The sequence below is a fragment of the Oryzibacter oryziterrae genome (genome assembly GCF_021864535.1).
GTDB classification, from domain to species: Bacteria; Pseudomonadota; Alphaproteobacteria; order Rhizobiales; family Pleomorphomonadaceae; genus Pleomorphomonas; species Pleomorphomonas oryziterrae.
This window is the reverse complement of the sequence record NZ_JAKJIC010000021.1, coordinates 1-57,671: the sequence shown is the minus strand read 5'-3', so window position 1 is coordinate 57,671 and position 57,671 is coordinate 1. Positions and strand designations below refer to the sequence as shown.

Below are 57,671 nucleotides of genomic sequence, written 5' to 3'. Positions count from 1 at the left end.
CCTGCCCTGTCATCGGGCATGAAGCCGATGTCGTCGTCGCCGCACAGCGAATAGACATGCACCACCGGCATCGACAGACGCGGCAACTCGATCGGCAGACCGCGATCGATACGCTTGCCGGCGATGATCAGACCGTCGACGCATTTATCCTGCATGGCACGCAGATTGACGCGCGCGGCCTCAGGATCATCCTGGAAGGCGCAGAGAAATACAGAGACGCCACGATCGATCAGAGCAGCGGACAGGCCGGCAGCAACGGGCAAGGTGAATCGACCGTAGGTGTCGTTGGTGAGCAAGCCGATAGTGAAGGACCGCTGGCTGACCAACGCCCGCGCCACGGCATTCGGCGTGAACCCCAGGTCGCGCGCTGCGGTTTGAATGCGCGCCCTGGTCTCAGGCGTCATGCGACCGCGATCATTGAGCGCCTTGGAGGCTGTCGCGATGGAAACACCAGCCGCCTTGGCCACGTCGCGGATTGTAATCCGGCCTGGCACGGAGACGTCTTCCTCTGGTGTTTCGACACTGGAACTCATCACTTGCCTCAAATTGACCCTTTGGGAAAAGGTTTTCTCAGTTGAGAATACGTTTTCTCACACGTTCCAAATATTGTCAATCGGCGGGTTTCGGAACACCAACGCAAAAGAGGTGGTTCAGCAATCATACCGAGGGAGTCCGCGCGTGCGGTGTGTCGCGCCGTATATCTGGGAGGGCGAAGACAGGAGCCGATCGCAGCAGCGCTCGTTGTTTGGCGGCTCCAGGGACGAGGGACTGCTGAGGAGAGAAATCTGGGAGACTCAAGAACGGCAGGTCCGCGACGGAACACCGATTCTATGCGCTCAAAAAGATACTGCCGCCCCTTCGTCTCGGGGCATTGCCACCCCGACGAACGAGGCGCGAAACGTCAGCCGTCACAGCGTGCGCAAGGTCTGCAGGAAAGATGTTGAGAAGTGAGATGGTGGGGGAAGTAGGACTCGAACCTACGAAGGCCTAGCCAGCGGATTTACAGTCCGCCCCCTTTGCCACTCGGGACATTCCCCCAACTCACGTTCGCCGCTCGGACAGCGCCGCTGCCGTCGACCGAACGGGCGCTCTTATGGCGACCATGCACCCGACTGTCAACCCCATCGTCATCGATTTGTTGCAGCAAGTGGATTTCGTCCGTGGACGCCGCCTCGGCGGGGCTGGCGCCGGCCTGCCCCCAACGCTATAAGGCGGCATGGCAACGGACAAACCCTTTTCGCGCGGCAAGAAACCGCCCTATTCTTCGCATGGTGGCCAAGGCCGCCCGAACTTTCGCCCTCGCCCCAAGCGGGAGCGGGAGGCCGGGGAAGTTTTGTGGCTCTATGGCCTGCACACGGTGGAAGCGGCGCTGAAGAATCCGCGCCGAAAAGCCATTCGCTTGCTTGCCACCCGCAATGCGCTGCAGCGGTTGGCTGAGAGATTCGACGATGGGCAGGTGCCGCTGGCGGCCGAAGATGCCTCGCCGATGCAACTGGACAAGCTCCTGGGTTCGGAAGCAGTGCATCAGGGCTGCGCGCTGGAAGTGGCGCCACTTGAGCCGCTGACGACGGTCGACCTGGCTGGCGCCAAGCTGGTCCTCGCCCTCGACCAGGTGACGGACCCGCATAATGTCGGCGCGATCTTGCGATCGGCCTGCGCTTTTGCCGTCGACGCGGTTCTGACGACAACGCGCCATAGTGCCGCCGAATCCGGCGTGCTGGCAAAGTCGGCCTCGGGGGCGCTGGACATCGTGCCGATGTCGGCTGTGCGCAATCTCGGTGATACGCTTGAGGAAATGCAGGCGGCCGGCTTTCAGATTGTCGGCCTTGATTCGGAAGCTCCTGCCCCACTCGACGAGTCGCCGCTACGCGGTCCGGTCTGTCTCGTGCTTGGGGCTGAAGGCAAGGGACTGCGCCAGCGTACGCGTGACATCTGCGACGTTCTTGCGCGGCTCGACATGCCCGGCGAGATCAAGAGCCTGAATGTTTCCAACGCGGCCGTGCTGTCGCTTTACGTCGTCCGCAAGGCCATCGACTGACCAGCACCATGCAGGTGGGGTTGCACCTCGCGAAGCTCTGAGGTATTTGCATCCGCAGTCGATCCAATGACATTCCGTGTGGAATGCAGCGGGTGCGACAGGTTTGCCTCGAATGATGACGCCCCCGCGTCAGAGCTGTTCGAGACATTGATTTGGCTCTCGATTTCAGAGCCCGGGCCGGCATAGCACAGCGGTAGTGCAGCGGTTTTGTAAACCGAAGGTCGGGAGTTCAATCCTCTCTGCCGGCACCATTCACACCAATCACCAGAATGCAAGCAGGCTGTCTTGGACAAGGCAGCAAGCATGGGCTTTTCCTCGGACGAGAAAGCGCCCCAAGCTGGCAATTCCGGCTCGTTGCGATCTTTTGTCCGGCCTCCTCGTATCCGGAAAACTCCGGAGAACATTGCGCCAAAACAAGGTATTTCGGGCAATCCGGCAGTAGGCATGAGAAATTGGCATTGTGACGCAGGATATTTGACTTGAGATGGTCGCAGTCCTGATGTTCGATCACACTGGGCCGAAAGGGTTCCGAATAAGAGGCAAGGGAAGAGAAACGATGAAGAAAGTTATGTCGGTGGCTGTGGCCGCTTTCGCCATGATGTCGACTGCGGCGCTGGCGGATGGCGATCCGACCAAGGGCGAGGTCGTGTTCAAGAAGTGCGCCATCTGCCATGCGGTCGGCGCGGGCGCCAAGAATAAGGTGGGTCCGGAGCTGAATGGTGTTGCCGGGGCAGGCATCACCCAGCGTCCGACGGGCTTTGCCTATTCCAAGGCTCTCGTCGACGCCGGCGCGGGCAAGGTTTGGGACGATGCCAACCTGACCGCCTGGCTGACCAAGCCGGCAGCGTTCGCAAAGGGCACCAAGATGGCCTTTGCCGGACTGACCAAGCCGGAAGAAATCGCCGACGTCATCGCCTATCTGAAGACACAGACGGCGCAGTGACCTCAACCCTGCCAGGGTAGGTCAACGCCTCCAACATCGAAGCGCCCAGACTGCAGGCTCCATGGCCGCGCTCTGGGCGCTTTTCTTTTGGCGGTTGCCTGGACCTCTGCATCGGGCGATCCCGGCTCGATCCCGGAAGGTTGCCGTCACGGCAGATACGGACGCCTCTTGGTGACCGTCCCGTCGCCGGGCTCGCAGACGGATATCGCCAACCAAGTCGATCGCCGCACGCAGCCTTCGCCCCACCTCAGCTATATCGCTGCAAGCTGAATGGAAGCCCTTGCTTGAGCACCAGAGCCGCAAGTTGGAAAGCCTCTTCGATAAGAAGCGAGCATATGAGGCTATATCCATCATACATACACAAGTAGCTAACCACTCAACCATAGATAAAGAAATGACGACCTCAAGGGCTGCAGGCTACCTGCAACCCCTGGAGATGCGGCAAACTCTAAGTATTTTCAGCTAGCCTGATGAAAATTTTTCTGCATTTCGATGTCAACGCGTCTGCCTCACCACTTTCTAGCCCTGTGAGGCGGACTATCCCTTTTCGATCACTTTCCACGCAAAATCCTCGCTTTTAACGTTACGAACTCCGATTCCAGGTGGTGATTCGCTCTACTCAGAACCAAATTTCGAGTCGCAGATCGTCCCCTGCCTGTGGATAACTTTTGAACGCATGTTCGAGCCCTCCGGGATGAGAAGTGACAGCGGCAGCGGAAAAGGTCATCCCACACGATTAAATTCACCAAAGAAAACAATCATTTCCGAGGAAAGGCAGTACAGGCAGCCACTGGTTCAGCGCCCATAGATGCCATCCAGCCCCGACAAAAATGCAACAATTGCGTATGTGCCGAGACTGTTTCCGGACAAAGCCATTGGCTTTTTTAACCGGCGTGCGCGAATATATTAAAATCTACTTCTCCGAAGCGGTTGTCAGTACCGACGACACGTCCACGAAGACTATAGAGCCTGTCAGCATGCAAGCAAATGAGATCATAGAATTGTCGCAGAGTGCCAGTGATATACTGAGAACTCTCGGGCATGAGCACCGTTTTGCCATCCTCGGACTCCTCTGCAAACAGGAACTTTGTGTCGGGGAACTGGAAAAATTACTATCTCTGACACAACCTGCAGTGTCGCAGCAGTTGGCTAGACTTCGGAACGACGGACTTGTCTCCGCACGTCGTCAGGGCCGGACAATTTACTACCACGTGAATCGCGGCAAGATTGATTTGTTCATTGATGTTATTGACAGGATAGTAGGCAAAAATGACATGAGCTACGGTGATCAAAACATAAGCGAGCCGATCGCTCAAATCGCCTGAACAGCCTAGCTCAAATGATGACATCGGTGTCGGCCGCGACACTCGAATTGTGCCGGATGGGAGAATGCCCCCTCCAGAGGATAGATCCGGGTGCGGTCGAGCCAGCCAGACGACTGACGTCTCCGGCCAGGGCAAGCGCCTACAGGTTCATTTGTCGGTGAGCTACCGTCCCGACGGCTCGCCGCCCGCCTAGGCTGGGCACCGACCGGGTGCACGTGGCGATGACGGTTGCTTGCGCCGTCTCTGACGGATTTGCAGGTTGAGCGACCATCCCGGCTCCAGGGCCCGAGCCGGCGCACAGTGCACCAACCCATCAATCAGTCCCCTCCCCCAAATCACCACGCAGGCCAGCCGGCCAAGGCTAGTCCCGGCCCGTGCACTACCGCGATGAAAAAGGGGAGCCGGACGATATCCAGCTCCCCTTCAACTTCAGCAGTTTCCCGGCATGGGTCTTTGGATGCGCCCCACCAATTCCGTGAGGCGCCTCTCCTTGAAGCTACCTTCAGAGGCCCTTGGCGGCGTCGGTCACCGCATGGGTCCAGGCACCCTCAGGAGCCTTGGTGATGACAGGAGCATCGCCGCCAGCAGCGAGCAAGGTCTTCACCGTACGATCATAATCGGCCGGATCGAGCGTACCGTCGGAACCTTCGGTCAGCTTGTTGATCTCGCCCATCATGCGCTTCTGGTGCTTCTCGGTCTGGGCACCAGTCTCGTCATTGTCGAGAACGATCTGGGCTGCTTCGTCGGGATTGGCGCGCGCGTATTCCCAACCCTTCATGGACGCCTTGACGAACTTGGCCATCTTGGTGACGAAGGTCGGATCCTTCAGCTTGTCTTCCATGGCATAGAGGCCGTCCTCAAGGGTGGCGACGCCCTGGTCCTCATACTTGAAGACCACCAGCTGGTCGGCGGGAATGCCGGCGTCGATGACCTGCCAATATTCATTGTAGGTCATGGTCGAGATGCAGGCGGCCTGCTTCTGGATCAGCGGGTCGACGTTGAAGCCCTGCTTCAGCACCGTCACGCCATCGGCGCCGCCGGTGGTGGGAATGCCGAGCGTCGACATCCAGGACATGAAGGGATACTCGTTGCCGAAGAACCAGACGCCGAGGGTCTTGCCCTTGAAGTCGGCCGGCTTGGCAATGCCGGTTTCCTTGAGGCAGGTGAGTTCCATGCCGGACTTCTTGAACGGCTGGGCGATGTTCACGAGGCCCACGCCCTTTTCGCGCGAAGCGAGAGCGGCCGGCATCCAGTCGACGATGACGTCGGCGCCACCGCCGGCGATCACCTGCTCGGGGGCAATGTCCGGACCGCCCGGCTTGATGGTGACGTCGAGCCCGGCTTCGTCATAGAAGCCCTTGGCCTTGGCGACATAGTAGCCGGCGAACTGGGCCTGGGTGACCCACTTGAGCTGGATGGTGACGGCGTCGGCGGCAAAGGCTTGAGCGGATCCAAGGGCAGTGAAAAGCCCCAGAGCCGCGGCAATCGTCTTTTTCATGTTTGTTCCCCTCTGTTTGCACCGCGCCGCAGTGTGAGCTGCCTTGCGGGTCTCATCCGGCAGGACGCGACGACGCCTGCCGATCCCTGATGGCGGTTTTCCGCCTTTTGTCATCAAGTCCGTCGTTGCGACGGATGCCAGAATGTCACGGCGCGTTCGGCCGCGCCAACCAAACCATAGAACAGTGAACCGGCCAGCGCGGCAACCGCGATCTCGGCCCAGACCATGTCGATGGACATGCGCCCCACCTCGGTGGAGATGCGGAAGCCCATGCCGACAATCGGCGTCCCGAAGAACTCGGCAACGATGGCGCCGATCAGTGCCAGCGTGGAGTTGATCTTGAGCGCATTGAAGATGAAGGGCATGGCAGCGGGCAGGCGCAGCTTCAGCAAGGATTGGGAATGCGTCGCGGCATAGGTGCGCATGAGATCGCGCTCCATGCGACCCGCAGCTTCCAGGCCGGCGACGGTGTTCACCAGCATGGGGAAGAAGGTCATGATGACCACCACTGCCGCCTTGGAAGGCCAGTCGAAGCCGAACCACATGACCATGATCGGGGCGACACCGACGATCGGCAGCGCCGACACAAAGTTGCCCACCGGCAGCAGGCCGCGCTTCAGGAAGGGAACGCGATCGGCAAGGAGTGCGACGGCAAAGCCTATGCTGCAGCCGAGAAAATAGCCGGCGAGCACCGACTTCATGAAGGTCTGCTGGAAATCGGCCCAGAGGGTCGGGATGTTGCCGATGATCTTGACGCCGATGGCCGAGGGAGCCGGCAACAGCACGGGCGGGATCTTGAGGCCGGTGACAAGCGCTTCCCACAACATCAGCAGCCAGATGCCGAACAGCACCGGGATCAGCAGGGAGACCGCCTGAGATGGCTCATGCTTCTCGCAGGACGTGATCGAGGTGACGGACCACCAGGCGAGCAGCCAGGAAAAGAGGAGAACCGGCCAGGCCCAGGCAGGACCACCTTCCGGCGCGCCGGCGAAGGCCTTGATGACGCCAAATACGCCAACCAGAGCAACGCCCTGCATGGCCAGGGCGAGGCCCATGGACGGGCGGCCAAACTCGAGCTCATGGGCGGAGGCTGGGGCGGGTGCCGTCGCCGAGGTGTCTTCGAGGCTCATGGGCGCACCCCCATCTTCACACGAACAACCCTATCAATCACATCAACCAGCATCACCAGCATGGCCGCCATGAGGGCTGCCGTCAGCAGCGCCGACCAGATCTGCACGGTCTGGCCGTAATAGGAACCGGACAGCAGGCGCGCACCGATGCCGGCGACGGCGCCGGTGGGCATCTCGCCAACGATGGCGCCGACGAGCGAGGCGGCAATCGCCACCTTCATGGAGGCGAAGAGGTAGGGCACCGAGGCCGGCCAGCGCAGCTTCCAGAAGGTCTGCCCAGCGGTGGCCGTGTAGGTGCGCATGAGGTCAAGATGCAGGCGCTCGGGCGAACGCAGGCCCTTCACCACGCCGACGGTGACGGGGAAGAAGGACAGATAAGTAGAAATGAAAGCCTTGGGCACGATGCCGGTGATGTTGATGGCGTTGAACACCACGATGATCATCGGTGCAATGGCAAGGATCGGAATGGTCTGGGAGGTGATGATCCAGGGCATCAGGCTCTTGTCGAGCGTGCGGCTGTGGACGATCATCACCGCAAGGCCAACGCCGAGCACGGTCCCGATCAGAAAGCCCAGCAGGGTCGAGGAAAGCGTGACCCAGCCGTGGTAGATCAGGCTGCGCTTGGAGGTGATCGGCGTGCCGACCGTGGTCTTCCAGAACTCACGTGCCACCTGCTGCGGTGACGGCAGGACGGGGCGCTCCTGCTCCATCGTATCGGCAATCAACTGGCTGGTGGTGTAGCTGGTCTGGCCGGCGTTCTTGTACATCATCTCCTGAAACGGGGCGTTCAGGAAGACCACGCCGACATACCAGAGCGCCATGATGGCGGCGACAACGGTCGCCACCGGCAGGACCTTGCCGCCGGCGATACGGGCGACAAGGCCGGATGATTTGGCCGCAACGGCACTCATGCGGTCACCTCGCACAGCATTGACACCTCTGAACTGATACCCGAGATTTCCAATCCGGATTTCTGGGAGGAACCGAGATGACTGCAACCAAGGGCGAGTGCCGATTGATCCGCCCCGGCGCCAACACCTATGCCGGCAAGCAAGGCTTCGACTATGTGGAAGGCATCACCGCCGAGGTGGTCGGCTCGGAAGGCATCTGCATGATGCTGCTGACCATTCCGCCGGGCGGACGCGCCAAGGCCCACCGTCACGACGGGCATGAGACGGCGATCTACATTCTCGCCGGCGAGGCCGACACCTGGTATGGCGAGCGGCTCGAGCATCATGTCGTCTGCAAGGCCGGTGATATGTTCTACATCCCCGCCGGCGTGCCGCATGTGCCTGCCAACCGGTCCGACAAGCCCTGCGTCGCCGTCATCGCCCGCACCGATCCCAACGAGCAGGAAAGCGTCGTGCTGATGCCCGAGCTGGACGCGCTGGTACCGGTGTAACGCCAAGAAGGGTTCGCGGGGTTCACTCATCATAGCTGTGCCCCGCGCGCAGGCCGTCGCGGACGCGCGCGGCGATCTTGAGGAACTCGGGGCTCTCGCGGATATCCAGCGGCCGGGGACCGCGCGGCAGGTCGCTCTCGACGATGTCGTAGATGCGGCCGGGGCGCGGGCTCATCACCACGATCTTGGTAGAGAGATAGACGGCCTCGGGGATCGAATGGGTGACGAAGACGCAAGTCTTGGCGGTCTTGGCCCAGAGCTGCAGAAGCTGTTCGTTGAGGTGGTCGCGGACGATCTCGTCGAGCGCACCGAAGGGCTCGTCCATCAGCAGCAGGTCCGGCTCGACGGCCAGAGCGCGAGCGATGGAAGCGCGTTGCTGCATGCCGCCCGACAGCTGCCAGGGGAACTTCTTCTCGAAGCCGGTGAGGTTGACGAGGGCGAGATTGCGGGCGATGCGCTGGTCCTGCTCCGACTTGGACAGCCCCATGATCTCGAGGGGCAAAGCCACATTCTTGGCGATGCTGCGCCAGGGATAGAGCGCGGGCGCCTGGAACACATAGCCATAGGCGCGATCGAGGCGCGCCTTTTCCGGCGTGGTGTTGTTGACCAGGATCTTGCCGGAGGTGGCCTGTTCCAGATCGGCGATGACGCGCAACAGCGTGGTCTTGCCGCAGCCGGACGGGCCGATGAAGGAGACGAAATCGCCCTTGCCGACTTCGAGATTGATGCCCGAAAGTGCGTGCACCGGACCATCATTGGTCTGGAAGGTGAGCGACAGATCCTTGACGGAAATCACTGAAGGCACGTCGTCCCCCTGAATGTACCGGCCGCCAACAAGGCCGGCAGGATATGGTATTCGGTCAACTGGGCCAGCTGAATGGCCGGCGGAGTTGCCGGATCGATCCAGATCATCTCGGCGATTTCCGCCCGGTTTGTGACCGGCTCGGTGATCCTCGCCACATAGACCTCGGCACAGACCTGATGCCCTGGTTCATTGGCGGCCGGCGCCGAGAAGGCGCCGAGGTAAGTGAAGGCATCCGCACCAAGCTCAAGGTCGATTTCCTCCTTGAGTTCCCGGCGCAACGCCTCCATGGGGTACTCCCCCGGCTCGATCTTTCCGCCTGGCTGCATGAAGGCGACGGTCCCCGCCTTGCGAACCAGCAAGACCTTGCCCGCGCCATCCAGCAGCACCGCAGCGGCAATCTGGATCGCCGCCGTCACCGGAGCCTCAAACGCCACTTGCCGGAATGCCCGAGCGTTCCACCTTGCGCGGCGCGGTGAGCTCCTTCCAGGTGGACAGCGCCTTGGAGACCGGACCATTGGGCTCGCGTGCCACGAACTTGCCATGGCCCTCGCGCGTCTTGATCTCGTTTTCGACGATGGCCACTTCGCCGCGGGTCAGTGTGTAGCGCGGCAGGCCGGTGACCTCCTTGCCCTCGAAGACGTTGTAGTCGATGGCAGACTGCTGGGTCTTGGCGGAAATGGTCTTGGAGCGCTTGGGATCCCACACCACCAGATCCGCGTCGGCACCCACGAGCACCGCGCCTTTCCTCGGATACATGCCGAGGATCTTGGCGATGTTGGTCGAGGTGACGGCCACGAACTCATTCATGGTGAGGCGGCCTGTGCCGACGCCATAGGTCCACAGCATGGGCAGGCGATCTTCAAGGCCGCCGGTGCCGTTGGGGATCTTGGTGAAATCGCCGACGCCGAAGCGCTTCTGCGTCGTGGTGAAGGCGCAATGGTCGGTGGCGACGGTCGACAGCGAGCCGGACTGCAGACCGGCCCAGAGGCTGTCCTGATGGGTCTTGTCGCGGAAGGGCGGGCTCATGACGCGGCGGGCGGCGTGATCCCAGTCGGGATTCTTGTACTCGCTGTCGTCGAGGGTCAGATGCTGGATGAGCGGTTCGCCATAGACGCGCATGCCCTTCTGCCGGGCGCGGCGGATGGCTTCGTGCGCCTGTTCGCAGGACGTGTGCACCACATAGAGCGGCACGCGGGCCATGTCGGCGATCATGATGGCGCGGTTGGTGGCCTCGCCCTCCACTTCCGGCGGGCGGGAGTAGGCGTGCGCTTCCGGACCGTTGTTGCCTTCGGCGAGAAGCTTCTGCTGCAGGGAGGCGACCACGTCGCCGTTCTCCGCATGGACAAGCGGCAGGGCGCCGATCTCGGCGCAGCGCTGGAACGAGGCGAACATCTCGTCGTCATTCACCATCAGCGAGCCCTTGTAGGCCATGAAGTGCTTGAACGAGGTGATGCCGCGCTTGACGATCAGCGGCATCTCGTTGAACACCTCTTCGCCCCACCAGGTGATCGACATGTGGAAGGAATAGTCGCAATTGGCGCGGCTGGTCTTGTTGTCCCAGCGCGACAACGCCTCGATGAGCGACTGGCCGGGGTTCGGCAAGGCAAAGTCCACGACCATGGTGGTGCCGCCGGCGAGCGCGGCGCGCGTGCCGCTTTCGAAGTCATCCGAGGAATAGGTGCCCATGAAGGGCATTTCCAGATGGGTGTGCGGATCGATGCCGCCGGGCATGATGTAGCATCCGGTGGCGTCCAGAGTTTCGTCGCCCGAAAGGTTCGGTCCGATCTCGACGATCACGCCACCTTCGATCTTCACATCGGCCTTGTAGGTAAGATCGGCGGTGACGACCGTACCGCCCTTGATGACCTTCGACATGATGCACACCCTCTGATCGATTTATGTTGTTCTTACAAAACCTTGGTCATGAACAGGCTGTAAGGATTGTCGGGATAGTCCGCGAAAGGACCGCACTCGACGAACCCGAACCGCCTGTACATGGCGACCGCCTCCCTATTGAGTGGTCCGGTCTCAAGAAAGAGCCGATGAAGTCCCTGCTCCATCGCCATCGAGACCAGCCGCTCCATGAGCGATCGCCCTATTCCCTTTCCGCGTCCAGCTTCCGGAACAAAAATCCGCTTCAGTTCGCCCGTGCCGTCTTCAAACCACTTGATGGCGCCGCACCCCGCGACAACGCCCGTCCAACGTGCCACCAGAAAGGTGATATCCGGCTGGCAGAGTCCGGCGACATCGGTTCCGAAGTTCCCTTCGGGGGGATAAAGCGCAGCAGCATACACGTCCGAGGCCTCGATCAGCGCAATCACATCCGGCTGATCGGGGCTCTCGCACGCGATCTCAAGCGTCACTCCACAATCTCCGCCGTCTCCAGCACGGCATGCAGCAGCACGTCGGCACCGGCGGCGGCCCAGTCGATGGTGATCTTTTCGTCCTCGTTATGGCTGAGGCCGTCGACGCAGGGGCACATGATCATGGTGGTCGGCGCCACCTTGGCGGCCCAGCAGGCGTCGTGGCCGGCGCCGGAGATGACATTCATGTGGCTGTAGCCGAGCTTTTCGGCGGCGTTGCGCACGGTCGTCACCAGTTCCGGCGTGAAGGTGACCGGGTCGAAATGGCCGACCGCCTCCACAGCGCACTTGACGCCGAGGCCGTCGCAGATCTTCGGGGCTTCCGCCTCGATACGGGCGCGCATGGCGTTGAGCTTGGTGAGATCGGGCGAACGGATGTCGACGGTGAAGACCACAGTCCCCGGCAGCACATTGCGCGAGTTGGGCGAGAACTTGACCTGCCCCACGCCACCGACGCAGCCGGGCTGGTTGTCCATGGCCACCGTCTGCACCAGTTCGAAAATGCGGCTCATGGCGAGGCCCGCGTTGACGCGCATGTTCATCGGCGTCGAACCGGTGTGGGCTTCCTTGCCGGTCAGCGTGAACTCGAGCCACCACAGCCCCTGGCAATGGGTGACGACGCCAATGGTCTTGTCCTCAGCTTCGAGGATCGGGCCCTGCTCGATGTGAAGCTCATAATAGGCGTGCATCTTGCGCGCCCCCACCTCTTCATCGCCGACCCAGCCGATGCGCTTGAGCTCATCGCCATAGGTCTTGCCTTCGAGATCCTTGCGCGAATAGGCATAGTCCAGCGTGTGAATGCCGGCGAAGACGCCGGAGGCCAGCATGGCCGGGGCGAAGCGGGCGCCCTCTTCGTTGGCCCAGTTGGTCACGACGATCGGATGCTTGGTCTTGATGCCCATGTCATTCATGGACCGTACCACTTCCAGCGCGCCGAGCACGCCGAGCACGCCATCATACTTGCCGCCGGTCGGCTGCGTGTCGAGGTGGCTGCCCACATAGACCGGAAGCGCGTCGGGATCGGTGCCCGGACGGGTGGCGAACATGGTGCCCATCTTGTCGACACCAACCGTCATGCCGGCCGCCTCGCACCAGCGCTTGAACAGGTGCCGGCCGTCACCGTCGGCATCCGTCAGGGTCTGCCGGTTGCAGCCGCCACGCACGCCAGGGCCGATCAGCGCCATCTCCTCAAGCGAGTCCCAGAGACGCTGACTGTTGATACGGGAATTGCTGGCAAGCACCATGACCATATCCACCAGGTTAAGACAGTAGATACCCACGGACATCGAAAGCAACAAAACGCCATCGGAAGAGATAACTATCTACATCCAACGGAAGATCGCAAGGAAAAATTGCGATCATATGTGATTTTATTGTTCCGCCCCTGACAGTATCTGCTATTATTGTTTTCGCGAGATGCTGTTTTCAAAAACTTGACCATTTGGTCAGAGGGATAGTGTGTGACATTGACCATCTGGTCAAGTGTAATTTTTGTGCGAAAGAGACCAGACTTTGCATCAAAATGCCGCAGCTGAAAACAATAGTCGCAAGAGTGACGCTCGCCTGGAAAGCGAGCGAGCCATCCTGACAGCGGCGGAAAGCGTATTCGCCGAGTTTGGCTTCAAAGGGGCGACCACGGCGCTGATTGCAGAGCGGGCGGGGCTGCCCAAGGCGAACCTGCACTATTACTTCCCGACCAAGGAAAGCCTCTATCGGCGAGTGGTGGACCGCATCTTCCGGATCTGGCTGGAAGCGGCACGCAGCTTTGACGACTGCGATGACCCCGCCCAAGCCATTTCGCGCTATGTCGCCAAGAAGATGGAGATTTCGCGGGACTATCCCAATGGCTCCAAGATCTGGGCCAGCGAAATCATGATGGGTGGTCCCGTGATGCAGGACTATCTTGAGACAACGCTCCGGGAATGGACGCAGAGCCGCATCGACATCATCGACAGGTGGATCGCCGAAGGGCGTGTCCGGGCGATCAACGGGCGTTATCTGTTGTATCTCATCTGGGCAGCCACGCAGCATTATGCGGACTTCGGACACCAGATTGCCACACTGAATGGCGGCGAGCCGCTGGATGACGCACAGTTTTGCGACGCCCAGGACACGCTGATCGGGATCATCTTGCGCGGCATCGGCATCAATCAGAGCGGATAAGCCGTACTGATCGTTGCCATGCGCATCACAAGGCCATGCCTATCGATGCGCACGGCCCCTATGGAAATCAAATGGGAGTGTGCCGCGAAGGATGAATGAGGGCCTGCCAGAAGGCCGGGCGGCTCGGGTTGATCCCCATGGCGTGCAGCAAGGCTGCGATCGCGAAGGTCACGTTGAACACCAGCAGCCCCCGCATCAGGAAGAACAGCGAGCCGAAAAGCTCCGGCGAGCTATCCTGCAACATGGCCGCAAGTGCAAGCGCGAGGCAAATAAGAGCCGCTGCCGCCCTCAGTGCGGCTTGGGTGGACATTCCGGAGCAAAGCCCCAGGGCTGCCGCAATGCTCATGAACCATAACATGCCACATCTCCCACCAGGCATGACCGCCCTTGGCCTCACAAGGGCTTTGCAGAACCAATCCACACCAGCAATGCAAACCTTCCCGAAAAAGGAAACAAGTCGGCATTAACCCTGAGCGGCAGTTTCTTGTTTTCCGGTGATTAGGTACTATTCCTAGAGTGGGGGTCAATAGACCGGCGCATAAACGTTAGGCCTAGCCAAACACGGCGAAATTTCGGGCAGGAGTGAAATGCAATAATTTGCACTTCGTAAAGAGAAATTCTATTTCCCCTTATTTATCAAATCACTGCACCTTCTCGCGCCGCCGGCTCAAGGCCTCCTTGCGCGCAATGCCTGGAAGCGCACGGCCTGGAATTTTGAATCCGCCGAGGCCAAGCTGACTAAATTAGGTGCATAAGAATGAACACTTACAAGCCGCCCCCCCCTGTACCAGAGGGGCAGTGAGCCCAAAAAGCGGTATCAACTTCACCAACAGGAAAGAAAATTGTCACTTTCCAAGCAAACGACAGCCATTCGTCCGGCTGATTCGCAGCCGAGAGCTCAAGCATCGCGGATCGGTCAACATGAAATGCTGCCGGCCAGGACAAGGCGAGACGCATTTTTCGGTAGCGTGTCACAAATGGGCATAAAAATGCTTCGACCACGGCAAGTTCATATGGCGTGACCGGTGGCCTTCAAGGCCAAAAAAGTCAGGCCCGGACGCCTGTGGCGTCCGGGCCTGCCCTGATCGATCAAAGCGTCGGGAAGGTGAACTGCGCGCCGGACTTGATGCCATCCGGCCAACGCTGGGTCACCGTCTTGAGGCGCGTATAGAAGCGGATGCCTTCAGGTCCGTAGATGGAGTGATCGCCGAACAGCGAGCGCTTCCAGCCGCCGAAGCTGTGATAGGCCACCGGCACCGGCAGCGGCACGTTGATGCCGACCATGCCGACCTCGATGCGATCGGCAAAGTCGCGCGCCGCGTCACCGTCGCGGGTGAAGATGGCGGTGCCGTTGCCGAACTCGTGGGCATTGATGATGTCGACGGCATACTGGTAGGTCGGGGCGCGGACGACGCCGAGCACTGGCCCGAAGATCTCTTCCTTGTAGATGACCATGTCGGTGGTGACGTTGTCGAACAGCGTGCCGCCGAGGAAATAGCCGTTCTCATAGCCCTGGAGCTTGAAATCGCGCCCATCGACCACCAGCGTCGCGCCCTCCTTGACGCCCTGATCGATGTAGCCCTTGACCTTCTCATAGTGCTGCTTGGTGACCACCGGCCCCATCTCGGCGTCCTTGTCGGTGGCCGGGCCGATCTTGAGAGCTTCCACCTTGGGCTTGAGCGCGGCCACAAGACGATTGGCGGTATCCTCGCCAACCGGAACGGCGAGCGAGATGGCCATGCAGCGTTCCCCGGCCGAGCCGTAGCCCGCGCCCATCAGGGCGTCGACGGCCTTGTCCATGTCGGCGTCGGGCATGATGATCATGTGGTTCTTGGCACCGCCCAGCGCCTGCACGCGCTTGCCGGCCGCCGTGCCGGTGGCATAGACATACTGTGCGATCGGCGTCGAACCGACGAAGCTCACGGCCTTGACATCGGGATGATTGAGCAGCGTGTCGACGGCAAGCTTGTCGCCATGGATGACGTTCAGCACGCCCTTGGGGAAGCCAGCCTTCTCGAACAGGTCGTAGGCCAGCATCACCGCGCCGGGGTCGCGCTCGGACGGCTTCAGCACGAAGGTGTTGCCGCAGGCAATCGCCACCGGATACATCCACATCGGCACCATGGCCGGGAAGTTGAACGGCGTGATGCCGACGCAAACGCCGAGAGGGGCGCGCTCCGACCAGCTGTCGATCGACGGGCCCACGTCCTTGGAGAACTCGCCCTTCAGAAGATGCGGAATGCCGCAGGCGAACTCGACAACTTCGATGCCGCGCTGCACTTCACCAAGCGCGTCCGCGTGGGTCTTGCCGTGCTCGAGCGAAATGGCCGACGCCAGGGCATCGGCATTCTGCTCGAGAAGGTCCTTGAAGCGGAACATGTAGCGGGCGCGCTTCAGCGGCGTGATCTTGGCCCAGCCGACTTGCGCCGCCTTGGCAGCGGCCACCGCCGCATTGATCTCGTCGACCGACGACAGCGGCACGTTGGCAACAGCTTCGCCAGTGGCGGGGTTGAAGACCGGTTGCGACCGGCCCGAGGTGGAGGCGACCAACTGGCCGCCGATGGCGTTGAGGATCTGGCGCATGAAAAGGGGTCCGTCCGTTTGATGTCTTGATGCCCACTGCAAGACAATGGGCCAGCATGTGTCTGCGAGGTGCCTGCGCCCTGCAGACAATGACACTGGAAACAAGCGTCCCATTTCCCAGCCCTCTGCCAGAAAATGGGACGCTATGATCGATGAAAGTTACTTGGACTTGGCAAGCACCAGAGCGATCGTGGAGACGATCTCGTCGATCTGCTCCTTGGTGACGATCAGCGGCGGCGACAGCGCGATGATGTCGCCGGTGGTGCGGATCAGCACGCCCTTCTCGTAGCAATCGAGGAAGGCCTGGAAGGCACGCTTGGTGGGCTCGCCCGGGATCGGCGCCAGTTCGATGGCACCGACGAGGCCGATGTTGCGCACGTCGATGACATTGGGCATGCCCTTGAGCGTGTGCAGTGCCGTCTCCCAATAGGACGCCAGTTCAGCGCCGCGGGTGAGCAGACCTTCTTCGGCATAGGTGTCCAGAGTGCCGAGCGCAGCGGCGCAAGCCACCGGATGGGCCGAGTAGGTGTAGCCGTGGAACAGCTCGATGGCATGCTCGGGGCCGGTCATGAAGGCTTCGTAGATGTCGGAGGAGCAGAACACGCCGCCCATGGGGATCACACCGTTGGAGATGCCCTTGGCGGTGGTGACGATGTCCGGGATCACGTCGAAATAATCGACGGCGAAGTTGGTGCCGAGGCGGCCGAAACCGGTGATGACTTCGTCGAAGATCAGCAGGATGTCGTGCTTGGTGCAGATCTCGCGGATGCGCTTCAGATAGCCCTTCGGCGGGATCAGAACGCCGGTGGAGCCTGCCACCGGCTCGATGATCAGGGCGGCAATGTTGGAAGCGTCGTGCAGGGCGATGACCTTCTCGAGGTCTTCGGCAAACTCCACGCCGAACTCGGGCTCGCCGCGGGTGAAGGCGTTGCGCTCGATGTCATGGGTGTGGCGGATGTGATCGACGCCGGTCAGCAGGGAACCGAAGAACTTGCGATTGTTGCCGATGCCGCCGACCGAGATGCCGCCGAAGTTCACGCCGTGATAGCCGCGCTCGCGGCCGATCAGGCGTGTCTTGGTGCCCTTGCCGCGAGCGCGCTGATAAGCGATGGCGATCTTGAGGGCGGTTTCCACCGACTCCGAACCGGAGTTGGTGAAGAACACATGGTCGAGCGGCTTGGGCATCAGCTCGACGAGGCGATTGGCCAGCTCGAAAGCCTTGGGGTGGCCCATCTGGAAGGCAGGCGCGTAATCGAGTTCGGCGATCTGCTTCTGCACGGCCTCGACGATGCGCGGGCGCGCGTGGCCGGCATTGCAGCACCACAAGCCAGCGGTGCCGTCGAGCACCTTGCGACCGTCCGTCGTGGTGTAATACATGCCGGAGGCCGAAGCGAACAGGCGCGGCTCCTTCTTGAACTGACGGTTGGACGTGAACGGCATCCAGAAGGCTTCAAGATTGTTGGGAACGGGCACGCGCGTCGGGCTGTTCATCGGCTCTCTCCAGGGATTCCGCGGCGTCACGAAGCGGTGGCGCAGATACGGTGATTTGCGGATCGTAGGCTAGGATTAGGGCATGAGACTTTGTTGAACAAGAAGTTATCTTTGACCCGCGACATTCCTTGCAATTCAGGGATTTTGGTGACTTTCTGTTTGAGATCCTGAACAATTAAACAGGTCACGGCCCAGCGCTGCGCCGGGTCGCGCCATCCGTATCAACAGCCGGCCCGCATAGAGTCTTCTACGGAGTTCCCATGTCCCTCGATCTTGGCGGCAAACTCCGCCGCTTTCGCGAAGCCAAAGGCTTTTCCCAACGCGAACTGGCCCGCCGCGCCGGCATCTCCAATGCCACGATCAGCCAGATCGAAAGCAATACCATCAGCCCATCCGTCGGCGCGCTCAAACGCATTCTCGACGCCCTGCCCTTGCCGCTGTCGGATTTCTTCGCGTCGGATTCTCCCGAGCCGGAGCAGGTCTTCTTCAAGGTATCCGACATGGTGGAGATCGGGCGTGGCGGCGTCTCCTATCGGCAGGTCGGCAAGGATCTGACCGGCAAGGCCCTGCAGATCCTGGCCGAACGATATGACGAAGGCTCCGACTCCGGCCGCATCCGCATCCGCCATGAAGGCGAGGAAGGCGGCATCATTCTGCGCGGCCTGCTTGAAGTGACCGTCGGCGACCGCAAGTCCGTGCTCGGCCCCGGTGAAGCCTATTACTTCAAGAGCATGGAGCCGCACCGCTTCCGCAATGTTGGCAATGGGGTCTGCGAGGTCATCTCGGTCTGTACGCCACCAAGTTTCTGACAGCCCTGCCCAATGGTGTGGAGCCGGCAAAACTCAGGCCTGACGAGAGATTCCAGTTGCTGCCCCCTCAAAATCGTTCTATCTTTGTTCCAGAATGAGGTTGAGTGGAGGACAGGTCATGACCAGCCACGGGACTTTTGTTTGGAACGAGTTGATGACGCCCGAGATCGAGAAGGCGAAGGCCTTCTACGCGGCAACGCTAGGGTGGAGCTACAAGAGCGTGCCGATGCCGGATGGCGCCTATACGCTGGCCTTTGCACCCGGCAAGGAAGCCCCCGTGGCCGGCCTGTTCCCTTGGCCAGCGGATGCGCCAGGCACGCGTGACTGGTTCGCCTACATCGCCGTCGATGATATTGCACAGGCCCTTGAGAGAACAACGGCTGCAGGCGGCTTGGTGCTGCGCGCGCCCTTCAAGGTGCCGGGAACCGGAGACGTTGCCATCGTCAAGGATGCGGCGGACTCGGTGATAGGCTTCCTGCAACCCGAGCCGATGTGACCGGTTTCATATCGGAACGCGGTATCTGTCTCGGATAGCAGAGCCATTCAAGTGGCTTCTGCGAGGTTGACGGCCTTCCGGCTGTCGATCAGTGTCGGTGTGACGTCTAGCCAGCAGGACACCGGGAGCCATTTCAATGAGTGGAGAGCAACAGTCCCACAGTGCCGCTTGCCATTGCGGCACCGTGCGGTTCAGGGTACGGCTCAGCGACGGACTTAACACCGCCCGTCGCTGCACCTGCTCCTTCTGCAGAATGCGAGGCGCTGTCGCGGTAACCGCAGAAATGGGCGGCGTCGAGTTTGTTACCGGGGAAGACAATCTCGCGCTTTATCAGTTCAACACCGGCACGGCGAAGCACTATTTCTGCAAGACCTGCGGCATCTACACCCATCATCAACGCCGCTCCAGACCGAATGAGTTCGGCATCAATGCCGCATGCCTCGAGGGTGTCAGCCCGTTCGATTTCTCGGAGGTCATCGTCATGGACGGGGTGGGCCATCCGTCCGACGGCTTTGCGCCTCGTGTCGCCGGCATTCTGAAGTTTGAGCCGGCCCAGACGATCGAGTGACGGAGCGCTGCCGAGCGCAGATGCAAGTGGCGTGGCGCTCCAACCTCACCTGCTTGAGGAGGCAAGACCCAATCGCCCTTGAGTGTGGTGAAGCGCTCGCGTCGCGAGTTTGGGTTCCGAAGCGATGGTGCTCTTCAGAGGCGCCGCGTCAGTCAACGGGCGACCGAAGATGCTATTTGCCTTGGGGCCAGGAGCGTCATTGGTCGGCGATCTTGCGCAGCATGGCCTCCAAGCGGCGCCTCTCGCCGGACTTTACCCAGTCTAGATTGCATCCGCCGCCGGCGCGGGGGAAGGCTCCATAGCCTCTGATGTCAATCGACCGGTCCGGATAGATGACCGTGAATTTCCACGCCACATCGTCTTCATTGGCACTTGTGCAGTTGGCGTTCCACGTCCAGGCCTTCATGTCATCAAGAAGCTTGCGGAAGCTGTGCCAGCTGGTTTGGCTCACGGTGAAATGTCGGGCGTTGGGCGGCTTGCCCGACGCCCCGTCAGTCGCCTCAAAATCGACCTCAAGCAAAAGCCCCGGAGCGCGCGAGGCTTTGCCATAGTAGAAGGCATGTTCGCGCATCGTGAAGCCACCGACGCTATATTCCAGCGAGAGCGGCTCTTCGGCGGCATGGGATGCCCCGATCTGAAAGCTGGCCAGGACAGCGACGACAGCAGTAGCGATGCGGCAGTATCTCAAGGTCCGCCTCCCAGTCGGATGTCTCGAAGAGACCGTCACCAGTTTACGGTCCGTCCTCGAAGCGAGGATGGTGCTGCTGGTGGTCAGCGCTTGCAAGGGCTCTCGTCGTGACGGGCTGACTAAAACGCCCCCAACTTAGGCCCTTGCGAGAATTGCATCTTTTTTTCGGATCCTGTGTGCAAATCAGCCCTCGCGGAATGATTTTTCTTGCCCTTTTGGTCAAGGACGCCGAAATTCAAGGACGAACAGAGCTATCAGTCCGGAGCGGTCATGGACGCGATCGAGGTTGCGCGGGCGCGGGGGTCACGGAAGCGGACGCGCATTCAGGCCGAGAACGAGGAAAAGATTCTCGACGCGGCGCTGGAGGTGTTTTCGCGCTTCGGCTTCCGCGGCGCAACCGTGGACCAGATCGCCGAGAAGGTGGGGATGTCAAAGCCCAACCTGCTCTATTACTTCCGCCGCAAGCAGGACATTTATACGGCAGTGCTGACGCGAACGCTCGACATGTGGCTCGCCCCGCTCGGTGACATGTCCGAGGATGGCGATCCGGAAACCGAGCTGGTCGGCTACATCCGCCAGAAGCTCGAACAGTCGCGCGACAAGCCGCAGGAAAGCCGGCTGTTCATCGGCGAGATCCTGCAAGGGGCGCCGCATCTCGACAAGGTGCTGAAGACCGAGCTCAAGGACATCGTGACCGAGAAGGCAGCAGTCATCCGGCGCTGGATTGCGGATGGCAAATTGATCCCCGTCGATCCCGTGCACCTCATTTTCATGATCTGGGCCACCACCCAGCATTACGCCGATTTTGATACCCAGGTGCGTGCCGTGCTCGGCAAGGGCATGAACAATCCCGCCACCTTCCGGGCTGCCAGCGATACGGTGGTCAATGTGCTGATGCGCGGCATTCTGCCAGGCCGATGAGGTCGGCGCGCCTTCGACCATCCCTGACAGGACAGGAGCGCCAAATGCTGTTGATGCACGGATCAATCTTTGACGGAGAGGGACTGCTGCCGCCGGGCCACGCCCTGCTACTGGATGGCCGGAAGATCGCAAAAATCGCGCCCCTTGCCGCTTTCGAGGGCTATTCCGGTCCGCGTGCGGACCTGACGGGGCACACCATTCTGCCTGGCCTCATCGATTGCCATGCGCATCTGACGCTTGGAGGTGAGCTCAATCCGTCGGAACAGTTGCAGCGGCTGAGCCACGCGGAACTCACCTTGCGCTGCATCGAAAATGCGGTGACCAGTCTCAGCGCCGGCATAACCTCGCTGCGCGACCTCGGTGGCGTCGATCACGTGGAGTTCACGGTGCGCGATGCCTGCAACTCCGGCCGCATCTTCGGACCAACCATTCGCGCCGCCGGCAAGTTCATCTGCATGACCGGCGGCACCAACTTCTTCATCGGTCGCCAGGCGGATGGGCCTCAGGACGTGGTCAAGGCCGTACGCGAGCAGATCCACGCCGGCTGCGATTGCATCAAGCTGATGGCTACGGGCGGGGTGCTGACCCCCGGCGTCCGGCTCGAACATGCCCAGTTCACCTGCGAGGAGATGACGGCAGGTGTGGCGGAGGCCCAACGCTTCGACAAGCCGACCGCGTCGCATGCGATGACGCCGCAGGGTGTCCTCAACGCGGTCCGCGCGGGAATCAACTCGATCGAACACGGCGTGGTGCTGGACGACGAATGCATCGGCGAGATGCTGGCGCGCAATGTGGTGCTGGTACCGACACTGATGCCGCTGCACTGTCTGATCGGCGCCAATGAGGGTGGCGTGCCGCAATGGGCAATGGACAAGGCCCATTGGGCGAACGAGCGGCACCGCAAGTCGTTCAAGGCCTATTATGACGCCGGAGGGCGGATCGCGATGGGAGCCGACACCGGCACGCCGTTCAATCCGCACGGCAACTCCGCCATGGAGCTGCAGCATATGGTGGACGCCGGCATGCGACCGATCGATGCGCTGAAAGCCGGAACGGCGACAGCGGCCGATCTCTTGCGGCTGGAAGGGCGTGGCCGGCTGCGCGACAGCCATGCGGCCGATCTTCTGGTGGTGGCCGGCGATCCAGTGACCGACATCGGCCGGGTGGCGTCACGGCAGCATCACCGGCTGATCCTCAAGGATGGACGCCCGGCCCTTGATCGCCTCGGTCTGTCGGCAAATCTGGAACCCAGCACAGGCACCGCCCTTGGAAGGGTTTCGTTCTAGTCCTCAACGAATCCGCTGGCGCCCGAAACGCGCGGCATTGAAGCGCATCCCTTCAAAGGAAAGCGGCCGGGGCGAGAGCACCCCGGCCGACCAAATTTCAGAGCCCCCAGCATCGCCTCATTCGGCCGCGACGCCAACGGCGGTGGGGTTGTTGGGGTGCGTTGTCCAGTTGGCATACTTGTCGGACACCGCGCGGCCGGTGCGCGGATCTATCGTGCCGGGCTTCATCGGCTCCATGGTGATGCAGCCGTCCACCGGGCAGACGTTGACGCAGAGATTGCAGCCGACGCACTCCTCGTCCTTCACCTCGAAGTGGCGCACGCCATTGACCAGGTGGGTGATCGCCTGATGCGAGGTGTCCTCGCAGGCGATGTGGCAGCGACCGCACTTGATGCACAGGTCCTGGTCGATCTTGGCCTTGGCCACATAGTTGAGGTTCAGGTAGCGCCAATCGGTGACATTCGGCACGGCCATGCCACGGAAGTCGTCGATGGTGCGGAAGCCCTTGGTGTCCATGTAGTGGCTGAGGCCGTCGATCATCTCTTCGACGATCTTGAAGCCGTAGGTCATCACGGCGGTGCAGACCTGAACGGTACCGCAACCGAGCGCGATGAACTCGGCCGCGTCGCGCCAGGTGCCGATGCCGCCGATGCCGGAGATGGGCAGGCCAGCGGTCTCCAGATCACGGGCGATCTCGGCCACCATGTTGAGCGCGATGGGCTTCACCGCCGGGCCGCAATAGCCGCCATGACTGCCCTTGCCATCGATGGTCGGCACGGGGGCGAAATTGTCAAGATCGACCGAGACGATGGAGCTGACGGTGTTGATCAGCGACACGGCATCTGCCCCACCCTTGTGGGCGGCACGGGCGGGATAGCGGATGTCGGTGATGTTGGGCGTCAGCTTGACGATGACCGGCATGCGGCTCGCCGCCTTGCACCAGCGCGTCACCATCTCGATGTATTCCGGCACCTGACCGACCGCCGAGCCCATGCCGCGCTCGCTCATGCCATGCGGGCAGCCAAAGTTGAGCTCGATGCCGTCGGCGCCGGTTGCTTCGACGCGCTTGACGATGGAGGTCCAGTTTTTCTCCTCGCACGGTACCATCAGGGAGACGACCAGAGCGCGATCGGGGAAGTTCTTCTTCACCTCGGCGATCTCGCGCAGGTTCACTTCCAGCGGGCGATCGGTAATCAGTTCGATGTTGTTGAGGCCGGCCAGACGGCGGTCGCCGCCATGGGTGGCGCCATAGCGCGGACCGGAGACGTTGACCACTTCCGGGTCTTCGCCAAGGGTCTTCCAGACCACGCCGCCCCAGCCCGCCTTGAAGGCGCGCTCGACGTTATACTGCTTGTCAGTGGGCGGCGCGGAGGCCAGCCAGAAGGGGTTCGGCGACTTGATGCCGAGGAAATTGCTGCGAAGGTCAGCCATGATGAAACTCCTCGTCGATCAGGCCATCAGGGAGGCGTGAATGGATTGGGCGGCGCGCTTGCCGTGGTCGACGGCTTGAACGGTGAGATCCTCGCCGCCGAGCACGCAGTCGCCACCGGCCCAGACGCCAGCAGCCGAGGTGCGCTGCTCGCCGTCAACCTTGATGCGTCCCTTTTCGAGCGCGACGGTGTCGGCGAGCGGTTCGGCGACGAAGACCTGGCCGATGGCCTTCATCACCTGGTCGCAGGCGAGCGTCGCCTTGCGGCCGGTGCCGACCAGCTTGCCGCTGTCGTCGAGGCGGGTCGTCTCATATTCGATACCGGCAATGCCGTTGCCCTCGGCGATCAGGCGGGTGGGAGCCGCCCAGTAGACGAGCTTCACACCGTTGATCTGCGCCAGTTCGCGTTCGAACTCGGAGGCATTCATCTGCTCCGGGCCGCGGCGATAGAGCATCGTCACCTCTTCGGCGCCAAGCTTGCGAGCCTGAACCGCGGCGTCGACAGCGGTCATGCCGCCGCCGATGACGACCACGCGGCGGCCGACCGGCACGGATGCCTTGTCTGCAGCCTGGCGCAGATCCTCGATCCAGCGGACCGCGTCGGTCACCCCCGCAAGGTCCTCGCCTTCGAGGCCCAGGGCATTGACCGCCTGCAGGCCGAGGCCGAGGAAGACGGCGCCATGCCTGGCCTTGAGATCGGCCAGCGAGACGTCCTTGCCGAGTGCCTTGCCATGCTCGATGCGGATGCCGCCAACGCCAAGGACGAAGTCGACTTCCTTCTGGGCGAAGTTGTCGGTCGCCTTGTAGGTGGCAATACCGTGCTCGTTGAGGCCGCCAGACTTGGCGCGCGCCTCGTAGACCACGACATCATGGCCCTTGAGCGACAGTTCGTGAGCACAGGCGAGACCGGCCGGACCAGCCCCGACTACGGCGACCGTCTTGCCGGTCGAAGCGGCGCGCGTGCCGAAATGGTCATGACCACCGAGATAGTGGTCCGTGGCAAAGCGCTGCAACAGCCCGATGCGAACCGGCTTTTCCTCGGCCGTGTTGCGCACGCAGGCCTCTTCGCACAGCTCTTCGGTGGGGCAGACGCGGGCGCACATGCCGCCGAGGATGTTGGACGAGAAGATGGTCTCCGCTGCACCGTCCACATTGCCGGTACCGATCTTGCGGATGAACATCGGAATGTCGATCGAGGTCGGGCAGGCGATGGTGCACGGCGCATCGTAGCAGAAATAGCAACGATCGCTTTCGACCACGGCTTCGTGCCGATCAAGCGGCGGATGGATGTCCGCGAAATTCTTGGTAAGTTCCGCCGTCTCCAGGCGGCCCGCAGAAATGTCCGGCATGGCTTTGGTTCCCGTCTCTGCTTGCTGAGAAGATGCGGAACACCCTCGCCCGGATCGGACAAGCCGCACCAGGTCGAGACTGGATCCGACATGGCCGAAGCCAGGTATCGGATCGGGATTGTTACCGCAGTCCTCTCAAGTCCCCTCGGCGGTGCTTCGACCGCTCGCTTTGTTTCCTTGATCTTTCGGTAAAAAATTCAAACGGTCAAGGAGCAAAAAGTGGGCAAATGCGGGAATGAGGCGCAACATTTTTTATCAATAGGACAAAAATACTAAGCGGCCGATGGTTACTGCCCCGCCCCAAGGGCAAGCGGCGTGGTTCCGAGCGGCGGGGGCGCGCCTTGGCCCATGACGGGCGGCGACCAGCCTGAACCGGAATCGGCAGAGAAAAACCCGCACACGGCCGGGCCATTTGCGGGTCATTTCCTCTCACCAAGTCCTGAAGCGCTGACGTCAGGCCACTCGACCTTCCGTCTTGCGCGAGGCCACAAGGCCGCGAATCGCATTCTCGACGATCTTGTGTCCGGCATCGTCGCTGAGCGACATGATGGATTCGGGGTGGAACTGCACCGCGGCCAGCGGCTCGGTCTTGTGCTCCACGGCCATGATCACACCATCGTCGGTCTCGGCGGTGATGGCAAAATCGTCAGGCAACTTGCCCTTCAGTGCGTGCAGGGAGTGATAACGCCCGACGATCACCCTGTCCGGCAGCCCGTTGAACAGGATGGAATTGCGGGCCACCGCCACTTCCGAAGGCTTGCCATGCACGGGGATCGTGAGCTGACCAAGCTCGCCGCCATAAGTCTCCACCATGGCCTGCAGGCCGAGGCAGACGCCGAAGACCGGCAAGCCCATGTCGCGCACAGCGCGGATGGTACGCGAGCAATGGAAGTCCGACGGGTTGCCCGGGCCGGGGGACATCACCACGAGGTCGGGCTTTGCCGCCGCGATCAGGGCGGGATCGATACCCTTGCCCTTGGAGGAGCGAAGCGTCAGCACATCCGCGCCGGTCTGGCGGAAGTAGTTGGCGAGTGTGTGAACAAAGCTGTCCTCGTGGTCGATGAGCACCACGCGGACGCCCTCGCCCACCGTTTCCTTCACAGCTGCTTCCTGGATGGCCGGGCCGTTGCCGGCCTCGCGGATGGCGGCCAGCATGGCGGAGGCCTTCAGCTCGGTCTCGCGCTCTTCCTCCATGGGGATGGAATCATAGAGCAGCGTGGCTCCGGCGCGCACCTGCGCGATGCCATCCTTGAGGCGGACGGTGCGCAGGGTGAGGCCGGTGTTGACGTCGCCATTGGCGAACAGGGCACCGACAGCGCCGCCATACCAGGCGCGACAGCTCTTTTCGTGATCCTCGATGAACTGCATGGCCCAGAGCTTCGGAGCGCCTGTCACGGTCACCGCCCAGGCATGGCTGAGGAAGGCATCGAGCCCGTCCATGCCGTCGCGCAGACGGCCTTCGATATGGTCGACCGTGTGGATGAGGCGCGAATACATCTCGATCTGGCGGCGGCCGATGACCTTCACCGAGCCAGGCTCGCAAATGCGGCTCTTGTCGTTGCGGTCAACGTCCGAGCACATGGTCAGCTCGGCCTCGTCCTTCTTGGAGTTGAGCAGGATGCGGATCTGCGCCTCGTCCTCGATGGCATTCTTGCCGCGGCGGATGGTGCCGGAGATCGGGCAGGTCTCGACGCGCTTGCCGTTGGTAACGCGCACATACATCTCGGGGCTGGCGCCCACCAGATACTCGTTGTCGCCGAGGTTAAAGAAGAAGCCATAGGGCGAGGGGTTGATCTGCTGCAAGCGGCGGGAGATGGCCGACGGCGGCGAGGTCGGACGCTCGTAGAACGTCTGGCCCGGCACGACTTCAAACAGATCGCCGCGCTTGAAATACTCGACCGCCTTGGCAACCGAGGCCGCATACTCACCGGGCTCGTGATCGCCGCGACCGGGAATCTTGTCGGAATAGCGGAAGGGCGTGCGCGATCCGTCACGCGGCAATCCGGCCGTGCTGCGCCCCTCGACCTCGAAGTCATAGGCATAGACGGTGGCGGCACCACGATGGTGATCGACGATCAGGATTTCGTCGGGGAAGTAGAGCACCAGATCGCGCTGGTCGTCCGGGCGCGGCAGCTTGAAGTCGATGCTGTCGAACTGGAAGGCGAGATCATAGCCGAAGGCGCCCCAGAGGCCGATCTTGTCGTCGTCCAGCGTCGAGAACTTGGCAAGGATGCGGCGGATGACCGAGAAGACCGACGGCTGGCGTGAGCGCTCTTCCTCGGCGAAGCGCTCTTCGGGGCGCTTGACGGTCAGCACGATCCTGTCACCCGCCTGGTCGAAGGACAGGAGATCCGGCCCCTGCACCGCGATCGAGAAGGCCGGCAGCAGTACCCTGCCCCGCTCGTTGAGCGCCTCGATCGTCACTTGGTTGCGACGTGCCGTCAGCGCCACCGGCGGATCGATGAACGCCATGTCCCAGCGCGAATAGCGGCCCGGATACTCGTAGTTCGATGAAAGAACGGCCCCGCGGCGTTCGTCCAGCTTGTCGATATAGCCCGACAGGGCCGCGCGGTAGGAATCGGCGCGGGCCGATCGGGTCACGGCAACACCGCCGGCAGTCACGAAGGAAAAATCCTCAAGGGCCATCAGTCCGACCTTCTTAACTCTCGTCATCTTGTGCTCTCCACCTGCCGCTCGGCCACCCGGAAAGCACTGATGCAGATGCACGAAGGGCCGTTCCGGTTTCCCGGAGCGGCCCTCGTTCAAATTGTCCTCGTCTGGACACACTTCGCCGGCCGCTCACTCAGAGAGAGCGCCACCACCACGATGCGGACAGAACGACAAACTGTTTCATGTCGCGCACGTTAGGCGATGTAACGGGTGTTGTCCAGAACCGATCACGCGGTTTATCAGCAGTTGCTGGGGAACGCGCTGCAAGCCGCATTCACAAGCGCCTTGATGTTCGGCGTGCTCTGGAAGGCGGCGTTGGTGCTGAAGCGCGAGGCGCCCTGCTCAAGATCGGATGTGACGTTGCCATTGTTGTCGACATACTCCCAACTGGTAACGCCGACCACCACGTTTGCGGTCCCGGCCGAAGGCGTGGGCGCAGACGTGCTGGGATCCACGCCGAAGTTGAGAATCCACGGACCGCCCGAAGAGCCCCCCGTCTGACGCGAACCTATGATCACGCTGGTTGGCGACACTTGGTAACCGGTGGAATCGGTACGGATCATCCGCTTTCCACTGCTGAAGGTCACCGGATACCCGAGCTGGGTAAGCTGAGCCACCTGCTTGCCGAAGAAGGACGAGTAGCCGTAGCTGCCGTAGCCGTAACCGAACCAACCGGTCTTGTCGCCGGCGTGCTTGCCGTCAGATCCGGCCTTCAAGGCGATGACGGCTACGTCGTTGGCGCAGGAGACACCTTGGTCGTCGGCACAAGTGTCGGTCCCGCTTGTGTAAACTTTTGGCACAAATATACCCGAACGACCACCAGAGTAGGCGAGTGTGTATTGACCATACGGCTTTGAGGACTCAAACATGGCCGGAACGAAAGTGACTGCGGTTGCCTGGACATTGGTGCCGAAGTTCCAGACACAGTGAGCGGCCGTCACCAGCAGGCCGCGCTTGATCATGGCAGCCGAGCAAACATAGGAGTTTCCGTCGGAGAACTTCATGTAGAGCTTGCCAGCGGCACGCCAGGGATAGAGATTGGTCGGAGACGAAGTACTGGCGGTCTTCGTCCCGGAATAGGCGCCCATCGTGGTGAAAGGGTGCTTGGTCGTGCCGTAGGCCTGGATGGTACCACCGTCGGTACCGGCCGCAGCCTTCTCGGTGGCCGCAGAGCCGGTGACTGCCGGAGCGACAACGGGCGAACCGGCATTGCCAGCGACCACGCCGCTCTGCTGAGGCACGCTCTGAATGCTGGCGGCCGAACCGGCAGCCTTCACCATCGCCGCCTTCTTGTCCGCAGGAATGGCGCGGAACATCGGCTTGGCGTTCTGAATATCCTTGTCGGTCAGCGTCGTACCACTGGCCCCAGAAAGTCTTGAAACGGCGGCATCAGGTGCCGCCGCGCCAGCCGGCGTTACAATCGCACAGAGGCCGGCCATCACGGAAATGCCAGCAAAGAATGTTTTGCTTTTCATGGATTTCTCCCTAAAACCACTTTCGTGGATGCGAAGAACTGTCTCATCGGTTTGGGGCGAATTCGTGTTTCCAGTTACTGTTCAGGTGAAAAAGTGCTCAACGATACCGTCGCGCCCATCCGTCTCTCCGACTATCGCCCGTCCGACTACGCGATCGACAGGATCGCGCTCGACTTCGATTTACGGGCTGATGAAACGCTGGTGCGCGCGGAACTCGCTGTATCTCCGCGTGACGGTATCGGCGGCAAGCCCCTGGTCCTCGATGGCGACGAACTGACGCTGGTCTCGGTGGCGCTTGACGGTGAAGTCCTTGGGGCCAACAGCTATCAGGTTCAGGATACCAGCCTCACGATCTCGTCGCCGCCGCAGGGCGCCTTCACGCTGACGATCGTCACCCGCCTGGATCCGGCCGCGAACACCAAACTCATGGGCCTCTACCGGTCGAGCGGCGCCTGGTGCACGCAATGCGAAGCTGAAGGCTTCCGCCGCATCACCTATTTCCTCGATCGCCCGGATGTGCTGTCGGTTTATCGTGTTCGCATGGAAGCCGACGCCAAGGAGGCGCCGGTGCTGCTGTCCAACGGCAATCTGGTCGAGAGCGGCGACTGTGGCAACGGTCGCCATTTCGCCGTCTGGGATGATCCGTGGCCGAAGCCGAGCTATCTCTTCGCGCTGGTTGCCGGGGACCTCGAGGCGGTCAAGGACAGCTTCACCACCAAGTCCGGGCGCCATGTGGACCTCGCCGTCTATGTGGAGCACGGCAATGGCTCCAAGGCGCTCTATGCCATGGACTCGCTGAAGCGCTCGATGAAGTGGGACGAGGATGTCTTCGGCCGCGAATATGATCTCGACGTGTTCAATGTGGTCGCCGTGTCCGATTTCAACATGGGCGCCATGGAGAACAAGGGCCTCAACATCTTCAACGACAAGTATGTGCTCGCCGACGCGGATATCGCCACCGACGGCGATTATGCCGGTGTCGAATCGGTCATTGCGCACGAGTATTTCCATAACTGGACGGGCAACCGCATCACCTGCCGCGACTGGTTCCAGCTCTGCCTCAAGGAAGGGCTGACCGTTTTCCGCGATCAGGAGTTCTCTGCCGACGAGCGTTCGCGCCCGGTCAAGCGCATCGCCGACGTCAAGGTGCTGCGCAGCCATCAGTTTCCCGAGGACGGCGGCCCGCTCGCCCATCCGGTGCGGCCAAACCAATACAAGGAAATCAACAACTTCTACACGGCGACGGTCTACGAAAAAGGCGCGGAAGTCATCCGCATGCTGAAGACGCTGATCGGCGATGACGCCTTTGCGCGCGGCATGACGCTCTATTTCGACCGCCATGACGGCCAGGCTGCAACGATCGAAGAGTTCGTTGCCTGCTTTGCCGAGACGTCGGCCCGGGATCTCAGCCAGTTCATGAACTGGTATTTCCAGGCCGGCACGCCGGTGGTGACGGTGGCCGAGCGCCATGACGAAGCCAGCCAGACCTATGAGCTGGTGCTGAGCCAGGAGACGCCGCCGACGCCCGGCCAGCCTTCGAAGCTGCCGCAGGTGATCCCGGTGCGTTTCGGTCTTGTGGGATCGACCGGCAACGATCTCCGCCCCAGCCGCATCAGTGGCGCGGAGACCAGCGCAGACGTGTTCATTCTCGACAAGGCTCAGCAGACCATCGTCTTTGAAGGCCTGAGTGAGCGGCCGGTGCCGTCGCTGTTCCGGGCCTTCTCGGCGCCGGTCAAGGTGCGGCACGCGCTGTCGTCCGACGACCAGGTGTTCCTGATCGGAAATGACGCCGACCCCTTCAACCGCTGGCAGGCTGCCACCTCGCTGTCCATGGCCGCCATCGTCAAGGCGACGCATCAGGCGCGTTCGGGACAACCGTTCAGCTTCGATACCGCCTTCGCCGAGGCGCTCGGTGCGGCGCTCGACAGCGACGCCCTCGATCCCGCCTTCAAGGCGCTGCTGATGTCGCCCCCGGGCGAGAACGACATTGCGCGCGAGATCAGCGAGAATATCGATCCCGACGCCATTCACACGGCGCTCATGGCGTTCCGGCGCTTCGTGGCCAGCCGTCTGGCGCCGCGTTTTGCCCGTCTGGTCCAGGATGGCACCGGAGACATCGGCAGCGGTTTCTCCCCGGATGCAGCAAGCGCCGGCAAGCGGGCGCTTGCCAATGCCGCACTGGACTATCTCGCCCTGACGGGCGAAAGCTCGGCCTTCGACCTGACCTACGCCCGTTTCCAGGCAGCAACCAACATGACCGACCGGCTCGCTGCGCTGTCGATCCTGGTGCATCGTGGCGCACCGCAGGCGGACGAGGCACTCGCGGCCTTCTACGCGCGCTTCTCGTCCGTGCCGCTGGTCGTGGACAAGTGGCTGGCGACGCAGGCCACCGTTGCCAAGGCTCAGACCTTGGACAAGGTCATCGCGCTGACTGCCGATCCGGCCTTCTCCTTCGGCAACCCCAACCGCGTGCGATCGTTGATCGGCTCCTTCGCCTCGCTCAATCCCACCCAGTTCGCTCGCGCCGACGGCAAGGGCTTCGACTATGTGGCCCAGACGATCGGGCGAATCGACGACAGCAACCCGCAACTGGCGTCGCGTCTGCTGGTCAGCTTCCGCTCCTGGCGCTCGTATGAACAGGGTCGGCGGAGCAAGGCGGAGAAGGCTCTGCGCGCTCTTCAGGCCAAGGAAAAGCTCTCGCGGGACGTCTCGGACATCCTCGAACGCACCCTTGCCTGATGCACGGATGCCTCACATGCACAGCTCTGATTCAATTTGAGGATTCATCTGAAATTAATCTATGGACAGAGCGATTCACCTTGATTCACACTGCAGGTGATTCGGGGCGTGTCTTGTTTTCCCCGCTGTAAAAGAGTCACGCAGGGGGGCCTGGGCGTGGGCGACGTTGAACCGTCGCTTCGCGCCATTCTGGCCACACGGGGATAGACATGGCGCAAGAAGACCTTGGCAGGTCTGGGGGATGGCGGGCCCGCTTCTTTGGCGGGCAACCGGTCGATCACACCCTCAAGGGCCATGCGAGCCTTCTGGCCCGCCCGGCCTATCAGCGCCTGTTGCAGGCCGAGCCACTCTTCCGCCGTTCGATCCCCGTTCTGATCACCATCTTCATCGTCGTCGTCGGCCTGTCGCGCGCGTCCAGCCTGCTCGACCAGCGCGCCAACACCGAAGCCAGCGCGCGCGACATGATCTCGCTTCTCGCGGAAACACTTGACGCGACGCTGTCCCATTCCGACGAACTCGCCCGCAAACCGCAGCCCTATGCCTCGGTGATGCGGGGCACGCTGCGCGACGCCCTGCCGCCGTCCGCCACGAGCAACGGCCGCGTCATCCTGCTGGCCGACCGTACAGGGCGCATTCAGGCCGTCGCACCGGAAATGCCGCTCAGCGGGGATGGCACGCTGAACAGCCTGTTCGGTGGCAATGAACCGCTGCTGATCTTCGGCGATCGAGCCGGGGTGATGAACGTCGACATCGCCGGAGGCGAGTCCGTACTGGCCGCTGTCCATGCGCTCGATGGCGACCGCGGAATGATCGCCGTCTACCAGCCCCTCAACGACGTGTTCCTGGACTGGCGGCGCGACGTTGGCGTCAATGCCGCCCTCTTCGTCGGCACCAGCTGCATCCTGATCGTGATGGTCTACGCCTTCTTCGCGCAGACCACGCGCGCCAGCGAGGCCGATCGCATCTACAGCGCCACGCAGACCCGCGTCGACACCGCGCTCCGCCGTGGCCGATGCGGCCTGTGGGATTGGGATCTGGCGCGTGGACGGCTGTTCTGGTCGCCGTCCATGTATGTCATCCTGGGAATGGAGCCGAACTCGGACCTGATGGGCTTTGCCGACCTGCAGGCGATGATTCATCCCGATGATATCGACTTCTACAACCTCGCCAAGGAACTGCTCGACACCGGACAGAACACGGTCGATTTCGAGTTTCGCATCCGCCATGCCGATGGTGACTGGGTCTGGCTGCGCGCCCGTGCGGAAGTTGTGCGCGATCGGGATGGTGCGCCGCATCTCATCGGCATCGCGGTCGATGTGACCGAGCAGAAAGTCATGGCGGCGGAGAATGCCACCGCTGCCCTGCGCCTGCGCGACGGCATCGACACGATCTCCGAAGCCTTCGTACTGTGGGATGCCGACAATCGCCTGGTGATGTGCAACTCGAAATACCAGTCGCTGCACCAGATACCGGACGCTGTTGCCAGATCGGGAACCCCCTATAACGTCGTCATGGCGGCCGCCCGTCAGCCGAACGTTTCCAGCGAAGGCTTGCGTTACTCGCTGTCGGACGGTGAGCGTTCCTACGAAGCCAGGCTCGACGACGGTCGCTGGCTGCAGATCAACGAGCGGCGGACCAAGGACGGCGGCTTCGTCTCGGTGGGTACCGACATCACCCAGCTGAAGCGCCACGAGGAAAACCTGCTCGATTCCGAACGGCAGCTGATGGCGACGGTGGCCGATCTTCGCCAGCATCGCCACAAGATGCAGCTCCAGACGCAGCAACTCGTTGAACTCGCAGAGAAATACGCCGAGGAAAAGGCCCGCGCCGAGGCGGCGAACCGGGCGAAGAGCGAGTTCCTCGCGTCCATGAGCCACGAGTTGCGTACCCCGCTCAACGCCATCATCGGCTTCTCCGACATCATGCGCTCGGGCATGTTCGGCGCCCTCGGGTCGGACAAGTATCTCGAATACTGCCGCGACATCCATGACAGCGGGATCTACCTTCTCAACGTGATCTCGGACATTCTGGACATGTCGAAGATCGAGGCCGGCAGGGTCAACCTCACGCTGGATTCAATCATCCTCGACGAGGTGCTGGGGGAAAGCGCGCGCATCATGTCGTCGCAGGCCGAGCATCGTCAGATCAATCTCGTCACCGACTTCCACGCCGCGGTTCCCATGGTTGCCGACCGCCGAGCCGTCAAGCAGATCGCGCTGAACCTTCTGTCGAATGCGCTGAAGTTCACCCCGGCCGGTGGCACGGTGACTGTCCGGACGAGTATGCTCGATCAGGACATGATCTTCTCGGTGCGCGATACCGGCATCGGCATCCCCTCGTCCTCGCTCAATCAGATCGGCAAGCCCTTCGTGCAGGTCGAGAACCAGTTGACGCGCAAGTATCCCGGTTCGGGCCTGGGGCTGGCGATCGCCCAATCCCTTGTCGAACTGCATGGCGGCCGCATGACGCTGGACTCCGTGGAGGGCCAGGGCACCGTCGTCACCATGATCATGCCGCGGATCGCCGCGCCCACGGCGAGCGACGGAACAGCCGCCGCCACGGAGGCGTCGGGATCGAGCGTTCAGAGTTCCTATTCCCGCAGCCTGTCCGCCGAAAATGTGGCAGGCCCCAGTCGCGCCATTCATTGACCGACTTGCGAGACGATCTGAGCGACAGGCTTGCTTCGGTCTCGTCGGTATTTGCGCCGTCCGGCAGATTCCAACGCGCCAAGCCAATCCTGGCGTGCAAACCCCTGGCCTCGGCGCCAATAGTACCCAGATCTGCAAATCGAAATATTTCCATCACATATCTGTTCAAAACTAAAATACATGCGAAGCGCCAGTCATTTACAAACATCGCGACGCCCGTTAACTATAATTTATGCCTTTCTTAACGATATTGCGTAAACTTGTTTGTATTCGCTTCCTGATGCGAGGATACTACCCTTGATATTACGTATCTGGGGACTTCCGTGCGCAATCCTGTTTGCTCCTTCATCGCAGTCTTGGGCGTCCTTGGCCTGACCAACGGTACGGCACTCGCCTCGGCGAATACCAACAGTTCGGCCGCGCAGATGGCCACCGCCATGGGCAACGCCACCAAGGCCGCCGTCATCGAGGAAGGCAAGACCACGCTCTATAATGAGAATGGCGGTTCGTTCCATGGTTGGGACTGGCCGACATGGGGCCTCGCCGGGTACCGGAAGGGCGTGAGTTCCAATCCCTATTTCTGGGCCGTTGGCGGCGGATTGACGATCAAGCGCGGGGTGGCGCCGTCCACTGCCGTGACCGACCTCATCCGCAATCCCGGTCGTTACGGTCTCGATTGCTCGTCGGCGGCAGTGGTCATGATGCAATACGGCCGGCTCAAGACGCTTGGCGCGACCGACTTCAACCGGCTCTATCCGAACAACACGTTCCGCGTCTACGGCTGGACCGATCCGGCTCGCTACACCCGATTCAGCACCGTCAACACGTCTCGGCGCTTTACATGGTTCAACCAGATCTCGGTGACCGACAAGCAGGGAAAGATCTGGCGAAACCTGATCGGCGAGAACATGCCGTTCAATCCCTCCAAGGGCGACAAGCTGGTCATCGGCGGGATTTACTTCTTCGAGAAGCCTGGTGACGTTACCAGCGGCAATCAGGGCTTCAACGCCGTCTACATGGGGCGGTCCGGCAGCGATTATCAGTTCTTCAAGTCGCCTGGCGGCGTCTACACCGTAACGCTGGATACGGCCCACAACTATCTGGTGACTGCCAGCAACAACGACGATCTCGACGCCACCTACCTCAGTTCGAACATCACCCTGCCGAACGGCAGTCTCCTGAAGAATCAGAACAGGACTGCGGGCGATTGATCTCCAATCCGACCTGACGGAATGTGCCGGGGTGCGTCGCAAGACCACCCCGGTTTTGTCTTGATCGCCCTACCCCTCGGTGCGTCGCTCCAGCGGCCCCACAACATCGATCAGGCATTGCCGCACGGCACTTTGCAGATCTCGCAATTGCGCTTCCAGGTGCGTGATCGAGGGGGCTGAGGCGACGCGGCACATCAGTTCATGCACGCCCCTGGGCGTGGTTGATGGAACGAAGGGGGCGGCTACGGTCACGCGCAGGATCTGCGTCAGGTCGCCAATCAGCCGGATGGCCGGCAGCAGTTGCTCCTTCTGGTCCGCGGTCAGCAGGCCTGCGTCCGCAGCCGCGCCTAGAATGCCCTCCGTGTCGCGTCGGCGAATGGCCGGACAGGACGCGCCGTGCAACAGCCGCAAGGTTTGCGCGATGAACTCCAGATCGATGAGACCACCCGGTGTGTGCTTGAGGTTCCACACGTCGTTGCTGCCCTTCTCCTGCTCCAGCCGGGCCCGCATGTCCGCCACATCGCGCTTCACCCTGGCTGGGTCGCGGGAAGCAGACAGAACCTCGTTGATGACCGCCTCGACCTCGGTTCCCAGGTCTCCGGTAGCCGTGACCACGCGGGCGCGCGTCAGCGCCATATGCTCCCAGGTCCAGGCCTCGCTGCGCTGGTAGAGCGCAAAGGCATCCACCCGTGTGGCCAGCGGTCCGGCGTTGCCTGAGGGCCGCAAGCGGAAATCCACCTCATAGAGCGTGCCTTCGGCCGTCGGCGCCGTCACCGCCGTGACGAAGCGTTGGGTCAGCCGGGCGAAATACTGCGAAGGAGCCAATGGCCGCGGCCCATCGGACAGGGTTGCCTCCCGGTCGTGGTCGTAGAGCAGGATCAGATCGAGATCGGATGCCGCCGTCATCTCCTCGCTGCCGAGCTTGCCCATGGCCAAGAGCGCCACCCGCCCGCCGGGTACCCGGCCATGCTGCCGCTCGACTTCCCGCTGGACAGCACCGAGCACCGCCGACAACAACACGTCCGCCAGCCGCGCAAAGGCAGGCCCGGTCTGGCGCGCGCTGGCTGTGCCGCTGATGACGCGCACGCCGGTCAGGAACTTCTGCTCCTGTGCAAAGATGCGGGCACGGTCGAGCAGGTCTTCATAGCCATTGGCTTGCTCGAGATTGGCGTCGAGCCGCCGCTCGAGATCGGTTCGGCTCGGCAGTCCGGTGAAGAATTGCGGCTCGATCACCGCGTCGAGCACATGCGGACGCTTGGCGACCACGTCGGCGAGGCGGGGCGCATTGCCCATGATGGTGGCCAGCAGTTCGATCAGGGACTGGTTCGAGGAGAGCAGCGAGAACAGCTGAACGCCCGCCGGCAGCCGGCCCAGGAAGGCGTCGAAGGCCATCAGCGCATGATCGGCGGCATCCGTTTCGGCAAAGGCAACAACGAGCCGCGGCGTGATCTCCGTGAGCAGTTCCCTCGCCCGCGCCGATCGCATGGCGGCATAGCGACCGAAGTGCCAGGACTGCACCGTGCGGATCGCATCTTCTGCCCGCTTGTAGCCCAGCCGTTCGAAGGTCTCGAAGGTGCCCGGGTCGATGTCATCGCCAGTGAACACCATGTTGCCATGCTGGGAGGACAGATCCTCCTCGGTCTCGAAGAGTTCCGAATAGGTCTCGCTGACCCTTTCGAGATGCGCCCGGAGGTCGGCGCTGAAACTGGCCGTGTCGGCATAACCCATCAGGCGCGCCACCTGCGCGAGACCGGCTTCGCTTTCCGGCAACACGTGGGTCTGCTCGTCCGCCAGCATCTGAATGCGATGCTCGGTGCGGCGCAGGAAGGCATATGCGGCCTTCATCTCCGCGCAGGTCGCGGCATCGAGCCAGCCATAGCCGACCAGCGCGTCCAGCATGGCCAGCGTCTCCCGGCCACGCAGGTCGGTGTTGCGGCCGCCGGCAATCAGCTGCTGGGTCTGGACGAAAAACTCGATCTCGCGAATGCCGCCACGTCCAAGCTTCACGTTATGGCCCAGGACCGCAATGGTGCCGTGTCCCTTGTGGGCGTGGATCTGCCGCTTGATCGAATGGATGTCGCGGATGGCGGCATAGTCGAGATATTTGCGCCAGATGTAGGGGCGCAGCGCCGCGAGGAAACGCTCGCCTGCTGCGATGTCGCCAGCCACCGGCCGCGCCTTGATCATGGCGGCGCGTTCCCAGTTCTGGCCGGCACTCTCATAATAGAGTAGCGCCGCCGGCACCGACAGGGCCACCGGCGTGGCACCAGGGTCGGGCCGCAAGCGCAGATCCGTGCGGAACACATAGCCGTCTGCCGTCCGGTCCTGCAGGATGCGGATGAGGCGCCGGGTCATGCGCACGAAGAGCGTCGTCAGATCATCCTTGTCGACAGCCGGCACCGCGTCGGGATCGAACAGGATGATCAGGTCGATGTCGGAAGAATAGTTGAGTTCCCCTGCCCCCTGCTTGCCCATGGCCAGCACGATGAGCCCCGAGCGTTCTTCCGGGCGTTCCGGATCGGGCAGGGACAGCTTGCCCTGCCCGTGCGCCTCCAGGAGCAGGAAGGCCAGCGCGGCGGACAGACTGGCGTCGGCGATGGCCGTCAGGGCCCGCGTCACCGTCATCACGTCCCAGACATTGCCGATGTCGGCGAGCGCGATCAGCAAGGCGGCTTCGGCCTTGACGTGACGCAGGTGCGTCATCAGCGCCGCCTCGCTCTTCTGCGGTCTGGTCAGACGCAGGAGCAGGTCATCCAGCTGCCGTTCCGGCGGTGCCATCAAGACCGTGCGCAGCCGCTCGGGATCGGCAAAGGCAGCCTGACGCAAATGCGAGCTGTTTGAGGCAACGGCAAGCAGGAAGGTCTTGAGCTCAGGCCTTGTCGCAAGGAGCTCTGCCAGTTCGGCTCCGCCCGGCTTTGCGAGACAATCTTCCAGCACCCGGCGGGCGATCTCCGCGTCGTCTCCGGCGGGGATCTCAGGGTTCAGACGGTCCTGCAAGGGACGGGGTGCCGTCACCGGCGTGGTCGCTTTTATGCCCATTTTCTCCCCCGCGTCCGATCTGACGCTGTGTTGCCTGCGGCAGGCTCAGCACCGCCCTCAGGCCCGGGCCAGCGTCCTCCAGGCGAAGCTGCCCTCCATGCATCTTCGCCATCGCCGCCACCATCGACAGGCCCAGTCCCGAGCCGCTGCGCGTACGGCTCTTGTCCAGCCGGACGAACCGAAGCATGGCCCGCTCCCGGTCCTCCGGTGCGATCCCCTTGCCCGCGTCAGCGATCGACAGCGACACAAGAGCGCCGTCCTGCCGGCCCGCCAGGACCACCGACAGCGGCGCGTCCTCGGCGTCGCCGCTGCGTCCATACTTGATCGCATTGTCGAGGAGATTGGACAAGGCTTGGCTGATCAGGGTGCGGTTGCCACGGATGGGCAGAGGGCGGGCAACCGACACGGTCAGACTGCCGCCCGCATCTTCCACCACCGGCTCATAGAGTTCGCCGATCTCCTCGAGAATGTCGGCGGCGTCGAGATCGGCGAAGCTGTCGCCCGACGAGCCCGCTTCCATGCGCGCGATCTTCAAGAGCGCGTCGAACACCTGGATCAGGTTGTCGGCTTCCTCAAGGCAATCCTCCAGCGCCTCGCGCTCGGCCGGATCGCCGCTGCTCTGGCGCAGCATGGACTCGAGGCGGCCGTGCAGCCGGTTCAAGGGGGTCTTGAGATCATGGGCGATGTTGTCGGAAACCTCCTTGAGCCCGGTCATCAGGCGCTCGATGCGCTCCAGCATCTCGTTGAGACTCTCGGCGAGATCGTCGAACTCATCGCCCGACCCGGTCACATGCAACCGGCGCGACAAGTCGCCCACCATGATCTGGTGGCCGGTCTCCGCCATGTTCTCGACGCGCTTCAGCACGGAGCGGCTGACGAAGAACCACGACAGGAACCCCATCACCACCATCACCACGATGGCATATTGCGAGGCGTCGTAGATCACCTGACGGAGCTGGGAGAGTTCGCCCATGTCGCGCCCGACCAGCAGCTTGAAGCCGCCCGGCAGGGCAAAGACGCGGACCATGGCGTCATAGCGGCGGTCGAGATCGCCATCGAGCCGCTGATAGGTCACCTGGGTGAGATTGCCGTCAGGCAGTCCCAGCACGGCCAGCGGCAGGTCGGCGACATTGCCGACAATGGTACGGCCGGAGAAATCGGATACCAGGTACAGGCTCGCGCCCGGCCGGCGGCTGCGCAGTTCCACCGTGCTGACCAGCTGGCGAATGCCGCCGCGCCTATATTGTTCGCTCAGCGAACTGATTTCCGTGGCGATGGTGGCGTCGAGCTGGCGGTCGAGCAGCGAGGCGGTGTTGGTGGAGATATAGGCGATCAGGAACAGGGTCAGCCCGGAGAAGACCACCAGATAGACGAAGGACAGTTTGAACGCCGTCGTCCGGACCAGTCTGCCGATTGCCCCCATGATCGCCCTAGCCTTGCTCGCGCAGCATGTAGCCTGCCCCGCGGATGGTGTGCAGCAGCGGCTTGGCGAAGCCCTTGTCGATCTTCGAGCGCAGGCGCGACACGTGCACGTCGATCACGTTGGTCTGCGGATCGAAGTGATAGTCCCAGACGTTTTCCAGGAGCATGGTGCGCGTCACCACCTGACCGGCGTTTCGCATCATGTATTCCAGCAGCCGGAACTCGCGCGGCTGCAGCACGATCTCTTCGCCACCGCGCGTCACCGTATGCGACAGGCGATCGAGCACCAGATCTGCCACCTTGTAGGTGGTCTCCACTTCGGCCGGGCGATTACGGCGCAGAAGCGCCTCGGCGCGCGCCAGCAACTCGGTGAAGGCGTAGGGCTTGGTCAGATAGTCGTCGCCGCCGGCGCGCAGACCGCGCACACGGTCATCCACTTGACCGAGCGCCGACAGGATGATCACCGGCGTCTGGTCGCCGCGTCGACGCATGTCCTCGACGATGGACAGACCATCGCGCTTGGGCAGCATGCGGTCGACCACCAGCAGGTCATAGGCGCCAGTCTCGGCCATATGCGCACCGCTCTCGCCGTCGGCCGCATGGTCGGCGACATGGCCGGTCTCGGCCAGAGCTTTCACCAGATAGGACGCAGCTTCCCTGTCGTCCTCGATGACCAATACGCGCATGGATTCACGCCGTCCCGAAATGGCTTCCTGATCCAATTGAACCGGGAAGCCCCTGTCTTGCAAGGGGGATTGTGCACCGGACATCGCGTGTCTCCTGCCTATCTTGCCGCACCTTGGCGTCGGGGAACCGGAACGATGTGAGGGCAAGCGGAGATCGCCCCGCTTGCCCCGCAGTTGCTGCACTTGAGCGATCAGGCCTTGCCAAGCGGCAGGGCGAGGAAGTGCACGCCGTCCTGGGTCTTGACGCGCAGCAGCACCGCCTTCTTGCCGTCCTGCGCGGCGGCCTCGATGTCCTTGGCCACCTGCTTGGGCGTATCCACCTGCTTGCCGGCCACTTCGAGGATGATGTCGCCCTGCTGCAGGCCGCGCTCGGCCGCCTTGCCGTCGGGATCGACATCGGTGATCACCACGCCCTGGTCGCCGGCGCCGGTTTCCGAGGCGGGGGCGAGCGACAGGCCATAGTCATCGAGCGAGGTGTGGCTCGGCGACTTCTCGGTGTCGTTGCTGGCCATCTGCTTGTCGTTGGGCAGTTCGCCGAGATCGACCTTGATGGTCTGTTCCTTGCCGTCGCGCCAGACGGTCACATCAACCACGGTCTTGGGCGGATAGGCTGCAATCTTGCGGGCGAGATCCTTGGCATCCTCGATGTCCTGGCCATTGACCGCGAGAATGGCGTCACCGGCCTTGATGCCTGCCTTCTCGGCCGGCGAATGGTCCTGCGGCTCGGTCACCATGGCGCCATGCGGCTTGTCGAGACCGATGGAGGCGGCGAGATCTTCCGTCACCGGCTGGATCTGCACGCCGAGCCAGCCGCGCACCACCTTGCCGTTGTCCATCAGCGACTTGACCACCTGCGTCGCGGTGTGGGCGGGAATGGCAAAGCCGATACCCACAGAACCGCCCGACGGCGAGTAGATGGCGGTGTTCACACCGATCACTTCGCCATTGAGGTTGAAGGCCGGGCCGCCGGAGTTGCCCTTGTTGATGGGCGCGTCGATCTGCAGGAAGTCGTCATAGGGGCCGGCGCCAATGTCGCGGCCGCGGGCCGAGACGATACCCGCCGTCACCGTGCCGCCGAGGCCGAAGGGGTTGCCCACGGCCACCACCCAATCGCCGACCCGCGACTCGCTGCCGGCGAAGGTGACATGCGGGAAGTCCTTGCCGTCGTCGACCTTGACCAGGGCCAGATCGGTCTTGGGATCGGTGCCGATCACCTTGGCCTTGTGGTCCTTGCCGTCATTGGTCACCACCACGACGTCGGTGGCATTTTCCACCACGTGGTTGTTGGTCACCACATAGCCGTCATCGGAGATGAAGAAGCCGGAGCCCTGCGCCATGCCATAGTGATGGCGGTCGCCACCCTTGCCGTGCGGCTGGCCGGGCATGCCGAAGCGCTTGAAGAAGTCATAGAAGGGGCTGTCGGGCGACAGTTCGGGCGGCATGTTCTGCCCGTCATCGGCCGAGGCCTGCGCGTCGGTCTCGTCGGTCTTGACGCGGATCGACACGACGGCCGGCTGCACGCGCTCGACAACATTGGCAAAGGAGAACACCGGCTGCTGCGCCTGCGGCACCTGGGTCGACAGGTTCTCGGCATGGGCAGGGCTGTTGAGGAAATAGGAGCTCTCGCCGACGACGATACCGCCAAGCGCGAGGGCGAAGACGGATCCAAGCAGAAGCGACTTGACGCGCGACGATACGGGCGACTTGGAAGACTTGGTCATGTTGGCTTCTCCAAACACTGGGCTCACGATGAAGCCGGCATCTGTCCGGCTTCGATGGTCCCATCATGCAGAAGTCTTCCTGACGCCAACATTGCGGGCGCATTAAACTAATTTAAGAACAACGCCCAATTCACGCCATGAAATCAATCCCTTGACACATTCTCGCCATCTTTGAGCAACCGCTCCAGCGCCGTCTTTTCCGTCTCCGACAGCGCCACGTCCCCAGCCCCGGCTACTTGCCGGCGACGCCGCATCGCCCACAAGGCGCCAGCTGCGCCGAGCAGGAGCAGCACAGGCGGCAACACCCACAGCACGGCGCCGGTTCCCTCGAAGCGCGGCTTCAGGAGGACGAAGTCGCCATAGCGGGCAACGAGGAAGTCCAGCACCTGCTGGTCGCTGTCGCCGTGACCGATACGCTCGCGCACCAGAAGCCTGAGATCCTTGGCCAACTGCGCGTCGGAGCTGTCGATGTTCTGGTTCTGGCAGACCAGGCAGCGCAGCTGTTCAGACAGATGCCGCGCCCGGTCCTCGAGAGCGGGATCGGCGAGACGCTCGGAAGGGTCGACGGCGAAGGCCGGCGTCAGCGACAACACTAGACTGGCGATGGCGATCCACTTGCGCATTGGTCTGCCTTCCTTCTGTCAGCTGGACGAGCCCGCGGCCGTCGTCAGGCGGGCGGGCTTGGGCGCCCCGACACGCAGACGACGATCGCTCAGCGACAGCATGCCGCCGGCCATCATCACCAGGGCACCCAGCCAGATCAGCGTCACCAGCGGCTTGTCCCACATGCGCACCACCACGCTGTCGGCGCCCTGTCCGGGGTCGCCGAGCGTGATGTAGAGCTGCGAGAAGCCGTGCGTCTTGATGCCGGCTTCGGTGGTCGGCATCTGGCGGGCGGTGAACATGCGCTTGGAGGGCTTGAGATCGAAGACCTCGACGCCATTCTCGCGCACGGTCATGTTGGCAGCCATTTCCGTGTAGTTGGGGCCGGCCTGATTGGTCATGCCGTTGAAGGTCACCTCATAGCCGCCGACCTTGGCGGTGTCGCCGGGCTTCATCTCGGTGATCGTCTCGCTCTGGAAGCTCGTGGTGGCGACGATGCCGAGCAGCGACAGGCCGAGGCCGGCATGACCGACGGCCGTGCCGAACACCGAACGCGGCAGTCCTGACAGACGCCTGAAACCGGTCGCCACGCCCACTTCCAGGAATCGAGCGCGGGTCCACAGTTCCGCAAAAGAGCCGATCAGCACCCAGAAGGCAACGCCGATGCCGACCATGGCCATGACCGGGCCGCCGTGGGTCAACCACCAGGACACGAGAGAGGCCAGGATGGCGAGCCCCAGAACGGCCCAAAGACGCTGGGCGGCGGCTCGCAGATCGCCGCGCTTCCAGGCCAGCAGCGGGCCGAAGGGCATGATCACCAGCATGGCGCCGAACAGTGGGCCGAACACCGTGTTGAAGTAGGGTGCGCCGACGGAAATGGCGCCGCCCATGGCGGAGGCCAGCAAGGGCGCCATGGTGCCGAACAGGATCACGGCGGCCGACACGGTGAGGAAGATGTTGTTCATCACCAGGGCGCTCTCGCGCGACACCGGCGCGAACAGTCCGCCCTGCTGCAGGGTGGACGCACGCCAGGCGAACAGCGACAGGCCGCCACCGATGAAGACGCAGAGAATCCCGAGGATGAACACGCCGCGCGTGGGGTCGGACGCAAAGGCGTGCACCGAGGTCAGCACGCCCGAGCGCACCAGGAAGGTGCCGAGCAGCGACAGCGAGAAGGCGAGGATCGCCAGCAGGATGGTCCAGATCTTCAGCGCGTTGCGCTTTTCCATCACCAGCGCCGAATGCAACAGCGCCGTGCCGGCGAGCCAGGGCATCAGCGAGGCATTTTCCACCGGGTCCCAGAACCAGAAGCCGCCCCAGCCCAGTTCGTAATAGGCCCAGTAGCTGCCCATGGCGATGCCGGCGGTCAGGAAGATCCAGGCGGCGAGCGCCCAGGGTCGCACCCAGCGCGCCCAGGCCGCGTCGATACGGCCTTCGAGCAGCGCTGCAATGGCAAAGGCGAAGGAAATGGAGAAGCCGACATAGCCCAGATAGAGCAGCGGCGGATGGATGGCGAGGCCGGGGTCCTGCAGAACCGGATTGAGGTCGCGCCCTTCGAGCGGCGGATTGTCGGCGATGCGCAGGAAGGGATTGGACGTCAGCAGGATGAACAGCAGGAAGGCGACGCTGACCCAGCCCTGCACGCCCAGCACATTGGCCTTCAGCGTCTTCGGCAGGTTGCCGCCAAAGGCCGCTACCGCACCGCCGAAGATGGCCAGAATCAGCACCCACAGGAGCATGGAGCCCTCGTGGTTGCCCCAAAGGCCGGAGAACTTGTAGAGCAGCGGCTTCAGCGAATGGGAGTTCTCGAAGACGTTGAGCACCGAGAAATCGGACGTCAGATAGGCGTGCGACAGGGCGCCGAAGGAGATCGTGATGAACAGCATCTGGCCCAGCGCCGCCGCGGGGGCCACCGCCATCATGGCGTTGTCGCGCCGTGCCGCACCGATCACCGGCACCACGGACTGAACCAGCGCCAGGATCAGCGCCAGGATCAGCGAGAAATGTCCGATTTCAATGATCATCGTCCGTCCCCGATCACCGATCCGTCTGCCGGATCTGTCCACATTGTTCGTTTATGGCTTTGCAGCGCCCGGTGCTGGTCCGCCCGGCTCACCCTCGCGCCAGACGCCCTGCTTCTTGAGCGATTCCACCACTTCCTTGGGCATGTAGCGCTCGTCATGCTTGGCGAGCACCGTATCGGCCATGAACACGCCGTTCTGCAGAACGCCTTCGGCGACAACGCCCTGCCCCTCGCGGAACAGGTCCGGCAGGATGCCCTTGTAGGTCACGGGCACCCTGTTGGCGGTATCGGTCACTTCAAAGGTGACCGCGGCGTCCTGCCCCTTGACCACCGAGCCCACTTCCACGAGGCCACCGACGCGGATGCGCTGGCTGGGATCGATCGTCTGCTGCACCAGTTCGGTCGGCGTGCGGAACAGGGTGATCTGGCTGCTCATGGCGAAGAGCACCAGGCCGACAGCGGCGGCGAGCACCACACCCACCACACCGATCAGCACCAACCTGCGTTGTTTGCGCGTCATGGCAATTCGTCCCGTTTTCAGGTCAGTTGACACCGAGTTCCTTGGCCGCTGCGTCCAGGGTCTGCAGCGTGGCGGCGTCGTCCTTCAAGGCGTCGCGCGCCTTCTGATAGGCAGCCTTTGCGTCATCAATGCGGTTCAGCACCATGTAGGACCGCATCAGCTTCACCCAGCCGTCCGGATCCTTCGGATTGGCGGCAAGACGATCAGCAAGCTGCTGCACCATCCCCGCAATCATCGAACCGCGGTCCTGAGCGCTCATGCCGGCGGCAGCCTGCATGTCGGCGGCGGTCGGGCCCTTTCCGTCCGGCGCCATGGTGGCTTCCGGCGGATCGAGCGGCGGCAGCGTGTCCGGCTCCTTGGTGTCGGCCGGCATCTTCAGCGCAGCGAGAACGTCCTTGCGCTTGCCGCGAACCACTTCCAGCCAGGGCGCATCGGCGGGCGAGCGCTTGATCAGCTCGTCGAACTGCGCGAGCGCCCCCGCATTGTCGCCGGACTGGCGCAGGCCTTCGGCATAGTAGTAGCGAGCCTTCGGCCGATCGGGATCGGCCTTCACCACCTGTTCCAGAACCGCTTGCGCGTCCTTGGTGACGATTCCGTCGTTGTTGGCGACCAACGCTTCGCCGTAAGCCTCGCGATCGTCATCCGTTGCCTTGCCGAGCGCAATGATCTTGCTCAGCGCCGAAGCGGCGTCGTCGAAGCGACCGGCGCGCATGTAGAAGGGCACCAGCACCTTCCAGCCTTCCGCGTCGTCCGGATTGGTCTCCAGATGCTTCTCGACGCGGGCGACCATGTCGTTGACATTGGTATCCGTCGGCTGGCCCTGCAGACGTGCCGACAATGGCAGGTCCGGTAGATCCGGACTCCCGAAAGTCAGGTAGAGACCGATTGCCGCGAAGGGCACCAGCATGACGGTGGCCACGGCCGCCGGCAGGCGAAGCGACCGGCGCGCAGGAACCGTGTCGTCGGTTGCAGTTCCCGCCGCCAGCAGGCGCCGGGCGATTTCCGTGCGGGCAGCTTCAGCCTCGGTCTCGCCGATGAGGCCGCGCGAACGGTCCCTGTCGAGTTCCTGCAGCTGATCCTTGTAGATGGCCACTTCCTGGGCGCGATCCATGTTGGCCGAGGCGCGTGAGCGCATCAGGGGCAACAGGATGATCAGGGCTGCGGCAGCGGTCAAAAGCGCGAAGATAGTCCACAAAAGCATATCCGAGAGGTCTCTGCTCAGGGCCGTGAGGCCCTTGGTCCGCGAAAGACGATCCCGCAGGCGCCAGGCGCGTGCCGAACCGTTCCCATCTCCCGAAACGCCGAACCGCCCTGCCCGCTGGTCCAACGTTCAATCGAAGCCGAACCCTCGCATCATCTCGGAGGTTTCGACCTTGATCCGGCGCAAATCGATGTTGCGCCGCCGACAGTCATTGCACATAGGGCAATTGACGGACTTACTCAATCACTCTTGCGGATGAAGCTTGTCTTTGCAGGCCATGCACCGGCACGTGATCAGCCGGCGCGGCGGCGCGTGTCACGCCGAACGCGGCTGCAACAGGTTATGGCGGGTGCGCCGCAGATAGGCTGCATACTCTTCGCCGTTGGTGTGTTCGGCGATCGCGATCAGATTGTCGAAGGCCTTGAGGGCCGCCGACCGGTACTCGCCGCTCGCCCGACGGAGCCTTTCAGGCAGTTCGCGAGCATAGAGCTCGACCATCTGGTCGATGGAAGGGGTCACGCGCGTCAGGAGCTCGTTGACCGCCAGGCTGTCGCGGCACAGACGCGCCGTGGCGAAGACGGAGATCTGGAACAGCGCCTCGGCGCCGTCGCTGTCGGTCGGCTGCGACTTTTCGTCCACCCGCAGCGCCTGCCGCAACACCGGCAGGATGCGTTCGATTTCACCGGCGATGATTTCGGAAAAGCGGCGCCGCAACTGCGACAGACGGGCACGCCAGGCGCTGTCGTTTTCCAGTTCGAGGTTGGTGGTCAGCCCGCGCAGCGCCTCGTGGAAGCGGCGCATCTCGCCGGTCACCTGCGCATTGGCGCGATCAGAGCGAACCTGGTTCTGGAAGCGGATGATGTGGCGTTCGGCCATGGACAGACCGATGTCGATGAAGGGAACACCCGAGGACTTGCGCAGGTCGACCGCATCCTGCGACCCTGCGAGGGTGGTCGCGATCCGCGCCAGCGTCGCGGTGGTCGAAATGCGCGAGCACAGACCGGCCGCAACCCACGTGCGGTCGCCGGGCATTTCCGAAAGATAGGCCTGGATCGGCTCGATCATCAGGCGGTCGGAGGCATCGCCACCGCTCGACAGCGTCGGGAGCTTGGTGAAGAGCCGCTCGAGCGCCAGAAGGCGGCCGCGCATGTCCACCATGTCCTGGAAGTCGGCATAGGCCGTCTCGCCGCCCATGCGCGACAGGAAGCGCTGGTGTGCCTTGGGTTCATCCTGCGTTGCGCGATCGCGCTGGACAAGCTTCTCAAAGGCCAGCGCCTGCAGCCGCGCCACTTCCTTGTCGAGCGCACCAGGTGCCGTGAAATCGTCGCTGACACGCGGTTCGCGCCATTCAAGGAACTCTTCCGGCAGCACTTCCTGGCACAGGAACGTCCAGAGCGTGTCGATGCTTTCCCGCAGGATCCAGCCGCGCTGCTTGTTGACGAGCTTCTCGTCGACCATGAAGACGGCAAAGGGCGCAAAGATCCGCGCCTTCATGTCGATGGCGGCCGGCTGGGTCTCGGCGGGACGGCTGTCGCGCCCTCCGGAGAAGCTGCGGGCAGCCTCCAGGATGACGCGCATCTGCTCGCCAACAGCGTCGCCGCTGCCGGAGCCTTCCAGCTTGCGGATGAGCATGTTTCGCGCAGCCGGAGACAACTCGCTCAGGAAAGAAACCACCTTTTCCCGAAGCACCACCTCGCCAGCCATGCCTCAACATCCTTGTGAGAAGGTTATCCGATAACTCAAGTATATCTTGCCTTCTCAATGGTTTACGAATCGTAAGGACAGCCCGTCAGGATGACATAATGAAAAAGCCGGCCCTCATAGGACCGGCTTTTCCTTGCATTCACGGGCTAGACTTGTGAACTGGCGCTCAGTTCACAACCTGCCAGCTGCCGTCGTAGTTGCGACAAGCCGTGCCACGGGCAACCTGCGGCTGGCCGTCGATGTAGATCGTGTTGGTATACTGGCGGCACTGTTGGTTGTTGACCATCTGTGCCGGACCCGGCTGCACGGTGCCATAGACACCGGTCTGCGGGTTCTGCCACTGCTGCACGTTGCCGCTGTTCAGGGCGTTGACGCTGGCGGCATAGTTATACTGCTGGTCCTGCGCGTCCATGCGCGCACCGATCTGATTGCCGATGAAACCGCCAACCAGAGCGCCGGCAGCCATGGCGGCAACCTTGCCCGAACCCTGGCCGAAGCGCGAACCCAGAGCAGCACCACCAACGGCGCCGACCAGCGTGCCGAGCGACGACTTCTGACCCATGGTCGGATCGGACGCGCAACCAGCAAGGGTCGAGGCAACCAGCGTCGCAACAACAAGTTTCTTCAGCATGATAAGATCCCGTCTCCACAAAATCATCGCAATTCGGCCGAAGCGAATCGCTCAGTCTAGTCATTGAGAGTTCTAGTAAACTGAAACCATGGCTGAATTGAGAACTCAACCACCGTTACGCTACCGTTCCGTCCCTGTTTGACGCATCCAGCCTCGTTGCGAAAGCAGGAAGCGAATACCGCCTTCAACTCCGTGGCAACCGCACCGCGACCGACAGGCCGCCGGACACCGATGCACCGAGGTCTATGGACCCGCCATAGGTCTCGACAATCTCGGCCACGATCGCCAATCCCATGCCGGAGCCGGGCAGGCTTTCGTCGAGGCGCTTTCCCCGTCCCAGCACCGCCGCATATTGCTCCGGCTCGAGGCCGGGGCCGTCATCCTCAACCACGATCCGCACCATGGGCCGATCGCGGTCGCTCGGCCCGGCTTCCAGATGCACCGACACCTGCTCCCGGCCGTATTTGCAGGCGTTGTCCATCAGATTGCCGACCACTTCCTCGAGGTCGCGCCGTTCGATGCGGGCCTTCACGCCTTCCGCCGCCGTCACCGAAATGGCGCGGTTGGGATAGGCGCGACGCAACACCTTGGCGAGGCTCTCCAGGGAGCGTGCAACTTCCGCCGTCGTTCCCATCACCTTACGGTCTGCCGCAAGGCGGGCACGGTCGAGATAGCGATCGATTTCCGAGCGCATCACTTCCGCCTGTTCGATCACCTTGCCGGCCAGAGGACCGCCGTCGGCACGCGCCTCGTTGAGCACCACAGCCAGCGGCGTCTTCAGCGCATGGGCCAGATTGCCCACCTGGGTGCGCGACCGCTCGACGATGGCGCTGTTGGTGTCGATCAGCGCGTTCAGCTCCTTGCCGAGCGGGGCGATTTCCCGCGGCAGCTTGCCTTCCAGCCTTTGCGCCCGCCCCTGGCGGATGTCGGCGAGGCCCTTGCCGAGGGTCGCCAGCGGCCTCAGGCCGAACTTCACCTGCACATAGGTCGCCACCAGCAGGCCGAGCGCGAACAGCGACAGCGTCCCCAGCACCTGATAGCGGAAAATGGAGATTTCGGCGCCGAGGTCGTCGATGTTGCCGGTGACGTAGAGATCATAGATGCGGCCGCCCGAGAGGAAGACGCGTTGCGTCACCTGCCGCAGGCGCTTGCCGGAGGGATCGGTCACGAAGCCCGTCTGCACTGCGCCGTTGTTGGTTGGCGGCGTCAGCTTGAGGGTCTCGCCCAGCAGCGACTGGCTGGCCCCCACCGTCTCGCGCGTCTTGCCGTCGACGATCATCCAGTACCAGCCCGATTGCACCCGGCCAAAGCGCGGATCGCCCATGGTCCCGGGATCGGCGGCGCCGTCCTCGCCGGCCGCGACAATACCGGCAAGCGTCTTTTCATAGACGATGATGCGCTCGTCGAAGCTGCGGATCAGGCTGTCGGTGTGCAGTTCGGTGAGCAGCCAGCCGGCCGCGGCCAGCGCCAGCGCGCTCCAGATTGCCGAAGCCATAACCAGACGCAGCGCCAGCGAGCCGGTCAGCCACGTCCACAGGGCCGAAAGCCGCATCTTCATCGCGCCTTGTCCGGCTGCACCATACGATAGCCGAGGCCGCGCACAGTCTCGATCAGATCGACACCCATCTTCTTGCGCAGGCGGCCGACGAACACCTCGATCGTATTGGAATCGCGATCGAAATCCTGATCATAGAGATGCTCGACCAGTTCGGTGCGCGACACCACCTTGTCGGTGTGCAGCATCAGATACTGGATCAGGCGGAACTCGTGGGAGGTCAGCTTGATGGGGTTGCCCTCCACCGTCAGCCGACCGGCCTTCACGTCGAGCCGGGCCGGCCCCACCTGAATTTCGTTGGACGCGCGGCCGGCGGCCCGGCGCGTCAGGGCCCTCAAGCGCGCCAGCACTTCCTCCATGTGGAAGGGCTTGGCCACATAGTCGTCGGCACCGGCATCGATGCCGGCCACCTTGTCCGACCAGCGGTCGCGGGCCGTCAGCAGCAGCACCGGCACCAGCCGTCCGTCGCGCCGCCAGGCTTCGAGCACGCTCAGCCCATCGATCTTGGGCAGGCCGATGTCGAGGATCACCGCGTCATAGGGTTCGGTATCGCCGAGAAAGTGACCTTCCTCGCCATCGAAGGCACTGTCGACCACATAGCCGGCATCCTTGCAGGCGGTGACCAGCTGACGATTGAGGTCTTTGTCGTCCTCTACGATCAGGATGCGCATGGCTGTCCGGTCCTCACTTCAGACGCTGTCCGGAGGTGGCATCGACCACCACATTCTCGATACGGCCGCCATCGCGCATCACCGCGAGCTTGTAGACAAGCAGATTGCCCGCCTCACACAGCTGGGCATCCACCACCTCGCCGCCGACCGCACCGGCAACGGCGGCCAGGCGCAAGATGGCGCCCGAGGCGACCACCTTCTGCGCTTGCCCGGACGACAGGCAACGGGCAGACGCCGGCGTTGCTGCCATCAAGGCAACCGTCACGACAAAGGTGGAGAGGGAGAGGATGCTCGGCTTCATGGACACAACCTAACCCAAGGCTTCTGAACCGTCCATGAACGGTAGGGTTTGCCGTCATTCATCGGGGGGCGACAGCGGCGGCAGCCAGTCGTCGCCGCGCCGGGTCCAGCCCGGCCCCACCTGTTCGGGACAAAGCACCGCACTGAGGCCTGCAGGCGCGATCCACCCGTCGTTGCCGTCCCAGAGAATGATGTTGTCGACAAGGCCGCTGGCATCCACCAGGGCATAGGTTCTGACGTCGTTCATCGTCTCACCCCACCGATATGAACCAGACTTCACCGCGCCCGCCAACCCCGCCGGCGCCGCTTGCCATGCCATTGGTCGAGGCACCGCCGCCGCCGCCGCCACCACCGGGTATGCCGCCCGCGCCGCCATTGCCGCCGGCCGTTGTGGCTGCGGCATTGCCAGATCCGCCGCCACCGCCACCACCGCCCATGCCGCGCGGCACCAGTTTGGCGGCGCCAGCCCCACCGGCAGCCGACACGGCACCGGCAGCCCCGCCCGCGGCCGTTCCCGAGGCTCCGAGAACACGCGAGCCCATGCCGCCGATGCCGCCGGACGCAGTCGCATCGGCAGCGCTCAGAAATCCGCCGCCTCCGCCGCTGCCGGCCGCATTGTTGGCACCGGAATTGGACGTCGTGTTGCCGAGCCCCGGGTTGGACGAGCCCGCACCACCGGAGTTGCCGCCGCCGCTATCGCCATAGCCACCGGCCCCGCCCGATCCGGCCGAGGTTGTGCCGCCGATCGCGCCCCAGCCGCCGCCCGCCTTGACGATCTCGATGCCGGACGAAGACACCGACGTGCTGCCGGCGGCACCACCGGAGTTGCCGTTGGTATTGTCCACGGCCACGGCGCTCGCGCCGGAGCCGCCGGCGCCGATGGTGCAGCTCAGACTGGCCGCCAGCTCGTCGGCGGGAAACTGCACCGAGGCCACACCGCCTCCACCGCCCCCGCCGCCGCCGTAGCGGGCGCTCGCCGCCGCGCCGCGCCGTCCGGACGCACCGCCACCGCCGCCACCGATGCAGACGATCGTCACCATGCGCGCCCAGTCCGGCTTGGTCCAGGACCCCGAGCTGGTGACGATATCCACCTGGGTTCGCAGACTGCCGCGATCGAACGTGGCCTTGCCCGTCGCGCGGTCGACACTGAACACGCCCTTCCAGACCGAACCGTCCGGCGAGACCTTCAGCAAGAAATCATCGCCGCCCACCAGGCCGAACTCGGCCCTCCCCGACCAGCCGGTCTGGAACAGATAGGAGGCGGTATCGCCGGCATTGGACTTGTTGAGCTTGAACTGCAGGCCGCTGCCGAGATCGGTGAACAGCGCCGCGCTCAGGGCCGCGGCCAGCCGGTTGGTGTTGTCCGGCGTGGTGCCGATGCCGAGCCGGCCAAGCGATCCCCAGGACGAACCCTTGTAGACCGCCAGCGTCGTCTCGTCCTCCACATAGGCGATCCAGCCCTTGTTCGGGGTCAGGAAGCTCCAGCCTCCCGAATAGACTGCCAGCTTGCCATCCTTGCCGGACCAGGCACCTGTGGCGCCGGAAGCCGGAATATAGCGATCGCCGTCGCCAGGCGACGACGGAGGGCTTGTCAGGCTGCGGCTCGCCACGCTCAGCAGCACCAGGCTGTCGAGTTGGTCCAGCGCCTCGTTGTGTGTGACGTGCTTCTGGGCTTGCGAGGCGGCCAGCAATGGCAACGCGAGATTGGGCGTGTCAGACATGCAGCGTACTCCTCAGGGGCCAGCCCGGCCCCATGGTTTCGGATATCTGGGCAACGGAGAGGTCCAGCGTCGCCGGCGGGCTGCCGAAGTCGCTGGTTTGCGCGGCGGCGCTGTAGACGAGCGATGGAGACGAGGCATTGAGGGTCCGTTTGACGGTCGCGCCGTCGTAGACCTTGATCTCATAGGCCTCGCTGGCCTCGCCAAGCGCCACCTCATAACCGTCGAAGTCGTCACCGCCGGTGCGCGTGCGGCGGATCCAGCGGATCGTCACGTCGCCGCTGGTCGGGTCGCGCACTGCCGACAGACGCACCGGCGCGTAGGGCGTGAGCCCGACGCCAGCCGGCGTCATGGCGATCTGCACCAGTTCCGGGTCGCCGATGCCCGCCTTGGCGTCTCCGATGCGCAGGGTCAGTTCCCGACCCACTTGCGTGCGTACGATGGGCAGCGATTGCACCGCCTTGTCGAGCAGCACGAAGTCGCTGCCGGATGCGTGGCCGCTCGCGGCAAAGCGCTCGGTCCCGCCTTGCCCACGCAACAGACCGCTCAGGCGATAGCGCCGCTCGGCGATCAGGCTGGCATCGCGGAACTGGATCACCTCCCAGCCGCCGGCCATGCTGCCGACCGCCGCCAGATTGGCGCCAGCGAGCAGCGCGGATTCACTGCGGCTCGCCAGCGTGCCGCGCACCAGCGTCACGTCCAGATCATTGGCCTCATCGAAATGCCAGACCCGGCCGGCACCAAGTGACGCGTTCAGCGAGCCGATCACCGCCGGCCGCGTCAGCGTCACCACCGGCACATAGCTGCCGCCGCTCTCCTGATGCACCGTCATGCGTCCCGGCCAGGGCGTCGAGGCCGCCGCCACCCAGGGGCGGTAAGGGTCGCTGTCGGTGTAGCGACCCGGCAGGTCCAGCACCAGCGCCACTGGCGCCGCCACCGCCTGCACCAGTCCCGGCATGCGCGAGGACGGCGGCAGGTTGGCAGCGCGCCGGTCGAGGCGCAGATCGATGCCGCGGGCTTCGATCTTGCGGCTGTCGCCATCCTCGATGGCGGTGATCGCCAGTGTCGCGATACGTCCGCCGGTGTCGAGACGCACCACGTCCCCCGGTTCCAGCGCCGTCTGCCGGGCGGACAGGCGAAAGACGAAGCTCTCGCGCCCCGCCTCGCGCTCGCGCATCAACCGCTCGGCGGCTCCCTGCATCACCGCGGCTGCCGCAATGACCGGAACGGCGATATCCTCCGTCCGCGACCGTCCTCCGACGCGTGCGGCCACCGACGAGCGTTGTCCGTCACATTCGGCGTCGAGAAAGGCGACGGCGATTTCGCCGGGGATATCGGCGTCCTGCGCCCGGCGTGTTTCCAGGTCGGGGCTGCGGTCGGCACTGACCAGATCGTCCAGCGTCAGCTCCGCGCGCACCCGCCCGCCACGATTGGCGAGCCTCGCACCCGTCGCGGTCTCAACGAGGTCGAAGCCGAAGACCTCGGCCAGCGGTTCCAGCGTGGCGCGCACGCTCGACCGGTCGGCGATCACCAGCCCGTCAACCACGGCCGTCACCCCGGACGCGTCCAGTCCCGCAAGACCGGCGCTGGCTGCCAGGCTTTCCGCCACTTCCCGCAGCGGCGCCGCGCCCAGGCGGCCGTTCAGCCAATGGCCGGTCTGCCAGTTGCCGCCGTCGGCCCAGACTTCGGTGGCGAGCGGAAACCAGGGAAAGGGTCGCGCGTCCCAGGTCCAGATGTGGGCGCGGTCGATGTCCACCATGCGCCGCCCATCGCGCGACGAGGTCGGATTGTTGCCGGACACAAAGCCGTCGGCGTCCGGATCGAAATGGCCGATCAACGCTTCGAGATAGAGCCGCTGCGCCGCGTCGTCACGGCGGCCATGGCTGAACCAGGGCGCCTTGCCTTCCGACGATAGCTTGTCGGGGAAGACATTGGGCTCGTTGCCGCCATAATCCGCCGCCGGACAGCCGATCTCGGTGAAGCGGATCGGTTTCAGCCCGGCCAGCCAGCCACTCGGGCTTGCCTGTTCCACACCGCCGATGCGGTCGTAATGGCGGTTGTTCCACCAGCCCTCGATATCCTTGGTGCGATAGAGCCAGGGCTTGCCGAGCCCATCGGTGATCGGGCTGCGATTGCCGGCGAGACGATCGGCCTTGGAGGCATAGTACCAGTCATAGCCCTCCCCGCCCGCCACATTGCCGGCGAGATAGGCGAGATCGAGCGGCCCGTCATAGAGCGCAGCGTCCTGATGCTCGCCATCGCGCCAGTCCGACAGCGGGAAATAGGCGTCGATGCCGACGAAGTCGACGTCATCACAGGCCCAGAGCGGATCGAGATGGAAGGCATAGTCGCCCGCGTCGACCTGATGGCCGTTCCACTCCGACCAGTCGGCGGCATAGGACACCTTGGTCGACGCTCCGAGAAGAGCCTTGATCTCGCCGGCCAGCGTCACCAGCGCGGAGACGAAGGGATAGCTCCGCCCGGTCGCCCGCACCGTGGTCAGCCCCCGCAATTCCGAGGCGATCAGGAAGGTGTCGACGCCGCCGGCCGCCGCACAGAGCTTGGCGTAATGCAGGATCATGCGACGATAGCCCCAGTCGGGCGCACCGCCATAGCTCACCGTCGTACCCGACACCGAAAAGTCGCCCGGCATCGCCGCGCCGAGAAAGCCGTCGATCTGGCTCGCTGCCGTCGCCGTGCCCCAGACGCTGCCGCCCTGCCCCTTGGCAGGATGGCAGGTGATGCGCCCGCGCCAGGGATAGACCGGCTGACCGGTGCCGCCATAGGGATCGGGCAGCGTGTTGCCCGAGGGCACGTCCATCATGATGAAGGGATAGAAAGTCACCTTGAGCCCGCGCGCCTTCAGTTCGCGGATCACCTCCACCACGCTCTGATCGGACGGCGTGCCGCCGAAAGCCGCCTTGCCATCAACCCGGCTCACCAGCTCGGCGGTCGCCCGCGTCAGACCCGAGACGCTCCAGCTCAAGCCGGTGGTGGTCTTGGTGGCGATCTCCACCTTCGGGCGGATGGTGCAACTGCCCGCCCGCAGATCATCGCCGAACCAGGTCACCACCACCGCCACGCTTTCAAGATTGGGGCAGACGGCCTGCAACTCGTCGAGCGAGGCTTCAAGGTCGGTTCCGGCGATCGCCGCGTGGCGGTTCTCGGCGGCGGTGATGCCCTTGGACACCTGCTGCGTCACCTTGGTGGTGGCGTAGCCGAATTCTGTCGCCGCCGGGATCAGCGTCACCGCCTTGATCCTGCTTTCGAGCCGCCCGACGGGGCGGATCACCTCGAAGGACAACTGCGGCAGCGCATTGCCGAAATCCTCAAGCGGAAACTGCTCGAACACCACATAGGCGAGCCCGCGATAGGCGGGCACATCGCCCTGCTTGGCGAGGATCAGCGAATCCGGCGCCTGGCCTTCGGTGCCCAGATGCACCCGCATGGTCACCTTGGTGAGATCGACCAGCTCGCCATTGGCCCAGACTCTGCCGATGCGCGCAATCGGTCCCTCGCAGATGCCGACGGCGAAGTTGGCGAAATAGGAATAGGTGGTGACCTTCGGCCCCTGCCCCTTGCCGCCGGCGCTCTCGGTGGTCGCGGTCTCCTCGAAGCGCGTCGCCCAGATCACCTCGCCGGCAAGCCGCATGCGGCCGTAGACGCGCGGGATCGGCGAGCCCTCGTCCGACGACTGCACCTCCAGACTCGCCAACCGGCCGATCTCGCGCGCTGAATGGTCGCCGAACAGCGCGTTGTCGACCAGGCCGCCGACCACCGCACCGGCCGCCTGACCGATGATCGCCGCCGTCGTGCCAAAGACGCCGCCGAGCGCAGAGCCGGCAGC

46 protein-coding genes and 2 tRNA genes (1 of these 48 running past the window's edge) are annotated in these 57,671 nt (G+C 63.2%); 14 read left to right on the top strand and 34 right to left on the bottom strand.

Translation table 11 applies throughout. From position 1 onward, the window contains the following. Both L2I41_RS18305 and L2I41_RS18300 read right to left on the bottom strand, forming a co-directional pair. Positions 1 to 533, bottom strand: partial view of a LacI family DNA-binding transcriptional regulator gene (locus tag L2I41_RS18305; RefSeq protein WP_237155025.1) — the 5' portion only. Its footprint begins 526 nt before the window's first position; 533 of the gene's 1,059 nt are visible here — the first part of the coding sequence; its start codon is at positions 531 to 533; its stop codon lies off the left edge, out of view. A gap of 420 nt (positions 534 to 953) precedes the next feature. Next, a tRNA-Tyr gene (locus L2I41_RS18300) sits at positions 954 to 1,038 on the bottom strand. Positions 1,039 to 1,216: 178 nt separating this feature from the next. On the opposite strand from L2I41_RS18300, the gene L2I41_RS18295 reads away from it, so the two are divergent. From L2I41_RS18295 to L2I41_RS18280, 4 genes are all read left to right on the top strand, one after another. Next, on the top strand, positions 1,217 to 2,038 hold the full coding sequence (locus L2I41_RS18295; protein ID WP_237155024.1) for a TrmH family RNA methyltransferase: 822 nt from the start codon (positions 1,217 to 1,219) through the stop codon (positions 2,036 to 2,038). Between the two features lie 176 nt (positions 2,039 to 2,214). Further along, positions 2,215 to 2,289: transfer RNA gene (locus L2I41_RS18290), tRNA-Thr, on the top strand. Between the two features lie 305 nt (positions 2,290 to 2,594). Then, entirely contained in the window at positions 2,595 to 2,981 is a 387-nt protein-coding gene (locus L2I41_RS18285) for a c-type cytochrome (RefSeq protein ID WP_237155023.1), read from the top strand. Positions 2,982 to 3,856: 875 nt separating this feature from the next. Next, a complete protein-coding gene (locus L2I41_RS18280; protein ID WP_237155022.1) occupies positions 3,857 to 4,306 on the top strand; it encodes an ArsR/SmtB family transcription factor in 450 nt (149 codons plus the stop codon). A gap of 502 nt (positions 4,307 to 4,808) precedes the next feature. Here the strand turns inward: L2I41_RS18280 and L2I41_RS18275 are convergent. From L2I41_RS18275 to L2I41_RS18265, 3 genes are all read right to left on the bottom strand, one after another. Beyond that, positions 4,809 to 5,804: an ABC transporter substrate-binding protein gene (locus L2I41_RS18275; protein WP_237155021.1), complete on the bottom strand. Its 996-nt coding sequence runs from the start codon at positions 5,802 to 5,804 to the stop codon at positions 4,809 to 4,811. A gap of 113 nt (positions 5,805 to 5,917) precedes the next feature. Next, positions 5,918 to 6,859, bottom strand: a complete 942-nt coding sequence (locus L2I41_RS18270; RefSeq protein WP_390634456.1) for an ABC transporter permease — start codon at positions 6,857 to 6,859, stop codon at positions 5,918 to 5,920. A gap of 71 nt (positions 6,860 to 6,930) precedes the next feature. Continuing rightward, positions 6,931 to 7,845 carry an ABC transporter permease gene (locus tag L2I41_RS18265; RefSeq protein WP_237155019.1) on the bottom strand — a complete coding sequence of 305 codons (915 nt, stop codon included), beginning with the start codon at positions 7,843 to 7,845 and terminating at the stop codon, positions 6,931 to 6,933. 77 nt (positions 7,846 to 7,922) lie between these two features. Between L2I41_RS18265 and L2I41_RS18260 the strand changes: the two genes are divergently transcribed. Further along, positions 7,923 to 8,336, top strand: coding sequence for a cupin domain-containing protein (locus L2I41_RS18260; RefSeq protein ID WP_237155018.1), 414 nt, complete (start codon positions 7,923 to 7,925; stop codon positions 8,334 to 8,336). A 22-nt stretch (positions 8,337 to 8,358) separates the two neighbouring features. Here the strand turns inward: L2I41_RS18260 and L2I41_RS18255 are convergent, their stop codons facing one another. Genes L2I41_RS18255 through L2I41_RS18235 form a run of 5 tightly spaced genes read right to left on the bottom strand, consistent with a single transcriptional unit; the run spans position 8,359 to position 12,748 of the window. Next, positions 8,359 to 9,141, bottom strand: coding sequence for an ABC transporter ATP-binding protein (locus tag L2I41_RS18255; RefSeq protein ID WP_237155017.1), 783 nt, complete (start codon positions 9,139 to 9,141; stop codon positions 8,359 to 8,361). Further along, entirely contained in the window at positions 9,129 to 9,575 is a 447-nt protein-coding gene (locus L2I41_RS18250) for an NUDIX hydrolase (RefSeq protein ID WP_237155016.1), read from the bottom strand. Before L2I41_RS18250 ends, L2I41_RS18255 begins: the two co-directional genes overlap by 13 nt. Beyond that, the gene (gene hydA, locus L2I41_RS18245; RefSeq protein ID WP_237155015.1) at positions 9,565 to 11,016 is read right to left on the bottom strand and encodes a dihydropyrimidinase; all 1,452 of its coding nucleotides are present in this window, start codon (positions 11,014 to 11,016) and stop codon (positions 9,565 to 9,567) included. The genes L2I41_RS18250 and hydA overlap by 11 nt, the downstream gene beginning before the upstream one ends. A gap of 32 nt (positions 11,017 to 11,048) precedes the next feature. Next, entirely contained in the window at positions 11,049 to 11,504 is a 456-nt protein-coding gene (locus L2I41_RS18240; RefSeq protein WP_237155014.1) for a GNAT family N-acetyltransferase, read from the bottom strand. Further along, positions 11,501 to 12,748: a Zn-dependent hydrolase gene (locus L2I41_RS18235; protein ID WP_237155013.1), complete on the bottom strand. Its 1,248-nt coding sequence runs from the start codon at positions 12,746 to 12,748 to the stop codon at positions 11,501 to 11,503. The genes L2I41_RS18240 and L2I41_RS18235 overlap by 4 nt, the downstream gene beginning before the upstream one ends. Before the next feature lie 268 nt (positions 12,749 to 13,016). Between L2I41_RS18235 and L2I41_RS18230 the strand changes: the two genes are divergently transcribed. Next, complete coding sequence (locus L2I41_RS18230; RefSeq protein WP_237155012.1) at positions 13,017 to 13,667, top strand: TetR family transcriptional regulator C-terminal domain-containing protein; 651 nt, start codon at positions 13,017 to 13,019, stop codon at positions 13,665 to 13,667. A gap of 67 nt (positions 13,668 to 13,734) precedes the next feature. On the opposite strand, the gene L2I41_RS18225 is transcribed toward L2I41_RS18230, so the two are convergent. The 3 genes from L2I41_RS18225 to aptA form a co-directional block, all read right to left on the bottom strand. Then, complete coding sequence (locus L2I41_RS18225) at positions 13,735 to 14,025, bottom strand: hypothetical protein (protein WP_237155011.1); 291 nt, start codon at positions 14,023 to 14,025, stop codon at positions 13,735 to 13,737. Positions 14,026 to 14,756: 731 nt separating this feature from the next. Continuing rightward, positions 14,757 to 16,250 (bottom strand): CoA-acylating methylmalonate-semialdehyde dehydrogenase, encoded by a 1,494-nt coding sequence (locus L2I41_RS18220; protein WP_237155010.1) that lies wholly within the window; start codon positions 16,248 to 16,250, stop codon positions 14,757 to 14,759. 159 nt (positions 16,251 to 16,409) lie between these two features. After that, the gene (gene aptA / locus L2I41_RS18215) at positions 16,410 to 17,741 is read right to left on the bottom strand and encodes an omega-aminotransferase AptA (protein ID WP_237155009.1); all 1,332 of its coding nucleotides are present in this window, start codon (positions 17,739 to 17,741) and stop codon (positions 16,410 to 16,412) included. Positions 17,742 to 18,001: 260 nt separating this feature from the next. Between aptA and L2I41_RS18210 the strand changes: the two genes are divergently transcribed. From L2I41_RS18210 to L2I41_RS18200, 3 genes are all read left to right on the top strand, one after another. Continuing rightward, positions 18,002 to 18,550: a helix-turn-helix domain-containing protein gene (locus L2I41_RS18210; RefSeq protein WP_237155008.1), complete on the top strand. Its 549-nt coding sequence runs from the start codon at positions 18,002 to 18,004 to the stop codon at positions 18,548 to 18,550. Positions 18,551 to 18,668: 118 nt separating this feature from the next. Beyond that, positions 18,669 to 19,046 (top strand): VOC family protein, encoded by a 378-nt coding sequence (locus tag L2I41_RS18205; RefSeq protein WP_237155007.1) that lies wholly within the window; start codon positions 18,669 to 18,671, stop codon positions 19,044 to 19,046. A gap of 136 nt (positions 19,047 to 19,182) precedes the next feature. Beyond that, positions 19,183 to 19,614, top strand: coding sequence for a GFA family protein (locus tag L2I41_RS18200; RefSeq protein ID WP_237155006.1), 432 nt, complete (start codon positions 19,183 to 19,185; stop codon positions 19,612 to 19,614). Positions 19,615 to 19,810: 196 nt separating this feature from the next. Here the strand turns inward: L2I41_RS18200 and L2I41_RS18195 are convergent, their stop codons facing one another. After that, the gene (locus tag L2I41_RS18195) at positions 19,811 to 20,302 is read right to left on the bottom strand and encodes a hypothetical protein (RefSeq protein WP_237155005.1); all 492 of its coding nucleotides are present in this window, start codon (positions 20,300 to 20,302) and stop codon (positions 19,811 to 19,813) included. Positions 20,303 to 20,572: 270 nt separating this feature from the next. On the opposite strand from L2I41_RS18195, the gene L2I41_RS18190 reads away from it, so the two are divergent. Next, positions 20,573 to 21,223: a TetR family transcriptional regulator C-terminal domain-containing protein gene (locus tag L2I41_RS18190; protein ID WP_237155004.1), complete on the top strand. Its 651-nt coding sequence runs from the start codon at positions 20,573 to 20,575 to the stop codon at positions 21,221 to 21,223. A gap of 44 nt (positions 21,224 to 21,267) precedes the next feature. Continuing rightward, positions 21,268 to 22,509, top strand: a complete 1,242-nt coding sequence (locus L2I41_RS18185; RefSeq protein ID WP_237155003.1) for a metal-dependent hydrolase family protein — start codon at positions 21,268 to 21,270, stop codon at positions 22,507 to 22,509. A gap of 117 nt (positions 22,510 to 22,626) precedes the next feature. Here L2I41_RS18185 and preA read toward each other — a convergent pair whose 3' ends face one another. The 4 genes from preA to L2I41_RS18165 all read right to left on the bottom strand — a co-directional run bounded on the left by preA (position 22,627) and on the right by L2I41_RS18165 (position 29,432). Further along, positions 22,627 to 23,940: an NAD-dependent dihydropyrimidine dehydrogenase subunit PreA gene (preA, locus tag L2I41_RS18180; protein ID WP_237155002.1), complete on the bottom strand. Its 1,314-nt coding sequence runs from the start codon at positions 23,938 to 23,940 to the stop codon at positions 22,627 to 22,629. 18 nt (positions 23,941 to 23,958) lie between these two features. Further along, complete coding sequence (locus L2I41_RS18175; RefSeq protein ID WP_237155001.1) at positions 23,959 to 25,287, bottom strand: NAD(P)-dependent oxidoreductase; 1,329 nt, start codon at positions 25,285 to 25,287, stop codon at positions 23,959 to 23,961. A 453-nt stretch (positions 25,288 to 25,740) separates the two neighbouring features. Beyond that, the gene (locus tag L2I41_RS18170) at positions 25,741 to 27,960 is read right to left on the bottom strand and encodes an anthranilate synthase component I (protein WP_237155000.1); all 2,220 of its coding nucleotides are present in this window, start codon (positions 27,958 to 27,960) and stop codon (positions 25,741 to 25,743) included. Positions 27,961 to 28,196: 236 nt separating this feature from the next. Then, entirely contained in the window at positions 28,197 to 29,432 is a 1,236-nt protein-coding gene (locus tag L2I41_RS18165) for a trypsin-like serine peptidase (protein ID WP_237154999.1), read from the bottom strand. 93 nt (positions 29,433 to 29,525) lie between these two features. Between L2I41_RS18165 and pepN the strand changes: the two genes are divergently transcribed. From pepN to L2I41_RS18150, 3 genes are all read left to right on the top strand, one after another. Next, the gene (gene pepN, locus L2I41_RS18160) at positions 29,526 to 32,171 is read left to right on the top strand and encodes an aminopeptidase N (protein WP_237154998.1); all 2,646 of its coding nucleotides are present in this window, start codon (positions 29,526 to 29,528) and stop codon (positions 32,169 to 32,171) included. 209 nt (positions 32,172 to 32,380) lie between these two features. Beyond that, positions 32,381 to 34,819, top strand: coding sequence for a PAS domain-containing sensor histidine kinase (locus tag L2I41_RS18155; protein WP_237154997.1), 2,439 nt, complete (start codon positions 32,381 to 32,383; stop codon positions 34,817 to 34,819). Positions 34,820 to 35,142: 323 nt separating this feature from the next. Continuing rightward, positions 35,143 to 36,030 carry a TGL-type protein-glutamine gamma-glutamyltransferase gene (locus L2I41_RS18150; RefSeq protein ID WP_237154996.1) on the top strand — a complete coding sequence of 296 codons (888 nt, stop codon included), beginning with the start codon at positions 35,143 to 35,145 and terminating at the stop codon, positions 36,028 to 36,030. Positions 36,031 to 36,099: 69 nt separating this feature from the next. On the opposite strand, the gene L2I41_RS18145 is transcribed toward L2I41_RS18150, so the two are convergent. From L2I41_RS18145 to L2I41_RS18070, 16 genes are all read right to left on the bottom strand, one after another. Next, positions 36,100 to 39,069 (bottom strand): bifunctional [glutamine synthetase] adenylyltransferase/[glutamine synthetase]-adenylyl-L-tyrosine phosphorylase, encoded by a 2,970-nt coding sequence (locus L2I41_RS18145; protein WP_237154995.1) that lies wholly within the window; start codon positions 39,067 to 39,069, stop codon positions 36,100 to 36,102. Then, positions 39,005 to 40,492 carry a sensor histidine kinase gene (locus tag L2I41_RS18140; RefSeq protein ID WP_237154994.1) on the bottom strand — a complete coding sequence of 496 codons (1,488 nt, stop codon included), beginning with the start codon at positions 40,490 to 40,492 and terminating at the stop codon, positions 39,005 to 39,007. The genes L2I41_RS18145 and L2I41_RS18140 overlap by 65 nt, the downstream gene beginning before the upstream one ends. Before the next feature lie 7 nt (positions 40,493 to 40,499). After that, positions 40,500 to 41,177, bottom strand: a complete 678-nt coding sequence (locus L2I41_RS18135; RefSeq protein WP_237154993.1) for a response regulator transcription factor — start codon at positions 41,175 to 41,177, stop codon at positions 40,500 to 40,502. A 191-nt stretch (positions 41,178 to 41,368) separates the two neighbouring features. Further along, positions 41,369 to 42,898 (bottom strand): Do family serine endopeptidase, encoded by a 1,530-nt coding sequence (locus tag L2I41_RS18130; RefSeq protein WP_237154992.1) that lies wholly within the window; start codon positions 42,896 to 42,898, stop codon positions 41,369 to 41,371. 143 nt (positions 42,899 to 43,041) lie between these two features. Further along, positions 43,042 to 43,521, bottom strand: a complete 480-nt coding sequence (locus L2I41_RS18125) for a cytochrome c-type biogenesis protein (RefSeq protein WP_237154991.1) — start codon at positions 43,519 to 43,521, stop codon at positions 43,042 to 43,044. A gap of 18 nt (positions 43,522 to 43,539) precedes the next feature. Continuing rightward, complete coding sequence (locus tag L2I41_RS18120) at positions 43,540 to 45,525, bottom strand: heme lyase CcmF/NrfE family subunit (protein ID WP_237154990.1); 1,986 nt, start codon at positions 45,523 to 45,525, stop codon at positions 43,540 to 43,542. Positions 45,526 to 45,576: 51 nt separating this feature from the next. Continuing rightward, positions 45,577 to 46,044, bottom strand: coding sequence for a cytochrome c maturation protein CcmE (gene ccmE / locus L2I41_RS18115; RefSeq protein ID WP_237154989.1), 468 nt, complete (start codon positions 46,042 to 46,044; stop codon positions 45,577 to 45,579). A gap of 22 nt (positions 46,045 to 46,066) precedes the next feature. Next, the gene (ccmI, locus tag L2I41_RS18110) at positions 46,067 to 47,245 is read right to left on the bottom strand and encodes a c-type cytochrome biogenesis protein CcmI (protein WP_237154988.1); all 1,179 of its coding nucleotides are present in this window, start codon (positions 47,243 to 47,245) and stop codon (positions 46,067 to 46,069) included. A 315-nt stretch (positions 47,246 to 47,560) separates the two neighbouring features. Further along, entirely contained in the window at positions 47,561 to 48,949 is a 1,389-nt protein-coding gene (locus tag L2I41_RS18105; protein WP_237154987.1) for a hypothetical protein, read from the bottom strand. A 166-nt stretch (positions 48,950 to 49,115) separates the two neighbouring features. Next, on the bottom strand, positions 49,116 to 49,580 hold the full coding sequence (locus L2I41_RS18100; RefSeq protein WP_237154986.1) for an RT0821/Lpp0805 family surface protein: 465 nt from the start codon (positions 49,578 to 49,580) through the stop codon (positions 49,116 to 49,118). A gap of 184 nt (positions 49,581 to 49,764) precedes the next feature. Further along, positions 49,765 to 51,138 carry an ATP-binding protein gene (locus L2I41_RS18095; RefSeq protein WP_237154985.1) on the bottom strand — a complete coding sequence of 458 codons (1,374 nt, stop codon included), beginning with the start codon at positions 51,136 to 51,138 and terminating at the stop codon, positions 49,765 to 49,767. Further along, the gene (locus L2I41_RS18090; RefSeq protein WP_237154984.1) at positions 51,135 to 51,806 is read right to left on the bottom strand and encodes a response regulator transcription factor; all 672 of its coding nucleotides are present in this window, start codon (positions 51,804 to 51,806) and stop codon (positions 51,135 to 51,137) included. The genes L2I41_RS18095 and L2I41_RS18090 overlap by 4 nt, the downstream gene beginning before the upstream one ends. A 13-nt stretch (positions 51,807 to 51,819) precedes the next feature. Further along, a complete protein-coding gene (locus L2I41_RS18085; protein WP_237154983.1) occupies positions 51,820 to 52,107 on the bottom strand; it encodes a PepSY domain-containing protein in 288 nt (95 codons plus the stop codon). A 54-nt stretch (positions 52,108 to 52,161) separates the two neighbouring features. Further along, complete coding sequence (locus tag L2I41_RS18080) at positions 52,162 to 52,353, bottom strand: hypothetical protein (RefSeq protein ID WP_237154982.1); 192 nt, start codon at positions 52,351 to 52,353, stop codon at positions 52,162 to 52,164. A gap of 4 nt (positions 52,354 to 52,357) precedes the next feature. Beyond that, on the bottom strand, positions 52,358 to 53,827 hold the full coding sequence (locus L2I41_RS18075) for a DUF2793 domain-containing protein (protein WP_237154981.1): 1,470 nt from the start codon (positions 53,825 to 53,827) through the stop codon (positions 52,358 to 52,360). After that, positions 53,820 to 57,671: baseplate multidomain protein megatron (locus L2I41_RS18070; RefSeq protein WP_237154980.1), on the bottom strand; the 3,852-nt coding region annotated here is incomplete at its 5' end. The genes L2I41_RS18070 and L2I41_RS18075, both read right to left, overlap by 8 nt.

Coding starts and splice junctions, on each gene's coding strand:
- L2I41_RS18295 (WP_237155024.1), top strand. CDS start 1,217: ATGGCAACGGACAAACCCTTTTCGCGCGGCAAGAAACCGCCCTATTCT.
- L2I41_RS18285 (WP_237155023.1), top strand. CDS start 2,595: ATGAAGAAAGTTATGTCGGTGGCTGTGGCCGCTTTCGCCATGATGTCG.
- L2I41_RS18275 (WP_237155021.1), bottom strand. CDS start 5,804: ATGAAAAAGACGATTGCCGCGGCTCTGGGGCTTTTCACTGCCCTTGGA.
- L2I41_RS18270 (WP_390634456.1), bottom strand. CDS start 6,859: ATGGGCCTCGCCCTGGCCATGCAGGGCGTTGCTCTGGTTGGCGTATTT.
- L2I41_RS18265 (WP_237155019.1), bottom strand. CDS start 7,845: ATGAGTGCCGTTGCGGCCAAATCATCCGGCCTTGTCGCCCGTATCGCC.
- L2I41_RS18260 (WP_237155018.1), top strand. CDS start 7,923: ATGACTGCAACCAAGGGCGAGTGCCGATTGATCCGCCCCGGCGCCAAC.
- hydA (WP_237155015.1), bottom strand. CDS start 11,016: ATGTCGAAGGTCATCAAGGGCGGTACGGTCGTCACCGCCGATCTTACC.
- L2I41_RS18235 (WP_237155013.1), bottom strand. CDS start 12,748: ATGGTGCTTGCCAGCAATTCCCGTATCAACAGTCAGCGTCTCTGGGAC.
- L2I41_RS18225 (WP_237155011.1), bottom strand. CDS start 14,025: ATGTTATGGTTCATGAGCATTGCGGCAGCCCTGGGGCTTTGCTCCGGA.
- L2I41_RS18220 (WP_237155010.1), bottom strand. CDS start 16,250: ATGCGCCAGATCCTCAACGCCATCGGCGGCCAGTTGGTCGCCTCCACC.
- aptA (WP_237155009.1), bottom strand. CDS start 17,741: ATGAACAGCCCGACGCGCGTGCCCGTTCCCAACAATCTTGAAGCCTTC.
- L2I41_RS18210 (WP_237155008.1), top strand. CDS start 18,002: ATGTCCCTCGATCTTGGCGGCAAACTCCGCCGCTTTCGCGAAGCCAAA.
- L2I41_RS18205 (WP_237155007.1), top strand. CDS start 18,669: ATGACCAGCCACGGGACTTTTGTTTGGAACGAGTTGATGACGCCCGAG.
- L2I41_RS18200 (WP_237155006.1), top strand. CDS start 19,183: ATGAGTGGAGAGCAACAGTCCCACAGTGCCGCTTGCCATTGCGGCACC.
- L2I41_RS18190 (WP_237155004.1), top strand. CDS start 20,573: ATGGACGCGATCGAGGTTGCGCGGGCGCGGGGGTCACGGAAGCGGACG.
- L2I41_RS18185 (WP_237155003.1), top strand. CDS start 21,268: ATGCTGTTGATGCACGGATCAATCTTTGACGGAGAGGGACTGCTGCCG.
- preA (WP_237155002.1), bottom strand. CDS start 23,940: ATGGCTGACCTTCGCAGCAATTTCCTCGGCATCAAGTCGCCGAACCCC.
- L2I41_RS18175 (WP_237155001.1), bottom strand. CDS start 25,287: ATGCCGGACATTTCTGCGGGCCGCCTGGAGACGGCGGAACTTACCAAG.
- L2I41_RS18170 (WP_237155000.1), bottom strand. CDS start 27,960: ATGACGAGAGTTAAGAAGGTCGGACTGATGGCCCTTGAGGATTTTTCC.
- L2I41_RS18165 (WP_237154999.1), bottom strand. CDS start 29,432: ATGAAAAGCAAAACATTCTTTGCTGGCATTTCCGTGATGGCCGGCCTC.
- L2I41_RS18155 (WP_237154997.1), top strand. CDS start 32,381: ATGGCGCAAGAAGACCTTGGCAGGTCTGGGGGATGGCGGGCCCGCTTC.
- L2I41_RS18145 (WP_237154995.1), bottom strand. CDS start 39,069: ATGGGCATAAAAGCGACCACGCCGGTGACGGCACCCCGTCCCTTGCAG.
- L2I41_RS18140 (WP_237154994.1), bottom strand. CDS start 40,492: ATGGGGGCAATCGGCAGACTGGTCCGGACGACGGCGTTCAAACTGTCC.
- L2I41_RS18135 (WP_237154993.1), bottom strand. CDS start 41,177: ATGCGCGTATTGGTCATCGAGGACGACAGGGAAGCTGCGTCCTATCTG.
- L2I41_RS18130 (WP_237154992.1), bottom strand. CDS start 42,898: ATGACCAAGTCTTCCAAGTCGCCCGTATCGTCGCGCGTCAAGTCGCTT.
- L2I41_RS18125 (WP_237154991.1), bottom strand. CDS start 43,521: ATGCGCAAGTGGATCGCCATCGCCAGTCTAGTGTTGTCGCTGACGCCG.
- L2I41_RS18120 (WP_237154990.1), bottom strand. CDS start 45,525: ATGATCATTGAAATCGGACATTTCTCGCTGATCCTGGCGCTGATCCTG.
- ccmE (WP_237154989.1), bottom strand. CDS start 46,044: ATGACGCGCAAACAACGCAGGTTGGTGCTGATCGGTGTGGTGGGTGTG.
- ccmI (WP_237154988.1), bottom strand. CDS start 47,245: ATGCTTTTGTGGACTATCTTCGCGCTTTTGACCGCTGCCGCAGCCCTG.
- L2I41_RS18105 (WP_237154987.1), bottom strand. CDS start 48,949: ATGGCTGGCGAGGTGGTGCTTCGGGAAAAGGTGGTTTCTTTCCTGAGC.
- L2I41_RS18100 (WP_237154986.1), bottom strand. CDS start 49,580: ATGCTGAAGAAACTTGTTGTTGCGACGCTGGTTGCCTCGACCCTTGCT.
- L2I41_RS18095 (WP_237154985.1), bottom strand. CDS start 51,138: ATGAAGATGCGGCTTTCGGCCCTGTGGACGTGGCTGACCGGCTCGCTG.
- L2I41_RS18090 (WP_237154984.1), bottom strand. CDS start 51,806: ATGCGCATCCTGATCGTAGAGGACGACAAAGACCTCAATCGTCAGCTG.
- L2I41_RS18085 (WP_237154983.1), bottom strand. CDS start 52,107: ATGAAGCCGAGCATCCTCTCCCTCTCCACCTTTGTCGTGACGGTTGCC.
- L2I41_RS18080 (WP_237154982.1), bottom strand. CDS start 52,353: ATGAACGACGTCAGAACCTATGCCCTGGTGGATGCCAGCGGCCTTGTC.
- L2I41_RS18075 (WP_237154981.1), bottom strand. CDS start 53,827: ATGTCTGACACGCCCAATCTCGCGTTGCCATTGCTGGCCGCCTCGCAA.